Annotated in this window: 60 protein-coding genes and 7 pseudogenes (2 of these 67 running past the window's edge); 27 read left to right on the top strand and 40 right to left on the bottom strand. The window is 57.0% G+C overall.

All coding sequences use genetic code 11. From position 1 onward, the window contains the following. Positions 1-749: the 3' portion of a GlxA family transcriptional regulator gene (locus BD293_RS21475; RefSeq protein ID WP_142085813.1), read on the top strand. It extends 280 nt beyond the left edge of the window; the window shows 749 of its 1,029 coding nt (coding positions 281-1,029); the start codon falls outside the window, past its left edge; its stop codon occupies positions 747-749. A 129-nt stretch (positions 750-878) separates the two neighbouring features. Here BD293_RS21475 and BD293_RS21470 read toward each other — a convergent pair whose 3' ends face one another. The 11 genes from BD293_RS21470 to BD293_RS22885 form a co-directional block, all read right to left on the bottom strand. Continuing rightward, positions 879-1,562, bottom strand: a complete 684-nt coding sequence (locus BD293_RS21470; protein WP_142085063.1) for an IS6 family transposase — start codon at positions 1,560-1,562, stop codon at positions 879-881. Between the two features lie 47 nt (positions 1,563-1,609). Next, complete coding sequence (locus BD293_RS21465; protein ID WP_142085811.1) at positions 1,610-1,861, bottom strand: hypothetical protein; 252 nt, start codon at positions 1,859-1,861, stop codon at positions 1,610-1,612. A 454-nt stretch (positions 1,862-2,315) separates the two neighbouring features. Then, positions 2,316-2,624 carry an addiction module antidote protein gene (locus BD293_RS21460; RefSeq protein ID WP_142085809.1) on the bottom strand — a complete coding sequence of 103 codons (309 nt, stop codon included), beginning with the start codon at positions 2,622-2,624 and terminating at the stop codon, positions 2,316-2,318. Then, the gene (locus tag BD293_RS21455; protein ID WP_142085807.1) at positions 2,614-2,916 is read right to left on the bottom strand and encodes a type II toxin-antitoxin system RelE/ParE family toxin; all 303 of its coding nucleotides are present in this window, start codon (positions 2,914-2,916) and stop codon (positions 2,614-2,616) included. The genes BD293_RS21460 and BD293_RS21455 overlap by 11 nt, the downstream gene beginning before the upstream one ends. Positions 2,917-3,093: 177 nt before the next feature. Next, a complete protein-coding gene (locus BD293_RS21450; protein ID WP_142085805.1) occupies positions 3,094-3,669 on the bottom strand; it encodes a LabA-like NYN domain-containing protein in 576 nt (191 codons plus the stop codon). A 203-nt stretch (positions 3,670-3,872) separates the two neighbouring features. Next, on the bottom strand, positions 3,873-4,373 hold the full coding sequence (locus BD293_RS21445; RefSeq protein WP_142085803.1) for a hypothetical protein: 501 nt from the start codon (positions 4,371-4,373) through the stop codon (positions 3,873-3,875). Then, positions 4,354-4,713, bottom strand: coding sequence for a hypothetical protein (locus tag BD293_RS21440; RefSeq protein WP_142085801.1), 360 nt, complete (start codon positions 4,711-4,713; stop codon positions 4,354-4,356). The genes BD293_RS21445 and BD293_RS21440 overlap by 20 nt, the downstream gene beginning before the upstream one ends. 61 nt (positions 4,714-4,774) lie before the next feature. Next, on the bottom strand, positions 4,775-5,530 hold the full coding sequence (locus BD293_RS21435; protein ID WP_142085799.1) for a hypothetical protein: 756 nt from the start codon (positions 5,528-5,530) through the stop codon (positions 4,775-4,777). A 487-nt stretch (positions 5,531-6,017) separates the two neighbouring features. Next, complete coding sequence (locus BD293_RS21430; RefSeq protein ID WP_142085797.1) at positions 6,018-6,215, bottom strand: hypothetical protein; 198 nt, start codon at positions 6,213-6,215, stop codon at positions 6,018-6,020. Positions 6,216-6,970: 755 nt separating this feature from the next. Further along, positions 6,971-7,756 carry an AraC family transcriptional regulator gene (locus tag BD293_RS21425; protein ID WP_142085795.1) on the bottom strand — a complete coding sequence of 262 codons (786 nt, stop codon included), beginning with the start codon at positions 7,754-7,756 and terminating at the stop codon, positions 6,971-6,973. A gap of 168 nt (positions 7,757-7,924) precedes the next feature. Further along, positions 7,925-8,083, bottom strand: a complete 159-nt coding sequence (locus BD293_RS22885; RefSeq protein WP_170207289.1) for a hypothetical protein — start codon at positions 8,081-8,083, stop codon at positions 7,925-7,927. 244 nt (positions 8,084-8,327) lie between these two features. On the opposite strand from BD293_RS22885, the gene BD293_RS21420 reads away from it, so the two are divergent. Then, the gene (locus BD293_RS21420; protein ID WP_142085793.1) at positions 8,328-8,597 is read left to right on the top strand and encodes a hypothetical protein; all 270 of its coding nucleotides are present in this window, start codon (positions 8,328-8,330) and stop codon (positions 8,595-8,597) included. Positions 8,598-8,635: 38 nt separating this feature from the next. Here the strand turns inward: BD293_RS21420 and BD293_RS21415 are convergent, their stop codons facing one another. The 4 genes from BD293_RS21415 to BD293_RS21400 all read right to left on the bottom strand — a co-directional run bounded on the left by BD293_RS21415 (position 8,636) and on the right by BD293_RS21400 (position 10,973). Then, positions 8,636-8,842 (bottom strand): hypothetical protein, encoded by a 207-nt coding sequence (locus BD293_RS21415; protein WP_142085791.1) that lies wholly within the window; start codon positions 8,840-8,842, stop codon positions 8,636-8,638. 363 nt (positions 8,843-9,205) lie between these two features. Then, entirely contained in the window at positions 9,206-9,502 is a 297-nt protein-coding gene (locus BD293_RS21410) for a hypothetical protein (RefSeq protein WP_142085789.1), read from the bottom strand. A 10-nt stretch (positions 9,503-9,512) separates the two neighbouring features. Then, positions 9,513-9,767, bottom strand: coding sequence for a hypothetical protein (locus BD293_RS21405; RefSeq protein ID WP_142085787.1), 255 nt, complete (start codon positions 9,765-9,767; stop codon positions 9,513-9,515). A 660-nt stretch (positions 9,768-10,427) separates the two neighbouring features. Further along, positions 10,428-10,973 (bottom strand): GNAT family N-acetyltransferase, encoded by a 546-nt coding sequence (locus BD293_RS21400; protein WP_142085786.1) that lies wholly within the window; start codon positions 10,971-10,973, stop codon positions 10,428-10,430. Positions 10,974-11,299: 326 nt separating this feature from the next. Between BD293_RS21400 and BD293_RS21395 the strand changes: the two genes are divergently transcribed. Next, positions 11,300-12,013, top strand: coding sequence for a hypothetical protein (locus BD293_RS21395; protein WP_142085784.1), 714 nt, complete (start codon positions 11,300-11,302; stop codon positions 12,011-12,013). A gap of 184 nt (positions 12,014-12,197) precedes the next feature. Here the strand turns inward: BD293_RS21395 and BD293_RS21390 are convergent, their stop codons facing one another. Beyond that, the gene (locus tag BD293_RS21390) at positions 12,198-13,643 is read right to left on the bottom strand and encodes an IS1182 family transposase (protein WP_142082272.1); all 1,446 of its coding nucleotides are present in this window, start codon (positions 13,641-13,643) and stop codon (positions 12,198-12,200) included. A 195-nt stretch (positions 13,644-13,838) separates the two neighbouring features. Between BD293_RS21390 and BD293_RS21385 the strand changes: the two genes are divergently transcribed. Beyond that, complete coding sequence (locus BD293_RS21385; protein WP_142085782.1) at positions 13,839-14,126, top strand: HU family DNA-binding protein; 288 nt, start codon at positions 13,839-13,841, stop codon at positions 14,124-14,126. A gap of 255 nt (positions 14,127-14,381) precedes the next feature. Here the strand turns inward: BD293_RS21385 and BD293_RS23665 are convergent, their stop codons facing one another. The 3 genes from BD293_RS23665 to BD293_RS21370 form a co-directional block, all read right to left on the bottom strand. After that, positions 14,382-14,618 carry a zinc finger domain-containing protein gene (locus tag BD293_RS23665; RefSeq protein ID WP_142085780.1) on the bottom strand — a complete coding sequence of 79 codons (237 nt, stop codon included), beginning with the start codon at positions 14,616-14,618 and terminating at the stop codon, positions 14,382-14,384. A gap of 58 nt (positions 14,619-14,676) precedes the next feature. Beyond that, positions 14,677-16,548 (bottom strand): ParB/RepB/Spo0J family partition protein, encoded by a 1,872-nt coding sequence (locus BD293_RS21375; protein ID WP_142085778.1) that lies wholly within the window; start codon positions 16,546-16,548, stop codon positions 14,677-14,679. Positions 16,549-16,815: 267 nt separating this feature from the next. Then, positions 16,816-17,187, bottom strand: coding sequence for a DUF3768 domain-containing protein (locus tag BD293_RS21370; protein ID WP_142085776.1), 372 nt, complete (start codon positions 17,185-17,187; stop codon positions 16,816-16,818). 582 nt (positions 17,188-17,769) lie between these two features. On the opposite strand from BD293_RS21370, the gene BD293_RS21365 reads away from it, so the two are divergent. The 7 genes and pseudogenes from BD293_RS21365 (at position 17,770) to BD293_RS21335 (ending at position 23,346) form a co-directional block, all read left to right on the top strand. Beyond that, positions 17,770-18,282, top strand: a complete 513-nt coding sequence (locus BD293_RS21365) for a thermonuclease family protein (RefSeq protein ID WP_142085774.1) — start codon at positions 17,770-17,772, stop codon at positions 18,280-18,282. A 32-nt stretch (positions 18,283-18,314) separates the two neighbouring features. Further along, entirely contained in the window at positions 18,315-18,623 is a 309-nt protein-coding gene (locus BD293_RS23660; RefSeq protein ID WP_142085772.1) for a transposase, read from the top strand. Then, a complete protein-coding gene (locus BD293_RS23655; RefSeq protein ID WP_142085769.1) occupies positions 18,617-19,099 on the top strand; it encodes an IS3 family transposase in 483 nt (160 codons plus the stop codon). Before BD293_RS23660 ends, BD293_RS23655 begins: the two co-directional genes overlap by 7 nt. A gap of 39 nt (positions 19,100-19,138) precedes the next feature. Beyond that, positions 19,139-20,668 (top strand): IS21 family transposase, encoded by a 1,530-nt coding sequence (istA, locus tag BD293_RS21350; RefSeq protein WP_142085766.1) that lies wholly within the window; start codon positions 19,139-19,141, stop codon positions 20,666-20,668. A gap of 10 nt (positions 20,669-20,678) precedes the next feature. Continuing rightward, complete coding sequence (istB, locus tag BD293_RS21345; protein ID WP_142079313.1) at positions 20,679-21,437, top strand: IS21-like element helper ATPase IstB; 759 nt, start codon at positions 20,679-20,681, stop codon at positions 21,435-21,437. Positions 21,438-21,534: 97 nt separating this feature from the next. Continuing rightward, a pseudogene (locus tag BD293_RS21340) lies at positions 21,535-21,891 on the top strand (transposase); the annotation flags it as partial. 198 nt (positions 21,892-22,089) lie between these two features. Then, on the top strand, positions 22,090-23,346 hold the full coding sequence (locus BD293_RS21335) for an ISL3 family transposase (RefSeq protein WP_142079999.1): 1,257 nt from the start codon (positions 22,090-22,092) through the stop codon (positions 23,344-23,346). Positions 23,347-23,712: 366 nt separating this feature from the next. Here the strand turns inward: BD293_RS21335 and BD293_RS21330 are convergent, their stop codons facing one another. From BD293_RS21330 to BD293_RS21310, 5 genes and pseudogenes are all read right to left on the bottom strand, one after another. Then, complete coding sequence (locus BD293_RS21330; protein ID WP_170207122.1) at positions 23,713-24,984, bottom strand: IS256 family transposase; 1,272 nt, start codon at positions 24,982-24,984, stop codon at positions 23,713-23,715. Positions 24,985-25,182: 198 nt separating this feature from the next. Further along, positions 25,183-26,151: an FRG domain-containing protein gene (locus BD293_RS21325; RefSeq protein WP_142085764.1), complete on the bottom strand. Its 969-nt coding sequence runs from the start codon at positions 26,149-26,151 to the stop codon at positions 25,183-25,185. Between the two features lie 71 nt (positions 26,152-26,222). After that, entirely contained in the window at positions 26,223-27,005 is a 783-nt protein-coding gene (gene istB / locus BD293_RS21320) for an IS21-like element helper ATPase IstB (RefSeq protein WP_246086441.1), read from the bottom strand. A gap of 35 nt (positions 27,006-27,040) precedes the next feature. Beyond that, entirely contained in the window at positions 27,041-27,871 is an 831-nt protein-coding gene (locus BD293_RS21315) for a Mu transposase domain-containing protein (protein ID WP_142085761.1), read from the bottom strand. Then, a pseudogene (locus tag BD293_RS21310) lies at positions 27,861-28,169 on the bottom strand (IS1595 family transposase); the annotation flags it as partial. The gene BD293_RS21315 and the pseudogene BD293_RS21310, both read right to left, overlap by 11 nt. A 65-nt stretch (positions 28,170-28,234) precedes the next feature. Between BD293_RS21310 and BD293_RS21305 the strand changes: the two are divergent. Continuing rightward, positions 28,235-29,370, top strand: a protein-coding gene (locus BD293_RS21305; RefSeq protein ID WP_246086208.1) for an IS3 family transposase whose coding sequence is annotated in 2 segments (ribosomal slippage) — positions 28,235-28,502 and positions 28,502-29,370 — 1,137 coding nt in all. Because the reading frame shifts where the segments join, the coding sequence is not laid out codon by codon here. A gap of 16 nt (positions 29,371-29,386) precedes the next feature. Here the strand turns inward: BD293_RS21305 and BD293_RS23265 are convergent. From BD293_RS23265 to BD293_RS21290, 3 genes and pseudogenes are all read right to left on the bottom strand, one after another. Then, positions 29,387-30,103: pseudogene (locus BD293_RS23265) on the bottom strand (IS1595 family transposase); the annotation flags it as partial. 66 nt (positions 30,104-30,169) lie between these two features. Then, a complete protein-coding gene (locus BD293_RS21295) occupies positions 30,170-30,886 on the bottom strand; it encodes a hypothetical protein (RefSeq protein ID WP_211841110.1) in 717 nt (238 codons plus the stop codon). 650 nt (positions 30,887-31,536) lie between these two features. Further along, positions 31,537-32,631 (bottom strand): DUF2806 domain-containing protein, encoded by a 1,095-nt coding sequence (locus BD293_RS21290; RefSeq protein WP_246086440.1) that lies wholly within the window; start codon positions 32,629-32,631, stop codon positions 31,537-31,539. A gap of 432 nt (positions 32,632-33,063) precedes the next feature. Here BD293_RS21290 and BD293_RS21285 point away from each other — a divergent pair, with 432 nt between their 5' ends. From BD293_RS21285 to BD293_RS23650, 5 genes and pseudogenes are all read left to right on the top strand, one after another. Then, a complete protein-coding gene (locus BD293_RS21285; protein WP_246086437.1) occupies positions 33,064-33,465 on the top strand; it encodes an MbcA/ParS/Xre antitoxin family protein in 402 nt (133 codons plus the stop codon). Continuing rightward, positions 33,455-34,168, top strand: a complete 714-nt coding sequence (locus BD293_RS21280; RefSeq protein WP_246086436.1) for an RES family NAD+ phosphorylase — start codon at positions 33,455-33,457, stop codon at positions 34,166-34,168. The genes BD293_RS21285 and BD293_RS21280 overlap by 11 nt, the downstream gene beginning before the upstream one ends. An 867-nt stretch (positions 34,169-35,035) precedes the next feature. Further along, positions 35,036-35,323 carry an HU family DNA-binding protein gene (locus BD293_RS21275; protein WP_142085754.1) on the top strand — a complete coding sequence of 96 codons (288 nt, stop codon included), beginning with the start codon at positions 35,036-35,038 and terminating at the stop codon, positions 35,321-35,323. Between the two features lie 98 nt (positions 35,324-35,421). Then, positions 35,422-35,712, top strand: coding sequence for an HU family DNA-binding protein (locus BD293_RS21270; RefSeq protein ID WP_142085752.1), 291 nt, complete (start codon positions 35,422-35,424; stop codon positions 35,710-35,712). Positions 35,713-35,987: 275 nt separating this feature from the next. Further along, positions 35,988-36,139: pseudogene (locus tag BD293_RS23650) on the top strand (IS256 family transposase); the annotation flags it as partial. A 19-nt stretch (positions 36,140-36,158) separates the two neighbouring features. On the opposite strand, the pseudogene BD293_RS23645 reads toward BD293_RS23650, so the two are convergent. Together BD293_RS23645 and BD293_RS21260 are read right to left on the bottom strand one after the other, a co-directional pair. Then, a pseudogene (locus tag BD293_RS23645) lies at positions 36,159-36,272 on the bottom strand (IS5/IS1182 family transposase); the annotation flags it as partial. 92 nt (positions 36,273-36,364) lie between these two features. Beyond that, the gene (locus tag BD293_RS21260; RefSeq protein ID WP_142085750.1) at positions 36,365-36,913 is read right to left on the bottom strand and encodes a LabA-like NYN domain-containing protein; all 549 of its coding nucleotides are present in this window, start codon (positions 36,911-36,913) and stop codon (positions 36,365-36,367) included. A gap of 572 nt (positions 36,914-37,485) precedes the next feature. On the opposite strand from BD293_RS21260, the gene BD293_RS21255 reads away from it, so the two are divergent. Beyond that, on the top strand, positions 37,486-37,869 hold the full coding sequence (locus BD293_RS21255) for a helix-turn-helix domain-containing protein (protein ID WP_142085748.1): 384 nt from the start codon (positions 37,486-37,488) through the stop codon (positions 37,867-37,869). A gap of 3 nt (positions 37,870-37,872) precedes the next feature. Here BD293_RS21255 and BD293_RS21250 read toward each other — a convergent pair. Continuing rightward, positions 37,873-38,124, bottom strand: a pseudogene (locus tag BD293_RS21250) (IS110 family transposase); the annotation flags it as partial. A gap of 352 nt (positions 38,125-38,476) precedes the next feature. On the opposite strand from BD293_RS21250, the gene BD293_RS21245 reads away from it, so the two are divergent. Continuing rightward, the gene (locus BD293_RS21245) at positions 38,477-39,097 is read left to right on the top strand and encodes a plasmid pRiA4b ORF-3 family protein (protein ID WP_142085746.1); all 621 of its coding nucleotides are present in this window, start codon (positions 38,477-38,479) and stop codon (positions 39,095-39,097) included. A gap of 496 nt (positions 39,098-39,593) precedes the next feature. Here BD293_RS21245 and BD293_RS21240 read toward each other — a convergent pair whose 3' ends face one another. After that, positions 39,594-40,814: an NADH:flavin oxidoreductase/NADH oxidase family protein gene (locus tag BD293_RS21240; protein ID WP_142085744.1), complete on the bottom strand. Its 1,221-nt coding sequence runs from the start codon at positions 40,812-40,814 to the stop codon at positions 39,594-39,596. 2 nt (positions 40,815-40,816) lie between these two features. Beyond that, on the bottom strand, positions 40,817-41,116 hold the full coding sequence (locus BD293_RS21235; protein ID WP_142085742.1) for an ArsR/SmtB family transcription factor: 300 nt from the start codon (positions 41,114-41,116) through the stop codon (positions 40,817-40,819). A 146-nt stretch (positions 41,117-41,262) separates the two neighbouring features. Here BD293_RS21235 and BD293_RS21230 point away from each other — a divergent pair. Continuing rightward, positions 41,263-42,326 (top strand): IS630 family transposase gene (locus BD293_RS21230; RefSeq protein WP_142079576.1). Its coding sequence is split into 2 segments (ribosomal slippage): positions 41,263-41,748 and positions 41,751-42,326, totalling 1,062 coding nucleotides; the frame shifts between segments, so codons are not numbered across the junction. A gap of 555 nt (positions 42,327-42,881) precedes the next feature. Here the strand turns inward: BD293_RS21230 and BD293_RS21225 are convergent. The 3 genes from BD293_RS21225 to BD293_RS21215 all read right to left on the bottom strand — a co-directional run bounded on the left by BD293_RS21225 (position 42,882) and on the right by BD293_RS21215 (position 46,148). Further along, the gene (locus BD293_RS21225) at positions 42,882-43,940 is read right to left on the bottom strand and encodes an esterase/lipase family protein (protein WP_142085740.1); all 1,059 of its coding nucleotides are present in this window, start codon (positions 43,938-43,940) and stop codon (positions 42,882-42,884) included. A 313-nt stretch (positions 43,941-44,253) separates the two neighbouring features. Further along, complete coding sequence (locus BD293_RS21220) at positions 44,254-45,117, bottom strand: T6SS immunity protein Tli4 family protein (RefSeq protein ID WP_142085738.1); 864 nt, start codon at positions 45,115-45,117, stop codon at positions 44,254-44,256. Between the two features lie 101 nt (positions 45,118-45,218). Beyond that, complete coding sequence (locus BD293_RS21215; RefSeq protein ID WP_170207285.1) at positions 45,219-46,148, bottom strand: DUF4123 domain-containing protein; 930 nt, start codon at positions 46,146-46,148, stop codon at positions 45,219-45,221. Here BD293_RS21215 and BD293_RS22870 point away from each other — a divergent pair. The 6 genes from BD293_RS22870 to BD293_RS21190 all read left to right on the top strand — a co-directional run bounded on the left by BD293_RS22870 (position 46,143) and on the right by BD293_RS21190 (position 49,899). After that, the gene (locus tag BD293_RS22870) at positions 46,143-46,607 is read left to right on the top strand and encodes a hypothetical protein (RefSeq protein WP_170207284.1); all 465 of its coding nucleotides are present in this window, start codon (positions 46,143-46,145) and stop codon (positions 46,605-46,607) included. The genes BD293_RS21215 and BD293_RS22870 overlap by 6 nt on opposite strands. A gap of 474 nt (positions 46,608-47,081) precedes the next feature. Further along, entirely contained in the window at positions 47,082-47,393 is a 312-nt protein-coding gene (locus BD293_RS21210; protein WP_142085370.1) for an H-NS histone family protein, read from the top strand. A gap of 158 nt (positions 47,394-47,551) precedes the next feature. Next, positions 47,552-48,178, top strand: coding sequence for a hypothetical protein (locus tag BD293_RS21205; RefSeq protein ID WP_142085734.1), 627 nt, complete (start codon positions 47,552-47,554; stop codon positions 48,176-48,178). A gap of 480 nt (positions 48,179-48,658) precedes the next feature. Beyond that, positions 48,659-48,979 (top strand): single-stranded DNA-binding protein, encoded by a 321-nt coding sequence (locus BD293_RS21200; protein ID WP_142085732.1) that lies wholly within the window; start codon positions 48,659-48,661, stop codon positions 48,977-48,979. A gap of 52 nt (positions 48,980-49,031) precedes the next feature. After that, positions 49,032-49,382 carry a TSCPD domain-containing protein gene (locus BD293_RS21195; protein ID WP_142085730.1) on the top strand — a complete coding sequence of 117 codons (351 nt, stop codon included), beginning with the start codon at positions 49,032-49,034 and terminating at the stop codon, positions 49,380-49,382. A gap of 169 nt (positions 49,383-49,551) precedes the next feature. Continuing rightward, entirely contained in the window at positions 49,552-49,899 is a 348-nt protein-coding gene (locus BD293_RS21190; RefSeq protein ID WP_142085728.1) for a hypothetical protein, read from the top strand. Here BD293_RS21190 and BD293_RS21185 read toward each other — a convergent pair. Both BD293_RS21185 and BD293_RS21180 read right to left on the bottom strand, forming a co-directional pair. Next, on the bottom strand, positions 49,867-50,436 hold the full coding sequence (locus BD293_RS21185) for a DUF6036 family nucleotidyltransferase (RefSeq protein WP_142085727.1): 570 nt from the start codon (positions 50,434-50,436) through the stop codon (positions 49,867-49,869). The genes BD293_RS21190 and BD293_RS21185 overlap by 33 nt on opposite strands. Then, on the bottom strand, positions 50,429-50,821 hold the full coding sequence (locus BD293_RS21180) for a hypothetical protein (protein WP_142085726.1): 393 nt from the start codon (positions 50,819-50,821) through the stop codon (positions 50,429-50,431). Before BD293_RS21180 ends, BD293_RS21185 begins: the two co-directional genes overlap by 8 nt. Positions 50,822-50,870: 49 nt before the next feature. Here BD293_RS21180 and BD293_RS21175 point away from each other — a divergent pair. After that, positions 50,871-51,050 (top strand): annotated as a pseudogene (locus BD293_RS21175) (IS5/IS1182 family transposase); the annotation flags it as partial. A 424-nt stretch (positions 51,051-51,474) separates the two neighbouring features. Here the strand turns inward: BD293_RS21175 and BD293_RS22865 are convergent. The 3 genes from BD293_RS22865 to BD293_RS21165 form a co-directional block, all read right to left on the bottom strand. Beyond that, positions 51,475-51,639, bottom strand: a complete 165-nt coding sequence (locus BD293_RS22865) for a hypothetical protein (protein ID WP_170207283.1) — start codon at positions 51,637-51,639, stop codon at positions 51,475-51,477. 407 nt (positions 51,640-52,046) lie between these two features. Continuing rightward, on the bottom strand, positions 52,047-52,517 hold the full coding sequence (locus BD293_RS21170; protein WP_142085725.1) for a hypothetical protein: 471 nt from the start codon (positions 52,515-52,517) through the stop codon (positions 52,047-52,049). Between the two features lie 99 nt (positions 52,518-52,616). Beyond that, positions 52,617-54,537: the 3' portion of a ParB/RepB/Spo0J family partition protein gene (locus tag BD293_RS21165; RefSeq protein ID WP_142085723.1), read on the bottom strand. It continues 221 nt past the right edge of the window; only the last 1,921 of its 2,142 coding nucleotides appear in the window; the start codon falls outside the window, past its right edge; it ends in the stop codon at positions 52,617-52,619.

The following is a 54,537-nucleotide window of genomic DNA, read 5'->3' as shown; positions in this document are numbered from 1 at the left end:
TAGATGTGCAGCGTGCGACCACCCCGGCGATCTTGTCTTGGTTGCGAAAACGCGCCCGTCATGGCAACACGATTGCAGGGATTTGCACAGCGGCATGGGCTCTGGCAAAAGCCGGGCTTCTGGATGGGCATCGCGCCACGATACATTGGGAAAACCACAACGCCCTGACCGAGAGTTTTCCGGAAATAGAGCTGAATAAGTCTGTTTTTGTAATCAGCAGAAAACGCCTGACAGCGGCAGGCGGGACTGCGCCATTGGACATGATGCTTACTGTCATCACAAATGCCCGAGGAGCCGATCTCGCTCATGCGGTGGCCGACCAACTGATTTATTCGTCGATTCGCACAAATAGTGACACGCAGCGGCTGTCAATTCCTATCCGCATTGGGGTGCGTAATTCGAAACTGGCACGTGTGATAGAATTAATGGAAAACCATATCGAAGACCCGGTCAGTCCTTCTTACCTGGCCAGTGAAGTGGATATATCCACTCGTCAGCTTGAGCGACTTTTCCGGCGCTATCTGAGCCGCAGCCCTAAGCGCTATTACATGGAGTTGCGTCTAGAAAGAGCACGCCACCTGCTACTGCAGACAGATATGAGCGTCATTAACGTGGCGATCGCAACAGGGTTCACGGCTCCGTCCCACTTTTCGAAATGCTACCGCGCACAGTACCAGACGACACCTTATCGAGAACGTGCCGCACATGGCACAGAAACTGAGGCCGAGGCCGCATTGCAGAGTGCCTAAACCAGGTCTTGTCGTACGGGTCATCGGTTGGGTAGTTCTGCCGTGAATATCGAATTAGGGGTTTGATACCTGAGAGGGTTCTGTCGCAAATTTTCAGTCAGGTTGAGATCAGGCTGGCGCTGGACATAATTATGCTGCGAGCTGGGCGAACTGCTGGAATGCGGTCATGCCGTTGGCGCCGAATTGTCCCTTACGGATCATATGCGCGGTCTCGATTCCTTCAAGCGTAGCAGACGCCGAATGGAATGCCTTGAAGCCGAGCATTCGACCTGTGATGCGCTTGATGAACCGGTGGTCCTGCTCGAGGATATTGTTCAGGTATTTGACCTGCAGGATCTTGATGGTCTGCCCAGTTCCTGTGAATTTGAGGGTCACATTCACGGCTTCCAGGCCCGCCAGATTTGCCCCACTTTTGTCGATAACGATGCGGTCGGGGATGCCGTTGTTGCCGATTGCACGTCGGAAGAAGCGCCGCGCCGCCGGCTTGTCACGCCGCTCAGATAGCATGAAATCAAGGGTTTGGCCGTTCCGGTCCACCGCGCGGTAGTGATACATCCACTTGCCCTTAACCTTGATGTAAGTCTCATCCATCCGCCAAGAGATGGCCGTCGGACGCTTTTTCGCCTGAGCTTTTGCCGCAATCAATGGGGAGTACTTGACCACCCAACGGTTCAGGGTTGCGTGGTCAACATCGACACCGCGCTCCTGCATTATCTCTTCGAGGTCACGATAGGACACAGGGTAGCGTAGATAGAAAAACACTGCGAACAAGACCACCGATTTCGGGTAATGTGCGCCCTTGAAGTCAATCATCGTTTCCATCCAATCATCACTGCGAAGTCAGCTTCTACAGCGCCGCATCATGCCGTGCTACCCGCATGCACGAGATATTTGCGACAGAACCCCTGCCGTGTGCGTCCGTTCATCAGTTTGATGTCGCGGGTTTTGAGGTCAACACCCAGGATTTCACAGATGCGGCCAAAATCATCATAGACGCTGTCCCACCAGTCATAATCCATGCCACCAGCGCGCCACCAGTCGCGGGCTTTTTCCTTGGCGGCGTCTGACAATTCGGAAAACTGGTAAACGGTCATGCAAGCGAGTTCGGGCATAGTCTTTCATCCTCTCAAGCGATGGGCGGTTGGGGTTTGTCCCTGTTTGCGCCGATGGGCTGCGCCTCGGCCAATCTGATTTGCCGGATACGCATGTATTCGGCGGAACAGAGTGGGAGAGGGCGAAGCCCGACCCACGGGCCTGAGTGAGACTGTCACGGGGTCAGACCACCCACTGGCGCGGCCCGCAGACCGCAGGTCGAGGACACGGGTGGGTGATCTGACGACGCGCCTGCGCGGCGCTTGCCCCTTGACCGGCTCGATCAGGTCTGTTGGGCGGACAAGAAGAAAAGAAAGATCGTCAGCGCGGGCGGTGAGCGGGCCACAGGCCCGTCGACCCCCCGTGCTGTCCTTGGAATAGTCTCAACCCGCGTCCATGCGCGCGGGTTTCATCTATGATCTGTCAGGATATACAGAGACAGAAACGCAAGCGGAGGTAGCCAAACTCCCGCCCTTACTGCGCACCGTTAGGTGTTGTCGGAAGTGCTGAAGCCTCAAGCCGGATATTGAGCGCCTTGGTGACGCCCAAGAGGGTCGAAAGCCTGGGGTTGCCTGTGGGAGAGAGCGCCCTGTAAAGCGCCTCGCGGCTTAAGCCTGCATCGCGGGCAACCTGCGACATGCCGCGCGCGCGCACAATCACGCCAAGCGCATGGGCAATATATCCAGCATCACCTGTTTCCAGCGCATCGCGCAAGAAAACGGCTTGCGCCTCCGGCTCCGCAAGATACTTGGCTGCGTCAAAGGGCACTGTTTCAATGGTCATAACCAATCTCCTTTGCCATTTTCTTGGCGCGTTTGATGTCTCGATCCTGCGTTCTCTTGGCCCCACCGCACAACAAGATGTAGAGCGTTCCGCCACGGCGGCAGAAATAGACCCGATAGCCAGGACCGTAGTCGATCCGCAGCTCTCCGATCCCGTCAAACACCTTCACATCTCCGAGCAAGCCATAGCCGAGGCGTTCGATTCTGGCCGATACCAAGGCGGCCGCTTTGTGGTCTTTGAGACCGTCAAGCCACTCGGAAAACGTAGGAGTGATGCGGATTTCATTCGCCATGTGTAGCTTATAGTTATCACCCCGCAATCTGTCAACTATAAGCTACAGTGCCAGACAAAAAGAGCCCCCCGACTGGCGAGGGGCAGGTGGTTTTCCATCGCTAGAGGAAAGGGGTTCAGCGCAAGGCTTTGGTGATGGTGCCTTGCGGTGTGATTGCTGACAACACGGCCAGTTCGATCAGCTCTCCATCTGCTCTTCTTCGCGCGGCGCATCACTGCGAGGCTCACGCGGAGGGCGGCCAATAACGTCACGCAACTCGTCAAGTTCGATGAAATTATCCACCTGGCGGCGCAATTCATCTGCAATTATGGGCGGCTGGCTGCGGATGGTGGACACCACCGACACACGAACACCCTGACGCTGCAAGCTTTCGACCAGCGGACGGAAATCCCCGTCGCCTGAGAATAAGACAGCATGATCCAGGTGTGGCGCAAGTTCCATTGCATCCACAGCCAGCTCGATATCCATGTTGCCCTTTACCTTACGCCGGCCCATTGAATCCGTGTATTCTTTTGCGGTCTTGGTCACCAAGGAATATCCATTGTATTGCAGCCAATCTGTCAATGGACGCATTGGTTGATGATCGTCGTTTTCCAGCAACGCGGTGTAATAGAAAGCGCGCAGCAGTTTGCCGCGACGTGCGAACTCCTGACGCAGGAGCCTGTAGTCAATGTCGAAGCCTAGCGCTTTCCCTGCTGCGAAAAGGTTTGCGCCGTCAATAAACAACGCGAGGCGTTCGTCTTTATAAAACATGGTAATCCTTGAATGTTTTGGTGTGGCATGCTGTTGAGACGTTTAGATCGACCTCTTTTGCCAATTAATCAAGAGGTCTTTCACCCTAAGTCGCGTCTGCGCTCACCCAAGCCCCCTGCGCGGGCAGCGCCCGCCCTGATCTGCACATAAAAAGCCCCCGACTGGCGTGGGCAGGTGGTTTTCCATCGCTAGAGGAAAGGGGTTCAGCGCAAGGCTTTGGTGATAGTGCCTTGCGGTGTGATTGCTGTGAACTGGTCGGGCTGACGGTGCGAGACCTCGGCCCCGTCGCCTGAGATGACGATCTCGGCCAGATCCGTCCATTTGAAGACGGTGCCATCGGCCTCGACGATGGTTTTGTCGCTCTCGGTGTCATCGGCGCTGATGGATTTCACAGCACCATCATGCCCGATTTCAATGATGCGCCCTGCAACGCGGGCTTTGATGCTGTGATCTGTGATCACCAGCCCGTGCCAATAGTCACCGGCATCGCGGCGGATGACGATATGCTCGGGCCGGAATTTGATCTGGATATCGCGCGCGCCTTTGGCGTCCTCTATCAGAACGAATGTTTCCTGATCGGATTTTTCGCGATCCGTGATCCCTGCCTCGGCCCCCTTTGGCCCCCATAGATAAGGGATGCGCCGCTTGCGCTGGTTCTTGTCGCGGTAAAATGCGATCAGGAGTTTAGCAGATTTCCAGATCATGACAGTCTTCCTTTCGCGTCGGCACGTAGAGCGGCGCGATATCGAGCCAGACCGTGACAGTCTCGGGCTGGTAAAGCGGCATTCCGTAATGATTTTTATCATGCGGGGTGATGGCGACAATGTAGAAACCAGCGCCGCGCTTCGGGCAGGGGGTGATCTGGTAGGATTTTGTGCTGCCCTTGGGCCTGTAGGGCACGCTGGCATAGTTGGGAATTGTATCGGGGCTGGCCGCGACAAAGGGTGCGAAGACAGCGCGCAAGTTCGCGATGGCTTTGACAATGGCGCGGGCCTCGTGATCTGTGATCTCACGCCCTTCGATGCGGCAGAATGCGTCTTTCATGGCTGCAGCCTTTTTTCTCAAGGTGTGGGCATCCCCGCAATTTCGCGGGGATGCAAAGCGCTTACAGTCGGCCTTCCATCAACTTCGCAATCTGGCGCAAGTGATCGGGGTGGTTCTCGCCCCAAAACTCGGCCATGCCGCGCGCTGCTGGATGGTTGCGCGCCTCTTCTTCGGTCATGCTCAGTTCAGTGAGGCGATAGACGCGGCAAGGAAGGAAGACATCAACGCCACGCCCTGCGCCTGCGATCGCGTGCGAGAAGAACCAGAACCGCCCGCGCTTGGTGGCCCCTGTGTCCTCGATGCGCTCCATCATCTGCGGCGGGTTCAATCCGCCTGAATAGCTGGCCGTGCCTGTTGAAGTGACGTGAAAGCTGCCGCCTTCGGTTGTCTGCATCCCGTGTTTGGTCTTGTTGCAAAAGCGCTGCAAGCTGCCGTCGGTCATCTCGATGAAATCGCCAATGCGCGGGCCTGCCATCTGCTCGCGCGCGGCTTGGGTCGTGACAGCGATAGCTGTGTTGCGCGCGTCCAGATGCTGATTGTCTTGGGGAATGTCGATCAACCCGAAATAGATCAGGTGGCGCACGATAGCCAGGCGGCATCCATCTTCACTTGGGTGACAGAACACCCCGCCTTTACCTTCGATGGTTTCCAACTCATAGCGCCAAGGGTCACTTCTGCCGTGGTTCTCAACTTTCCAGTATTTGCACACGATATCGCTGCCCCATCCGTCCATGCTGAAACGGGCTTCTGTGGTCAGATCATCAATGGCGGTAAAGGTCAGTTTGGGGTGGCGGGTCAGTTCGGCTGTGCTGGTCATGGTGTTTCGTCCTCTTGAGCGATGGGCGGTTGGGGTTTGTCCCTGTTCCCGCCGATGGGCTGCGCCTCGGCCAATCTGTTGCCGGATACGCATGTATTCGGCGGAACAGAGTGGGAGAGGGCGAAGCCCGACCCACGGGCCTGAGCGAGACTGTCACGGGGTCAGAACACCCACTGGCGCGGCCCGCAGACCGCAGGTCGAGGACACGGGTGGGTGGGCTGACGACGCGCCCCGCGCGGCGCTTGCCCCTTGACCGGCTCGATCAGGTCTGTTGGGCGGACAAGAAGAACAGCAAGATCGTCAGCGCGGGCGGTGAGCGGGCCACAGGCCCGTCGATCCCCCGCGCTGTCCTTCAGATCACCTCAACCCGCGTCCATGCGCGCGGGTTTCCCCTGATCTATTGTCGCGCGTTTAGGTGCGGCTCCCCTGGAACAGGGGATGGGGCGGCGGCTATTGCCGCCACCCCGAGGCCCGGGAGGAACGGGCCTCATTCGGTAACGTCGTCATCCTCGCCGTTACGCGGGGTGAATAGCACCAGTTCGCCATTGAGCGGAAGGGCTTCGAGCTGGATCTTCATGAAGGACTTGGCGTCATCGCGCTGAGGGAAGGCCACACCGATCTGGCGGAAGCGGGTTTTGCCATCGGTGCCGGTGACAGGGGTGGTGACGCGGTAGTAATTTGACATGGGATCGTTCCTTTCTGTTTCGATGCAAACGAAAGGGGCTGGCGCAACAGGGCGGGCTGCAAGCCGAAATGCGGAGGGTCCGCCGAAGGGGGAAACCGTATTTCTGCTTGCCGAAGCTTGCTTCGGGAACAGCCCGCCCGCGCCAGCCCAGATTGCATCTTCCAGAAACAGAGAGGGGGCGATCTCAGGGCATCAGGCGCCTACCGTCAAGCGTCACTCTCCCTGTCACTGGCATGGCATCTTGAAACCCGCTTTGGCTGATCGGTGATACTGGCCTTCGTGTTGCGATGATGCTGGGCCGGCCCTGATCCAGCCCGAAGCCCGTGCCATGGAGCGCACTTGCATCTGCGCGGGCAACGATGGGGTGTGTATCACGAGATATGCTCGAAGCCTACGGGGTCGAGGATACTTGGCGATAGCCACCGTCGCGCAAGAGCCGCACGCGCGCGCGGCTTGCCTTGATCTGCTGCGATAGAGGTCGTGCACCGTTTGGCCAAGACGGGCGGGTAATGGTCTGGCCCGCATGCGGGATCGCCTAAGCGCGCGTAGCGCGGACTCTGCGCGTGCTCCCAAAATGCCGAGTGCCGACGATAGACAGAGGTGAGTCAGCTAGGGCATTCTGCACTGGGCGTTGAAGCTAGTTTTAGGCTGCGTCACCTCTACACGACACTCTCCAGTCTTGTATGGCGCATCAAGCAGGTAGGTGTCTTGTCCGCTCTTCCTCGGCACGATCCGCGCCGCGTATAACGCACCAATCAATATGTCGTCACCCGGCCTCTGTTTTTGCGGAAGGTTGAGGGAGGTGCGCCGAGTGTCTGTAAAAAGCTGCGCGAAAAATAGCCTGGTGTTGAAAAGCCAAGTCTGTACGAGATATCTTGCACCGGGATTTTTGTTTCCAGCAATAGATTGCAAGCTTCATATAGGCGGCGACGTTGTATCAATTCCAGTGCGGTCCGCCCGCAACTGGCGCGACAGGCGCGGGTCAGATGTGTGGGGGTAACGCCAAGAGTCGCGGCATAATCGCTGACATTCCACGCAAGGCCGAAATTGCTTTCCAGCAATGAGGTGAAGCGTGCAGTCAGCCGGTCATTGGCTTTCAGGTCGGGTGGGGTATGGGCTCCATCACGATTATCAAGACTACGCCGATGCAGCCAGATGCTCAGCAGCCCAAGCTGTAGACGTGCGGCTTCTAAGGCTTTGGGGCGGTCGCCATCCAGTTCGCGGCGCATCGAATCAATTAGAGTCGTCACTTCAAACTGGCTGTTCACATCGAGTAAACGCAGATGTACTGGCGCTTGTGGCAGGTCGAGACGACTATGGTCCTGATCAAGGTATATCGCGGTACCCTGAACCCGAGTCATGTTATGGAAGCTGTGTAAGGTACCAGCGGGGATATAGATGGCGTTGTGCGGTTGCACGCCGCGCGTCATGCTGGCAATGGTCAAACGGCCCTGACCAGCAGTAAGCCATAAAAACAGCGGCTCCTTGAGGGCGCGCGGCGTTTCAAGTTGCCATTTTGGTGCCAGCAGGAATTTGGTCAAAGACTGGATACGCAATTTTGCTTTCCGTTGTGGAATTAATTGGTTCAGCTCAGTTTATGATCTTCGACAGAGTTATGAGACTGGCACGTCTTTAACCGTTTACACAGGATTCAGCCATGGGTTTCATCGGATGTTTGCAGTTTGCTCCATCTGCGCGGGTAGCGCCGGTCAGTCTCGGCGCTTTGCGGTGAATGTGATCTTGAGGGAGATCAGGTTGATCTCGATGCTGATGCTGATGTCGATGGCCTGAAGCTGTCGGCGGATGGTGCGGCGCAACTTTGCGGCAGCGATGCGAAGTTTGGTGGCACGTTTGCGAATGTATTTCATGACCTATCTCCTTTTGAAAATGGAGATGTTGCGACATGTCGGGAAAGCCGGTCTGTCAAGGCGCGCGCAGCGCCCCGCAGGGCTTGGCCTTGACGGATCGGCGCGACATGTAAGCTGTCCCAATTTTTAAGGGGATAGGTCAGGCCAGTCGCAGGATGTCATTATTCGTGTCGAAACGATTGCTTCGCGACTCGCAATGATTCAGAATCGCTGAGAGCAAAAGAAAGAAATCGGGGGCAAGGCGATGTCGAGAGAACTGAACGCGGTGCTGGCGGAACTGATTGGATCGGCGCGCGCGATTGTTGATCGCGAAGTGCGGGTGATGGAAGATGCTGTGATGCGCTTGGAGCGCGCGGAGCGCAGCGCGGCGCTGAACCGCTGGCCGGAAGGGGAGCGGTGGCGCGAATTGGCGAATGATGATTTTGTGCGCCTGAAGCGCTCTGTTGATTATCTGTATGAGGGTGAGATTGCCCGCGATGCGGCGGGTCGGCAGGTGGTCAGGCTCACGCGATAACATGCAAAAAGCGGCCCCGAAGAGCCGCGTTGCATCGTTCAGATGACGCCCGTGAGCCTCAAGATGAGGGCGAGAGCGCCTGCGCCGCCTGCGAGCAGTGTTCCTGCGACGAAGACTGGATACCAGATCTTCTGGGTGCGCAGGTTCATCGTCTCGGCATGAAGCTTCATCGTTGTCGCGTGAAGACTTACGATTTCGGCGTCGAGCTTTTTGGCGAGGGCTTGGTTCATGTCGATGTCGCTCATTGTGATCTCCTTGAGAATATAGGTGAAGTGACGGAGAAAATCGAGGCTCAACTGCCCCGCTCGGTCGCGGGCATTTGGACACATCTGTCAGGGACGGCCTGTAGGGCCGCTTGCAAGCACCGCCCCTGGCGGTGCGCCGTCCTTGACGGGTGTGGTAGAATGACAAGGCCGTGTGGGGTGGTTGCGTCCGGCCCCGACGCGCGGCGCAGCCGCGCACGGGTGAACAGCCGGACACATTAAACGAGGACGCCCGACACCTTTCCCGCGATAGCGGCCCTGCGCGGGCAGCGCCCGTCCTGATCGGGGCAGGGGGCTTGTCCTCCTGGGGCGATCAGGACACCAGACCTGAGTATGACCGCCCCCCTATATCGGGGGCACGATCTGGCATTTCGCGCGCTTGGCGCATGACAGGATTTCGGTGTCGTTCAACCAAGCGGCGGCATCATAGAACGCGGCAGTTGCGCCAATCTTGGCTTTGAAGGCGGCTTCAAGCATGTCATCGAGGCGCGTCATGGCGTCTGGCGTGTCGGCCAGTATGACCGTGCTCGAGTGGGCGCGGTCAAAGGTTTTGATGATGGTGCGGCTTGAGGTCATGCCTTTGCGGTGAACGCGGCCTTCATAGCGATAGGCCATTGCGGGGTATTGGATGGTAACAGCCATGATTTCCCCCTCACAGGCCAAGTTTTTCGGCCATGTCATATGACCATGTTTTGCGTTCATCTGTGCCGATGAAACGGCCTATGCGCCCATGCACGAACACGGAATTGAAGATATCTTTGGGCGTGCTCTGCCATGGGAACAGCACGGCTTCACCATTGTCGCTGATCTCGAAAATCCAGCCACCTGTGCCGTGTTCGCGGCGGTATTCAATGGCATCTTCGGCTGAATCGAAATGGTGCCACGATTGCCAAGGTTTCACGGTCATGATCTTTCATCCTCTCAAGCGATGTGTGCGGTTGGGGTTTGTCCCTGTTCCCGCCGATGGGCTGCGCCTCGGCCAATCTGTTGCCGGATACGCATGTATTCGGCGGAACAGAGTGGGAGAGGGCGAAGCCCGACCCACGGGCCTGAGCGAGACTGTCACGGGGTCAGACCACCCACTGGCGCGGCCCGCAGACCGCAGGTCGAGGACACGGGTGGGTGATCTGACGACGCGCCCCGCGCGGCGCTTGCCCCTTGACCGGCTCGCTCAGGTCTGTTGGGCGGACAAGAAGAAAAGAAAGATCGTCAGCGCGGGCGGTGAGCGGGCCATAGGCCCGTCGATCCCCCGCGCTGTCCTTGGAATAGTCTCAACCCGCGCAATCGCGCGCGGGTTTCCCCTGATCTATCACTGTGCATCTATACGCGGATTTCGCGGGCAAGAGCCGTGCACGAACGAGGGCAACGGTGGTCTTGCAAGAAGGATGCAGACCCGCAGGGCCGAAACCTGTCATTCATGGCGACCATGAGACAAGTGATCTGGCGCGGCTCTGGAAGAGACGGGGCAGGGCGCATTGGATCAGGGAGCGATGGCTGTCAGGGTTCGGGGCGTAGCCTCAGCAGCCTGGCCCCGCTTGCGGGGCTTGCCACTGGCAGGTAGGAGCCCTTAACGGACCTTCGAGTAGATGATGCAATCGCGAGGCGCCTCAGACATGTTGGGGTGCCTGAAGTAGCGCCGCAGGATACCCTCACGCTCCATACCTGCTTTCTCCATCACCCTGGCCGACGCTGGATGATCTACGTCACAGAAGGCTTCCGCTCTGTAAATCGTAGGATGATCCAAGGCATGCTTTACAAGCCAGCGCATCACTTCTGTGGCGCAGCCTTCTCCCCAAGCTGATTTCTGCAAAACGTAACCATAGTTCACCTTGTGACCCATTACCTTAGGGTGAAACATTCCAATAAAGCCCCCGGTTGCGTGATCAAATACGACTACGGGGAAACCGTTTCCCAAATCCCATTCAGCCGCTGCTAGTTCGAGAAATTCATAGGTGTCTGCGATGCTTCGATGAGGCTTCCAGCCAAGAAAGCGTGTGACGTCCACATCGGTGGCGTAACTGTCAAAAATAACCGGTGCGTCATCCTCCCTCACGCGGCGAAGGTGATAGCGGGTTGTCTCGAACTCATCTGGCAGACGATAAGGTGCGCTCATCTCGCAACCTTACCAATGGAACCGGGCACGGCAAGTCTTTGAATGACCCTTTAGTCCGCATCACAACTGCCGGTCGGACCGCGTTTCGCATGCTGCAGTGCCGCAAGGCAGGGCCCACACCGGTCATCCGCGCTTAACGTTGAGAAAACAGATTGAAGTTCTTATATCTGACAGGCGGATCAACCCTTGCCGTGCTTGTCGGGCTTATCGTGTGAAAATTTTGTCTTTTGCAGTGGATGTTTTGCTTTTCGTGTCGGTCATCGGAATTCCGATTTTGATCTGGCGCAGAAACCAACGCCGGAAGGACAAAACCTGATGTGCCATCAATGACACTGCGCCGCCTGATTGCACTTGTTTTCGTATTGCTCAGCATTGCGCTGGCATGGTTGCTGCATTCCGAACCGCATGTCAGGGCGTATCTGTTCCCGGCATGTTCCGGGTTTCGACAGGTTGCGCCGCAGATATATGTCGATCAGCGGGCGACTGACGCACAAATTGACGCGGCGTTGCAGGATCTTGCGACGGCAGAAGGAATGGTTCTGGATTTCTACCCAGAGCGCATGTCAGATCCGGTCTGGCTGCTTTGCCTGTCGGGTGATTGCGGAATGCGCAGCCTGCCGCGCCCGCTTGCAATGGCTTACATGAACCTGTTCGTATTCGTATACCCTGACGGGGCAACCCCAACCATCTTGGCGCATGAGCTTGCGCATGCGGAATTGCACGAAAGGGTCGGCAGCAATCGGCGGTTCTTCTCACAAGCTGTTCCAACATGGTTTGACGAGGGCCTCGCCGTCTATATCTCGCACGATACCCGCTATCTGGACATTGAGGCTGGCGTAGTTTCGGGCTGCAAAACCGGAGATTGGGCGCAACCGCCTTCTGATCAGCGAACATTCCGACGCCTTGGCGCTACCAAGGCGGAGGCGATTTATACGGCTTCAGCCTGTCAGGTGATTGATTGGCTTGACCACCACGGCGGGGCAGAAGCTGTTGTTTCGTTGTTGGGCGAAATTCGAGCAGGTGACTCCTTTCGCGAATGACCGCAAGGTCCGGAGGGTGTGTGAAAACTCGACTATTTTTGGAAAAACCGGTCGTTCTCGCCGTATGGGCGTGTTTTTAGTCGTGCGAAGTATTTGGTCCGTCTCGGGGGGCCACGAGGGCGGCGGGAGCATCTGAGGATGGTTTCTGTGTTTTCGGGAGCGGATTTTGAGCAATCAAGGCCATTTACGCCTTCATCGCCGCGATCATCGCCGGAATGCCCATGATGTTCATGACACGGGTCATGTTATAGGCCAGCACATGCAGCGCCATTTCCGTCGCCACCTTTTTCAGGGTCCGCATTTTGAAATGCGTGGCACCCATCCATGATTTAATCGTGCCGTAGGGGTGCTCTACCGTCATGCTTCGGACAGCCAATTGGCCTGGGTCGGCATCCAGCCGCGCCTGAACGCGCTCAAGGACAGCCTCGTGTTCCCACCGGCGCACGCGGCGTTCCTTGCCGGTCGTGCATTTGTCCTTGATGACGCAATCAGCACATGCGCCCGACCAGTATGATCTGATGGCTTTGTCGTCTTGTTGACTGGTAAATCTGTAAATCAAATCCTCGCCCGCTGGGCAGATGTAGACATCCTTTGCGGCGTCATACGCGAAGTCTGCCTTGTCAAACTGGCCGCGCGCACCGGAATTTGATGTCATGGGTTTAGGAACGACAACCGAGATGCCAGCCTCTTCGCTGACGACGATTTCCTCCCCCTTGTAGTAGCCTTTGTCCGCGATTGCCGTGAGTTGATCTGTCGTCATTTCATCGCCCGCGGCTACCGCCATCATCGATAAAGCGTCCCGATCAAACCCAAGCATGGTGACTTCATGTGCGACGATCAGATGGTGATCGGCTTCGACAGCGGTCTGAACATTGTAGCCGACAATGCGCGGCATGCGCGCTGTTGTTGCCATTGATCTGGCGTCAGGGTCGCTGAGCGAGACCTGGCTTTCACCAGTCTCATCCATGCGCTGTTCAATTGATCGGTAGCGGACCGCCTCTTTTTTCAGATGTTCCAGCTTTCTCAGGGTGCGTTCCATGCGGGCCTCTGGCAGCACAGTGCCCGTCTGCTCAAACACCGCATCAGCACGATCCAACTCGCCCAGATAACGCTCGATTGCTTTATCAATCTCATCGAGCTTCTGGCGCAGCTTGCCGCGCGTGTAATTCTTGGCCTTGGAGTTCAGCGCTTTAAAGCGGCTGCCATCAATCGCAACAACATCGCCGTCGAGCAAACCCATGTTGCGGCATAGGGCGACAAATTGCTGGCAGGTTTTGCGGATCGCAGGCCCGTTATCCTTACGAAAATCAGCAATCGTCTTGAAATCCGGCTTCAACCGACCGGTCAGCCAAATGAGTTCCAGGTTACGACCGCATTCTCGTTCCAGCCGCCGTGATGACTGGATCTGGTTCAAATACCCGTAGAGATAAATCCGCAGCAACAGCCCAGGATGATAGCCTGGCCGACCGGTCGGCGATGGCTGCACAGTGAAGCCAAGCATCGCGAGATCAAGCATGTCGAGAAAGGCATCAATGGCGCGGACCGGGCTGTTCTCATCAACATAATCGTCCAGATGTTCAGGCAGCAACATCGTCTGCTGGCGGTCCAAACCTTCGATAAATCCCGCCATGACATACCCTCGCTTCAGATGTAGAGAGCATACCACAATTCACAAAAAGAGGCGAGTTTTCACACACCCTCTCCGCATAACAGCCGTTCAAGCTGAGTTGCGGGGGGGGCCTTGAGGCGACAGCCCCAACGACAAGCCCCTTGTCCTGCGTGGCCAAAGCTGTTTTTGATTTGGTGACGAAGATTGAGGTTGAGCATGGTCAGATCGGAATTGGTAACGAAGCTTTGGGAAGAAAACCCCCATCTTACGCAGCGCGAAATCATCTCGGTGGTAGATGCGGTATTCAATGAGATCACAGATACGCTGGCGCGTGGTGATCGGGTTGAGTTTCGCGGCTTTGGCGCATTCAGCGCAAAGCTGCGCGGTGCGCGGCAAGGCCGTAATCCGCGCACAGGTGCTGCGGTGGCGGTAGAGCCAAAACAGGTTGTGGCGTTTCGTGCGTCGAGCTTGCTGCTCAAGCGGCTGAACGAAGAGAATCCGTAACCGCGCGAGCGGCCCTGCGCGGGTAGCGCCAGTCCTGATGTTCTCTTGGGGTGCAGCCCCAGGAGAGGATCAGGGCACCACTCCACCCAACATCGTCAGGGCTTCCCTCAAAAGAAATGCCCCCGACAGGCGGGGGCAGGTGGTTCCATCGCAAAAGGAACAAGACGAAACTCTTGAATGTTGGCTGCACTGCACCCGACACCACGAGGGAGAATATACAGTAATGTTAGCGAAGCCCTGCGCGGCTGTCGAGGGTCAATCGCGGGCGCGGCCTTGAGGATTGATCTGCCAGCCGTGCGGCGTGTTCTCGACGCTGGCAAGGTGGCCATGTTGTGCGAGAAAGGCCAGATCGGCGGCGGCTTGGCGCGGGGGGTGAAGATCGTCAACCAACTGGCCGGTTGCGGGGTCACGGCACCAGACGCCTACGGGTTTTCCACATTCGGGGCATCTGACAGAGAGCGCGGGGTGACGGTGGGCGGTGAAGTCGGGCATGGTGGCAACCTCTGAGAGATGGGGATAAGCGGGCGGCGTATGCCGCCCTGCTTGGGCATCAGAAGCAATCGGGACGCCATGCTTTGATGCGCGCGCGCTGATCGGCGTCGATCTGCCAGACCGCCTGATAGTCCGGGCAGGTGAACAGGCGTTCCAGTGCTTCGGCTTTTTGGGCCTTCTTCTGCTTGGCCCATGCCTTGAAGCCAGAGCCTTGCGGGTCGCATTGGGTCAGATCAAGCATGAGCGCGTCAAGATAATCTGCGCTGACCCGTGAGAAAAACCCTTCGGCGGTAGGTGACCAGACCTTGCGCAGATCGGCGCTGGCTGCGGCCTCGATATGATCGAAGAACGCGGTTTCGCGGTGGGGATATGAAAGTGTGCGCGTGAGGCCAAGTGACAGGGCTGCATTGCGGGCTTTCTTGCCTTCCCCCTGAAATCTGGTGAAGGCGTCAACGCGCTCGTCTGCCTTCATCCAGGACGGGCGGTCTTCATCGCTGGCAAGGCGGGTGTCGGCGTCCAGCCCCTCGGTCTTGCTTGGCGTGATATTGGCCTCGCGTGGGGTCAGATCGAACAGGGTTTCATAGACACCACCCTTGCCAGAGAACATGAAGCCCAAGAGATCGAGCAACAATTCGGGCTTGTCGAGCAAGGCCGATTGCAGGGCATGAAGGCGGGCGGCGTGCATGTCTTGCACAAGCGAGGCCGAATAGGGGGATTTCGGGGCGGCGGTCTGCTCGGCGGTGGCGGCGGCGCTGCTGGCTGCGTGGCCGGTCAGAACCTCGGCCGCGATTGCGTCCGCGAAGTCTTCGGGCCGGATATAGGCGCAATCCGTGCGCAACTCCCCGTCATGGGCGACATAGACATAGAGGCCGCTGTGCTGGCGCTGCGTGTTGGTGTAATCGCCCGCCAAGATGTCTTCGAGGGCGGCCCACTCGTCGCGCTGCGCGTCTGTGAGGTCGTCTTGCTCGGCAATCTCGGCCAGTTCATCAACGCGCGCGGCCTGATCTTCGGTCAATTCCCCCTCGACGCGGTAGAGGCGCTTCATGCGCTGCGTGACCTCATAAGACACGTAGGGCGCGGGAACAGTTTCCACCCATTTCCAGCCTTCGGCCTTCAAGCCCTCGGCGGCGTCTTGCAGCTTTTGCTCAAACAGGCGGTCGAGCAATTCGGCATCTTGCAAGAAAGCGCTGTCTGCAAAGAGATCGCGGGTGATGGTGCCGCCTGCGGCCTGATAGGCGTCAAGGGTGACGAAGCGGGCGCGGCGGTCGGTCATGGCCACGGCTTCGGGCTGCAAGAGGGTTTTGACGCGCTGCGCGGTGTAATTGTCATTCCCGCGCACCCCGTCGAGAATTTCCAGAGCGCGCGCCTCGTCATTGGCAACGGTGAAGGCGCTGGCAATCGAGAGGCTGATTTCGCCCTTGCGCAAAGCGTCGAGGACAGGCGCGGGCAGATCGGCCAGTGCAAGGCGGCGGTAAACATGGGCTTCGGTCGCGGCAAAAACCCGTGCAATGGCGGTGACATCACTCCCGGCCTGCCGCATCCGGCCATAGGCGCGGATTTCATCGGCGGGATGCAGATCGGCGCGCGCGGTGTTCTCTGCGCTGGCCCAAGCGCGCGCGGTCTGCTCGTCGGGGGCAAGCTGCACGGGGATAGTGGCCAGTTCGGGGCGCGTGGTCAGAAACTCAGGATTGCGCTCCATCGCGCGGGTGATTGCACGAAGGCGGCGACCGCCTGCAACAATGGCGATTTTACCTTTTGCGTCCATCAATCCCGCAAGGTTCTGGATCAGGCCGCAAACCTCGATACTATCTGCGAGATGGTCGATCTCCTGCGGGTCGGCCACTTGGCGGGGGTTCAGGTCTGACAGGTAAAGATCGGCCAGCACGAAGCGCTGGATGGTGTCGGCGGTGATTGTCTGATGCTTGGTCATGGCGTCAATTCCTCATTTGCGATTTTGGATTTTCCGGGGTATTGGTGCTTTGCCCCGTGTGCATCGGGGCAAGACTGGGGCGCTACACAGCGCCGTGTTGGATAAGGAAGGCGCGGCCTATCTTTGCCGAGAAACCGCCCTTCCTAATCAGCGCCCAAGCCTCTTGGCGGCGCGATTGCAGAATTTGCTCACTCATGGATTCACCTCCTTTCTTGCGCAGGTTGTGCGAAGGTTGGGCGCGGCCTGATGGGGCCACGCCCGCCCTGTTCAGTAATCAGAGGGCAGCATGATGGTCAGAACGCGGCGAGTGCGCTCTGGGTTTTCTGGTTGGTCGGAGCCGTATTCAAAGTTCAGATCGTAAAGGTCGATCTTCCAGAACAAGCGTTCCCCGCTCACTGTGACCACGCCAAAGGTATGATCGCCGTAGGGGTCGTTTTCTTCATTGAAGTCGTTGAAGGCCGCGACAGCGATTTGAGCGTTCAACAGGAAGTCAAAGCCCTTGGCTGCGACTGCGCGGGTTGTGACGGTCTGGCCCAGATAGGTCTTGTGACCGCCAAGGGGCATCATGGCGCGAAAGGCATCATTCTGCTTTGCGATGATCGCGGCGCGCGGGTTGATTAAGGTTTGGGCGTTGTCCATAGTCTTTCGTCCTCTTCAAGCGATGTGGGCGGCTGGGGTTGGTCCCTATTCCCGCCAATGGGCTGCGCCTCGGCCACTCTGTTTGCCGGATACGCATGTATTCGGCGGAACAGAGTGGGAGAGGGCGAAGCCCGACCCACGGGCCTGAGCGAGACTGTCACGGGGTCAGATCGCCCACTGGCGCGGCCCGCAGCGAAGCGAGGACACGGGTGGGTGATCTGACGACGCGCCTCGCGCGGCGCTTGCCCCTTGACCGGCTCGATCAGGTCTGTTGGGCGGACAAGAAAAAGGAAGAGTGTCAGCGCGGGCGGTGAGCGGGCCATAGGCCCGTCGATCCCCCGCGCTGTCCTTGGAATAGTCTCAACCCGCGCCCATGCGCGCGGGTTTCCCCTGATCTATTGCGATAGCGGTCGTGACCCGTGAGGGCCGAGACGGGCGGGGCAGGGGTGGCAGGACCGGTTGGGCAGATGGCTGGCTCGCAGAGACGGTCAGCGCCCATCCGCAGCCGCCACCATCGCCCTGTTGTGGCCGGAATCATGATGATGCTATTGGCCTGCCTGAAAAGCTTGAAAAGGTATTTGGATGTTTCGATTTCTGCGCCGTATTCGTCGTTTGGCGCTTCTGGCTTTGGTTCTGATTGTAGCCCTAAAGTTTGTGCCGGCGTTTCTTGAGCATCGGGAACGCCGAGTATTCGAGGGTGTCCCTAGAGTACTCGATGGTGACACGCTTCATGTTGATGGTCAGCGGATAAGGTTGCATGGGATTGACGCACCGGAAGAGGATCAGCTTTGCACGCAGCCTTCTGGCGCGACATGGCCATGCGGTGTTGAAGCGACACATGCGCTTGCGCGCCGCATCAACGGCAGCTCGATCCGGTGTCGTCAGTTTGATACCGACAGATGGGATCGCGCGATATCCGTTTGCTACCTCGGGCGCGACGATCTGAATGCTTGGATGGTAAGCGAGGGTTGGGCGGTGGCGTATCGGCAGTATTCGGATGACTATCTGCGAGAAGAGCAAGAAGCGAATGCAGCGGGTCGCGGTATCTGGTCAGGGACGTTAGAGGTGGTCGCGGAATTTCGGACCAGTTGTTAAGGTGGATCGCATGATGAGAGAAGTGATCCAGAATGAAGAAACGAAAGAACCATTCGCCAGAGTTCAAAGCCAAGGTTGCGCTTGAAGCGATCCGCGAGGAGCTGACGCTGGCGGAGCTGTCGAAGAAGTACGATGTTCATCCGACACAAATCGGCACTTGGAAGCGCGCGGCTATAGAGAACATGGCGGCAACTTTTGCGCGGCGAGGTGCAGCCCCAGAGCAGGTAAGTGCGGCTGAAGTCGACAAGCTGCATTCCAAGATTGGCCAGCTTGTGGTGGAACGGGATTTTTTGGCCGATGCCTCGCACCAGTTGCTCGGGACGCGAGGCAAAAAATGGTGAGCAAGGATCACAAGTTGAGCGTCCGTCGCCAGTGTGCGCTGCTGACCCTGGTGCGGTCGAATTTGTACTATGAGCCAAAGGGCGAGAGCGCCGAGAACCTGCGGTTTATGGCGATCATCGACAAGCAGTTCTTGGAGACGCCGTGGTACGGATCGCGCCAAATGGCGCGTCATATGAAGCGCAACAACCACGCATGCGGGCGGCATCGTGTCCGCCGCTTGATGCGCCTCATGCGTTTGGTGCCGATCTACCAAGAGCCGAATACCAGCAAGAAACACCCGCAGCATAAAATCTGGCCATACTTGCTACGGAACGTCGTGATTGACCGTCCAAACCAGGTCTGGTGTGCAGATATCACCTATATTCCGATGCAGCGCGGTTTCCTGTATCTCGTGTGCGTATTCCGGGGTCATCCGGCCAGTGATTCCGAAAGTATCCGGCCACCCTGTGATGTGATGCTGCGAGGCAATCTGTAACTGGCTACCGTCTGGCTTTTTAGTCTGGAAGGAAGCCCGATGAAGAGATTGCCAATGCGGAAGATACGAGATGTTTTGCGGCTATCAGCCGAGGGTCTTTCGACCCGTAAAATTGGTGTCAGCCTGACGATTGGGCGGACAACGGTTAAGGCCTATCTGGATCGCGCTGCCGAGGTTGATCTGAGCTGGCCGCTACCACCAGAGATGTCTGACACCGACCTTGAGCGCCTGATTTACCCACGCACGGCGCGTGATATTGCGAACCGCGCGACCGAGCCTAACTGGCCCTGCATTCACCGCGAGTTGCGCCGCAAGGGCGTGACGTTGATGCTGTTGTGGGAAGAATATCGCGCTGATCATCCTGATGGGTATGGATACTCCCGGTTTTGCGAACTTTACACACGCTGGGAAGGCAAGCTGTCGCCGGTGATGCGACAGCGCCATCCTGCAGGTGAGCGCCTGTTCGTCGATTATGCCGGCCATACGATCGATGTGATTGACCCTGAGACCGGGGAGGTGCGCACGGCACAGGTGTTTGTCGCTGTTCTGGGGGCATCGAACTATACATTTGTCGAGGCGACCTGGACGCAATCCCTACCGGATTGGATCGCAAGCCATGTCCGCGCTTTGGATTTCTTCGGTGGTGTGACCGCCCAGATCGTCTCGGACAATTTGAAGGCAGGGGTCACCAAGGCGTGCTTTTACGACCCCGCGATCAACCGGACCTATGCAGATATGGCCGCGCATTACGACACGGCCGTTGTCCCGGCGAGGCCATATAAGCCCAAAGATAAGGCGAAGGCAGAGGGTGGGGTATTGCTGGCTGAGCGCTGGATACTGGCACGGCTGCGCAACCGCCAGTTCTTCAGCCTTGCTGAGTTGAACGCGGCCATCAAGCCGTTGCTTGACAGGCTCAACGACAAGGTCTCGCGTCACCTCGGGGCCAGCCGCAGACAGCTTTTTGAACAGCTGGACAAACCCGCCCTGAAGTCGCTGCCGGTAGCATCGTATGTTTATGCTGAATGGAAGAAGTGCCGCGCCGGGTTCGATTACCACGTCGCGATCGACAAGCATTATTACTCCGTGCCCTATCAGCTGCTGAAGAAAGAGCTGTGGGCGCGGATCACAGGCCGCACCATCGAAGTCTTCCATCTCGGGCAGCGTGTCGCCTCTCATGTCAGGACGTCCAGCAACGGGAAGCACTCTACGCTGCGCGATCACATGCCAGCGCACCACCAATTCCGCGATGACTGGACGCCAGAGCGTATCAAAGCACGTGCGGCTCGCGTTGGGCCAAACGTGGCCATCTTCGTTGAGGTCGTGATGCGCGAGCGCAAGCACCCGGAACAGGGCTATCGCACCTGCCTTGGGGTGATCCGGCTGGCCGACAAGTTTGGCCGCGACCGACTTGATGCGGCCTGTCGCCGTGCGCTCGAAATCAACGCCAGATCCTATTCGTCACTCCTGTCCATTCTCAAGAATGGGCTTGAGAGCAGGCCCCGCACCCGCGCCACGGACGAGCCTGCCATCACCCACCCCAATATCCGTGGCGCCGATTACTTCCATTGAAAGGAACACAATGCTCGACCATCCAACCCTTCATCACCTTAAAGCCCTCAGGCTGGACGGCATGGCCGAAGCCTTTGCCGAACTGCAGATGCAAGATGCAACTGCCGATCTCGGCCATGCTGAATGGCTTGGCTTGCTCGTTGACCGTGAGGTCGCAAGCCGAGAAACAAAGAGGTTTGAGGCTCGCATGCGGACTGCCAGGCTGCGCCATGTTGGCGCCAGCCCGGAAGATGTTGATTACCGCGCACGCCGTGGCCTCGACAAAGCGCTGTTCCAAAGCCTGCTCACAGGCAGATGGATCACCGACAAGCGTAATCTGATCATCACGGGCCCCTGTGGCGTCGGCAAGACCTGGCTTGGCTGCGCACTGGCCCAGGCAGCCTGTCGTGACGGCGTGACTGTGGTCTACAAACGGATGCCGCGCCTCTTCGAGGAATTGGAGCTGTCCCATGGTGACGGACGCTTCCCCCGCTTGTTCCGCAGCATCACGAAGGCGCAATTGCTGATCTTGGACGACTGGGGACCGGACAGGCTGACATCACCGCAACGCCGCGATCTCATGGAGATCGTCGAAGAGCGTTACGGGCGCGGCTCAACGATGATCACAAGCCAATTACCCATCAAAGCCTGGCATGACGTCATCGGCGAACCCACATTCGCCGATGCCATCCTCGATCGCATCGTTCACAACGCCTACCGTCTCGAACTCGAGGGCCAATCCATGCGCAAGACCATCACCAAAATGGGTGACGAAACCCCTCAGGACTGATAACCAAAACACGCTGCCTCACGGCAACGCGTCACAGGTGGCCGGATACCCCGGAACAGGTGGCCGGATGTTGTCGGAATGGGTGGCCGGATCCGCCGGAATACGCAATCTCGTGGCGATCATGGACTGGTTTAGCCGCAAGGTTTTAGCTTGGCGGCTCTCCAACAGCATGGACACCGCGTTCTGCATCGAGGCACTGAAAGAGGCATTGGCAAAACATGGCACGCCGGAGATATTCAACACCGATCAGGGATCACAGTTTACCAGCGGCGATTGGATCGACGTGCTAAGCGATGCGAAGATCAAGATCAGCATGGATGGCAAAGGGCGGTGGATTGATAACCGAATGATCGAACGGCTGTGGAGATCCCTCAAGTACGAATGTGTCTATTTGCACGGGTTTGAGACCGGGTCACAGGCACGCAGCGGCATCGGAAAATGGCTAGCCTATTACAAGGTCCCTTCGCGATTTGTGTGGGTTGCTGGTGGGCGGCGGATTGAATCTTCTACCAGATATTGTGGTCACAACATAAGGCGCGTCTGTCGCGGAGACCTCAAATATCGCAGCGTCAGACGCGCCGAGCCTGTTGAGCTGCGGCAGTTTTTTTGGATAGGGTGAAGCTTCCTGAAACCAGCGGATGAGGAGGTATTCATGGGTCCCGAGACAAGTTTGTTCACGACAGCTCTTGGCCTGCAGGCTCCGTGGAGTGTCACGGACGTACGTTTTGACGCCAAACTCAAAGAGATCCACTTTGACGTCCGCTTCAAGGCGGGAAGTCGATTTGCTTGTCCCTCCTGTGGCGCGCCCGATCAGCCCGTCCATGACACGCGATCCAGGATCTGGGAACACCTGCGTTTTTTCGAGCACAAGGCTTTCATCCATGCCGATGTGCCACGTGTTGCTTGCAGCCAATGTAGCAAGACCGGACAGGTTCCGGTCCCCTGGGCGCGCAGTGGCAGCGGTTTCAGTCAGTTGTTTGAAGCCTTTGTGATTGCGCTGGTGCGACAGATGCCGGTGAAGGCTGTTGCTGATATGCTTGATGTTGGTGACGATCGCCTCTGGCGGGTTCTTGACCATTACGTGTCGTCAGCGCGAGATCGCGAAGACTTCAGCGCCGTGACCGCCCTTGGGATTGACGAGACAGCTGCGCGCCGCGGGCATAATTACATCACCCTATTTCACGACCTTCTGGCCGGCAGGCTTCTCTTTGCCTGTGAAGGACGTGATGCAAAGACTGTGGCGGCTTTCGGTGAAGATCTGCGCGCCCATGGCGGTGATCCCGATGCCATCTCCGCTGCCTGTATCGATATGAGTAGGGCCTACATTTCTGGCGTCGCAAAGCATCTGCCGAACGCGGATGTTACCTTCGACCCATTCCATGTCATCCAACTGGCCAATGTGGCGCTTGAAGAGGTTCGCCGCGCCGAAGTACGCAGCAGACCTGAGTTGAAACACAGCCGCTGGATGTGGCTCAAGGACAAGAAGAGATGGACGAAGCGGCAGATCACACAGCATCATGATCTATCTCGGATGCACCTGAAAACAGGACGCGCGTTTCGCTTGAAAGAGGCTTTGCGCGACATCTTTGCTGAAGCCGAGTCCAAGGCAGAGGCCGAAGAACGGCTTACCGCCTGGTTTCAATGGGCGCGCCGCAGCAGGCTGCCAGCATTCAAGAAACTCGCTCTGACACTCAAGGCGCACTGGGATGGTATACTTAACGGTTTTGACAGCGATCTGAGCAACGGCGCTGTCGAAGCCATCAACGGCCTCATTCAGGCCGCAAAGGCTCGGGCGCGCGGGTATCGCAAAACCCGCAACCTCATCAACATGTCATACCTCATCGCAGGCAATCTCACCCACTTACCAGCGTCACCCTACCGCACAACATCTTGTGCCACAGGCAAATGAACGGAAACCAAGCCACCCACACAAACCGCGAAATAGCCTATTACAATGCCGAACGACCGCACTCGACCCATGGCATCTTGACCCCCGACGAGGCCTATGCGAGCAAAACAGAACCTATGAGAATGGCAGCCTGAAATGAAACCCTGATCCACCTTAACTGGGCTGCAAAGTGGTCGAAGAACTAGGACCATCTCTGTTCGAGATGCCTTGGGATCATCGACGCGCGCAGGGTGAGTAAGCGCACCACACAGACCTACAGAGGAATCGACCGGCAGTTATGCGGACCTTTCTGCCGTGCGCTGCAGGCGCAAGGGAGGCTATCGCGGCGACTTCGGAGCTATGCTTGAATTTGGGTGACGCGCATTTTCAGGCGGCGCGGCTTGGTGCGTCAAAAATCACTTCGACGCCGTCGTTGAATGTGATTCCTTCGATGACTTTTGGCAACTGATTTCTGCCATTGAGGCGCAACCATTTCTTGGACGCGGCCTGAATGAGGGTAAAGACCATCAGTTTCGCGGTCTTTTGCGAGAGCGCACCCTTTGTGCGAACCGTTCTGTGCCGAACCGTGGCGAAGACGCTCTCAATGGGGTTCGTCGTGCGCAGATGGCCCCAGTGATCAGCCGGGAAGTCGAAGAAAGCCAGCAAGGCGTCACTGTCCTTGGTCAGGCAATTCACGCCTTTTTCGTATTTCTGCTTATATTTCTCACTGAACAGATCCATTGCGGCCTTCGCTTCCGCTTTCGTAGCGGCATGCTGGATATCATCGAGATCAGATTTCACGGCTGCGGCCATCTGCTTGGGAAAACAGTTCAGCACATTCTTCACCTTATGAACCCAGCAGCGCTGGTGCTTCGTGCTGCCAAATGCCTTGTCCAATGCATTCCAGAACCCCAAGGCGCCATCGCCCACCGCGATCTTGGGGGCGACAGACAGGCCCCGAGCCTTGAGATCGCTCAGCAATTCATGCCAGCTCTGCGAGCTTTCCCGAAGCCCAACCTGAAAGCCGATCAGTTCCTTCTTGCCCTCCGGTGTGGCTCCGATGATCACCAGCATGCATTCGGCATTTTCTTCCATGCGCGCCTGCAGATAGACGCCATCTGCCCATATGTAGACGTAATTGCGCGCAGACAAATCACGCCGCGCCCAGGCATCATATTCTGCCTGCCAACCTGCGGTCAGGCGGGATATGACACTCGGAGACAGGTTGGGTGCATCGGGGCCCATAATGGCTGACAGCGCTTCCTGGAAATCGCCCGTGGAAATGCCCTTCAGGTAGAGAACGGGCAACAGCGCGTCCAAGCTGACCGAGCGGCGCGCCCATTTCGGCAGTATATTCGAGGTGAAGCGGATCTTTTGCGCAGGATCGAGTGCCGCCATCCGGTCACGCACTTTGGGGCGCTGCACATTCAGAGCGCCAATGCCCGTCTGGATCTGACGTTCAGGGCCAAGTCCATGGCGGACGATCCGCTGGCGGCCATCGTCCAGCTTCTCGTCCGCAAAGCTGGCCACAAATGCATCAGCTTCGGCTTTCAGCGCTTCCGCCAGCATCCGGCGTGCGCCTTCCCGTGCCAGTTCTGTCAGCGGGTCGACGATAGTTTCTGATTGGCGAAACGGTAGAATGGTTGTATCGTTCTTCATAGGCGTATTGCTCCTCGTGAGGTTCTGGCTGGCTTTGACACCCGCCACAATACGCCGCCTTTCAATTCATGCCATCACCCAAATTCCCGCATAGCTCGCGACTTCGCGATCTGATCCGCCTAGTTTCCGCAGCCTGCGCGGTTGCAGAGGCCACTCGGGGTAAAAAACACTTACCCGGCGAGCAAAAACTGTCGATAATTATACCATACCGCACTGCACTAGAATATGTATTAAGGCATCATTCAGGCGCTTTTCGGCATCCGCTTTGATTGTATCTTCTGTGTTCAACCAAAGGGTTTTGCAGTTGACGCCGAGAAGCGAAACTTCCCTCCGCAATTCAGGCTTAACTGTCTTGGGGATTTTGTAACGAGTAACGTGATGCCTAAGAACGCGTGGCGATTGGGCTGTTGCGTTAATGCAACGTGCGCCTGTTGATGTCGTTGATATGACAGTTTTAAAATCGTGATCGGCACGAAGCCACGGCGCTCTGTGGACTGTAAAGCATCCAAGCTGGCGGCTGATCCGTTGACCTATTCTGACCGGAAACATGATTTCAATGTTCCAGTCTATGGTACTATTTCCGGGTATTCCCCCCGTCGAGTTGAGGAGATCATTTCCTGTCCAAATGGCGATTCTGTCTACCCTCAGTGAAAACAGAAAGCCGTCCTCGTCAGGGTTTTTTGTCGCGAAGAAGAGTGCAACAAGCGGGTTTTCAGACCAATCAAGCAACCGTGTTGGTAGACCCCTATGCTGGGCATCTAGCAGATCTAGTGCCAATCGCTCTTGTAGATGCTCGCTGAGCTTAGAGTAGAACTGGGTCAGGTAGTTGCTTTCAGCTTTGATCGCAGAGATGACTTTGGGTGGTGGTGGATTCTGAAAAAAATGGTTTCCACTTATTTTTTTCAATTCATCCGGGACTAGATGGCGTATCATACGCCCGTATGAAGGGATGAGGGAAGTCTCTCCAAAGTCAGCGTGTTCACCACGAAAAATGTGCTGATCTCGATTGTTGCTCCGTAGAGCTTTCAGAAGACCAGAAACCGAGGTAATCTCGATAACGTCACCCCCTTCTTTTTCCATGGCCAACGCTCCCGGGGCTAGCTCAACATCATCCATATTCGAAAACACCACTTCCGCGAAATCAGGATAGATGTTGTAGCGCGTCAACCACCTTGTCCGGTGCCGACAACCACCTTGGCCGGTTATAGCGGCCGCCGGGGTTGTGTTTTTTACTGTCTTTAGGTCAGGTTTTTTCCTTCTTCTTGGTTGTCGTTTTTGGTTGTCGCTGAGGCTTCGTTTTGCATTTTCATGTTGGCCGCAGCGCTTCTTTGGCGAAAGCTTTGCGCATTCATCTCAAGAATGCTGGCATGGTGGACAAGTCGGTCGATGGCCGCGACGGTCATGGCTTTGTCGGGAAAGATTTGATCCCATCCACTGAACGGCTGATTGGCCGCGATGGCGATGCTGCGATATTCGTATCGCCGGGCAATCAGTTCGAAGAGCACCCCGGTTTCGGCCTGATCCTTGTGGGCATAGGTAATGTCATCAAGGATGATCAGGTCAAATTTGTCGAGCTTGGCCAAAGCTGCTTCGAGCACCAGATCCCGACGTGCGGCTTGCAGTCTTTGGACAAGATCGCTGGTCCGGGTATAGAAGACCCTATGGCCTGCTTCGATCAGGGCATGGCCAATGGCACAGAGAATGTGGGTCTTGCCCGTGCCGGAGTTGCCAATGGCGATCAGGTTTGCGCCGCCGTCCAACCAATCTCCCGCAGCCAGAGCTTCGACCCGGGCGCGTGGTAAGGTAAGCAGAGCTTTGAAATCGAAGGTTGCCAAAGTCTTTCCAGCTGGGAGCTGGGATTCATTCAGATGACGGCGCATGCGGCGCATGTCCCGCTCGGCGAGTTCGTATTCGGCCAGCACGGCCAGGAAGCGCGCAGCCGGCCAGCCTTCGGTATCGGCTCGTGTGGCGATTTCCTGCCATAGCTTGTGGAAGCTGGGTAAGCGCAGGGCGCTCAGCATGCTGGGCAGCGTGTGGATGTCGATCTCCCGGGAGGTCATGCGCGTACCTCCAGCAGCGCATCGAAGCTGTCCAGCGACGGATGAGAAACCACAACATCCTTTGGCAGCACCGCGTGTTTAGGGGTGAGCTGTGTCGCGAGCGTCTTTGGGTCCGGTATCAAACCAGAGCCGAGATCGTCAGCAAGAAGACGTGCCAATTCCGCTTCGCAGGCTTGATCGTGGGCAATAAAGAGCAGAGCGACCATGCGGCGGCAGGCGTCGCGTCGCGGCAGGCTGTGCTGTAGCACTTCCCAGGCCTGCGCGTATTCGGTGCGGGGGAAGAGGCTATCGCGGTAGATCGAGCTCCAAAGAGCCTGTGGTTTGCGCTTCAAGGCATGGATAACGTGGTGGTAATTGATGACATGGACACGATGGCCATCGTTACGGCCTCGGCCACGGGGATGCGTTGCGACAAGGGTGCTGCCCAAGAATGCGTCGAGGCGGTCATCATATAGATGGATGCGCAAACGCTGCCCGATGAGCTGTGACGGCGCGCTGTAAAAGATGCTTTTGACCCTGAAGCCGCCCATTCTTGTGACCGGCACGATAACTTCCGTATAGTCTGTGGTGCGCCGCGGCGGCAAAGGTTTAAGATGCAGCTGTTCTACCTCAACCGCTTCCATACGCTGTCGATTGCGCCGCGCCACCAGCATATCAATGAAACGACGATACTCGGCCACAGATGCAAAATCACGGCTGCCGCGCAGGATCAGTGCCTGTGCGATGGCCTTCTTCAAGTGACGGTTCTGCGATTCCACGGCGCCATTCTCATGGGCTTCACCACGGTTGTTGCGACTGGCATCCATACCATAAGGCTCATTTCGCATTAGCTATGCGTAAAGGTTGAGAGACGGGGATAAGTCCCAATGCAGTTGCCAAGACGGACCTTGCGGATGGGGTTTTCGGCAAGATGGTGAGTTTGTACCATCGCAGATAGCTGTCGAGATAGCGCGTTGCGACGCCACGATGATTTCTCAAGAAACCTTTCAGGCGTTCATGCCGACTGTTAACCGTCTGAATATGGATTTCCCCGCGAACGCGTTCGCCGGCGCTCAGGTTGATCGCTTCATGAGTGATGCCCAGAGCTGCCGCGCACGGCGGATAGCTTGTGCAGCTATCGGTAAGAGGTGGTCGCGGAAATTCGGACCAGTTGCTAAGCTCTGGCAACTGAAGAAGGACGAACAATCGATATGGCGAAACAGAAGCGTTACACGGCAGAATTCAAGGCGAAGGTTGCCTTGGAAGCGATCCGTGAAGAGTTGACGACGGCAGAGCTGTCGAAGAAATATGAAGTACATCCGACGATGATCAACGGCTGGAAACGCACGGCAATTGCCAAGATGGCGCAGTCGTTTGACGCCAAGCCGGTTGGTGAACCAGTGATTTCCGGCAAGGATGTAGAGAAGCTGCACGCCAAGATTGGCCAATTGGTAGTGGAACGGGATTTTTTGGCGGATGCCTCCAGGCTCATTCTCGGGACTGGAGGCAAAAAGCCGTGAAGAAAGATCATCCCAAACTGAGTGTCCGGCGGCAATGCACACTGCTGTCGCTCGCCCGATCGACGCTGTACTATCAGCCCTGCGGTGAAAGCGCGGAAAACCTGAAATTCATGAAGATCATCGACGAGCAATTCCTGAAAACGCCATGGTACGGCTCGCGGCAGATGGCGCGTCATATGCAAAGAGAGGGTCACAAATGCGGCCGCCATCGCGCAAGACGGCTGATGCGGCTCATGCGTTTGGTGCCGATCTATCAGGAACCCAAGACCAGTAAGAAAAACCCCGAACACAAGGTTTATCCATATCTTCTAAAAGATCTGCCCATCACGCGTCCCAACCAGGTGTGGTGTACGGACATTACCTATATCCGCATGCAGCGCGGGTTTTTGTATCTGGTCGCCATCATGGACTGGCACAGCCGCAAGGTGCTGAGCTGGCGGCTGTCCAATACTATGGATGCCGGGTTCTGCGTCGAGGCCTTGAAGGAGGCACTGGCCACCTATGGCCCGCCCGAAATTTTCAATTCGGACCAGGGCAGCCAGTTCACCAGCACCGATTTCACCGACGTTTTGAAAGACGCAAAGGTGAAGATTTCGATGGATGGGCGCGGCCGCTGGATCGACAACCGCATGATCGAACGACTGTGGCGGTCCTTGAAATACGAATGCGTCTTCTTGAACACCTTCGAAACTGGCCGGGAGGCGCGCCAGGGGATCGGCACCTGGATCGCTTATTACAATGAAGAACGCCCGCATTCATCCCACGGCCTGATGACCCCGGACGAAGTTTATGATAATCGCAAACCAAACATGAAACTTGCCGCGTGATAGGAAACCCATGCCAGAGCGCTGCGCGGCATAAAACTGGTCGAAAAACCAGGACCACCTCTGTAACCAAGAGGGTGTCGCTGTTGAGGAGAGGGCGCAGAGCGTTTTCAAGAGCTGCTGCACTTAGCTTTTGCAGAATTGCACATTCGGTTGCCCCTGATCTATCCACTGCCACCAGCACAGGGACTTGTTCAGACGATAGGCCTCGCTTTTTGGCAGATCCGCCGCGCTTGCGTGGTTTACGATCAAGGGTGCGGGATCCTTTGTGACTTTCAAGAACGAAGGTTTCGTCAGCCTCCACAATGCCGCTCAACTTCACTTCGCTGGTTACGGCTTTCAAGAACCGATGACGCCATCGAAAGGCTGTGCTGTTTGCAACATTGCAGCGTTGCGCGGACTGGACGATTGTCTCATCCGCTGCCAATGACGCTCCAAATTCATGCCAGAGTGCTTTGTGGCGCAGGCGTGCCAGAGGTGTGCCCGTCAAGCAGTTGAACGTTTTCGTGCAGTTCCCACAGTGATAGCGCCGCAGACCATTCGAAAACCCCCTGCGAGTTGCCCCAGCCGAAGCGCAGTGTGGACATTGCCGATCCGAACCGATCCGGCTCTCAAGAACTTGTACAACTTCGTTCAGGGGCTGTTGGCGACCCAAAGCACGCTCGACTTCTGATCTTTGAACCTCCGAGAGGTATTCAATCGCTGAAAACCACTCAACAAAATAACCATGATCCATCGTGCGCCCCATTATATTTGAAGGTGAACATAACGGGAACATAGTAGAATCATCTCAGACGCATAGCTAATGCGAAATGAGCCTACCATAATGACCGACGAACGCTTCATAGCGCTTGGTAATATCCTCACACTCGTCACGCGTCAGATTTCGAAATGCGGCTGAAAGACTATCCGTACGATGGTTTTGTGGAACACCCCCCAAGGCCCACAACGCCTGCTGGAGGTTCTCGGCCAAGGCCGTAAAGCTCTCCCCGCCCAAGACAACACCAACATGTTCCCAGCGGCTATAGACCATTGCGAAATGATAAAGCAGGTGCGGGAATGGTGCGCCTGCAATGGTCACTTCCAGCTCGGCTGCATGGGTGAAGTCGGACTGTGCCATATAGCCTGGCTCTGGTGTCTGGCGAAAAATGATGTCGCGCTCCGGGCCTTTAAGCGCGCGCCACTGCCGGACCCTTCGCTCCAGGGTTCGGCGGATGCGATCATCTGGAAAAGCCAAAGGATGTAGACCCTGGAGGTGACGCAACAACGTCACGGCCTGCAGGGCATTGTCGTTCTCCAGAACAGGAAGGATGTCATTCTCCCAATACCCTTCAAGAGGATCGGATACTGTACGCCCGTGAACAATCTTGCGCTGTGAAGGGGGCGTTGGATCTGCATCAAATCGCCGAGCGGTTCTTTCGCTGAACACGGCACGGGCGGCTGATGTGCATTGGCTGTGATTTTTGAGGTCGGTCATGTATAATCTCAATTGCTGGTCGGTGATGGATTGATAGGCCAACCGGGGTCCTCCGTTGGAACGTAGAGGCTTCCGGCTTATCAACCCGCAGCGACCAGCACCTAACCCAAAATCATCTTGGCCGGTGGCGCTGACCTCCAGGCGGGCAAGCCCGCCCTCCGATCAGCGCCACCGGCCAAGATGGTTGTCGCTACCGGCCAAGGTGGTTGTCGCTCAACAAGATGTAGACCTCTTTCTCCGCTCTCGGATCTACTTTGTGCTGTTTCGACGCCTGAAACTTGTATTTTTAAATCGAAAGTAAGGCAGGTCCATAAATCTTAGATCCTTACGGAACGGTGTTCAATGGGCATACGTCGTCATCAGCCTGAACTATTTCACGGAGGGAGACGCTGAGAGCAACTGACCGTCCGCGTAGGGCTTTGCGACAGTTGCTCTGGACAAAACCCAAGCGTTTCTGTCCAGGGCGGAATCGACCGTTTGAGTCCGACACATTCTGACCACAGGTTTTTGTCCTGACTGACCGTCAGCAATGCGGACGAAACTGCCTTTTGCTAGTGTTTCCAACCTGACAGAAGGTTCCGCCATGAAGGGCGAGTGTCAGCTATGCGGGACTTAGGCGGACGTTTCTAGCTACACTGAAGAAGTGCAACGCAGAACCGCTTGGACAGAACAAATCTTCAAAATAAACGGCATCAGTTAGGTACAGGTTTCTTCGCAATAGTTCTAAGCGAATGAACTTGGGTACGGTCAGGAGAAAATGTACCAATTTGCACCTCCTCCACCTCTTGCGATATGCCTAGGTCACAAATCAACTTCAGGTATTCGGGATGTATTGGAAATGATGCCAACGTAAGAACTTCCCGACCAACACGGGTCAGCGTATAAACATTGAATTTTAGCTTGCTTTGACGTTCACCACCTTCACTGTGGAAGAAAACTAACGCATCGCGTCCGACGTCCAAGGTTGAGACACTTCGGCCATTTTCTTGTTCGATCTGACCCAGCGTCCATGTGATGCCCTCAATTGCATTAGTACCATTTATGAGACCAAGGTCATCTAGGTAAAGTAGATGGCTAAACGTAAGTCCCAAATTTTTGAAGTCTTTGTCTGTGACCTTGATAATACCAATTGACGTCACAAAAGGGGCTACGTGGGCGAGAGCGGCAGCATCCGCAGAAGACATGCGGGATAAGAATTCAATGGTATGCATTGAATATGATCCCGGTGTTGCGACTTCCCCTGCCAAGAGCTTGCCCCAGAGCCGTTGCATTTCATCTTTGGAAACTTCTTGAGCCCCAGTCCTCCACTTTGCAAACCAGTCCGCATCCAAGTCGGGCTGTCGGTTTGTACCTCCCGCTTCTAGACCTTCAAACTGTTGGTCAAGCTCCTCCGCTTCTTCTTCAGCATACAAAGCGATCTTCTTTAGGTTAACAGCTTGTTGCATCTCTTGAGCTTGCGCAGCTTCATGCGCAGCCTGTGCAAACTCAAGAGATTCCGCAGGCTTGTGCTCAATCCTTTTAACTTTGGCTGGCTTAGGCCCCTCAAGCAACATTGGAGACGAAACATCACAGGCAATTAGTTTTCCATTAACGTCCAATTTTTTCCGCCCGGCTTTCAGGTCTGCAATGTCTAATTCAACTTGCTCAAGTAGTAATCGCTCTTGCATGCGGACTTCGGCATTGGCTTTTCCAACCCTCCGTGTCTGCCAAGGCCGGAGAGCTCCACCAATACCCTTTTCTAAAGTATCAATAACGCGCACCAAAACCTTTTCACCCGGCCAGCCCATATCCACACCTGTATTATCTCTCGCGCAAACATGGGCTATACCAAGTAGCGGGTCAAGGAAGGGTTGACCGACCGTCCGCAATGGGCTCGAAGCCGCCCTGCGGCGGTGCAGCATGGCCCGCCGACTCTTCGAGGTCGACCATCGACACACCCGGCCCAAAGCCGCTGGTCGAGGCATTTCGCAAGGTTCACCAAAGCAGTCACTCCGGCGTGGCACTGAATACGTCGGCTGTCAGCCTGCATCGCAGCTGGCTTTGGCACCGTTTTGATGGAAACCCGGCAGGTGAAGGGTGCGCTGCCGGCGCACGAAAGCAGTTTTTCAACGGGTTTTCTTGGTTTTTGACCATTCCAACATGCGGTGATCATGGTGTCACGCGACAACACTTCTGGACATTTGTCTGCGATGTGCTATATATCGGACAGGAGGCAAGCCATGCTGACAGTCCTGCACACACCCAAGACCGCCGACAACGACCTTTTGGCCGAACAGGCCGCCATGCAGCGCGCCGCGCTGCGCCTGTTCGAGCACTGGAACATTACCGATGCCGAAGCGGCGATCCTGCTGGGTGGTATCTCGCCACGCAGCCTGCACCGCTGGCGCAAGGGCGAATACGGCCGCCACTCGCGCGATCTGTCAGATCGTCTTTCGCATATTCTGGGCATCCACAAAGGACTGCGGCTGGTCTTTGCCGACCCGCAGCGCGGTTATGCCTGGGTGAGAAAGCCCAATGCCGATCTTGGCGGCGCCTCGGCGCTGGATGTCATGCTGGCAGGCGGTATGGCCGACCTTCAGCGCATTCGCAGCTATCTGGACAGCATGCGCGGTGGATGGTGACCCGCCGCTTGCACGGGTAAACTGGGGGCGTACGCATCGCCTCACCCTGTCGCATTATCCCCCCATCGACCTGTACGACGATATCTCGGACCCGCATGACTGGGATCTGATCGCACGCGCCGTCCAGCGCACCAATCCGCGCCTTGCCGAAAGTTACGGCAAGCTTGATGATGTGCCGATAGACAAACGCCTTTCGGGCGATGGCGCATCATGGGTCATGGCAGCTTTCGTGCATTTCTCGCCTGACCGACCATCGCGCTTCACGGATGGCAGCTACGGGGTCTATTATGCGGGCGATACGTTGGAAACCGCCCTGCGCGAGCACACGTTCCACATGGCCCGCGCCTATGCCGCCACGGGTGAGGCACCCGGCTGGATCAGCGAAGTGCGTGAACTGGTGGGTCAGATTGACGCCGACCTGCATGACCTGCGTGTGGGTGGCTTTGAGGCATTTCTCGACCCGGACCCTACAGCCTACTCCGCGCCACAGGCATTTGCTGGTCGGTTGAGGGCGGACGGCTCGAACGGGATCGTCTATCCCAGCCTGCGCAATCCCGGCAGTGAATGTTTCGCTGCTTTCTGGCCGAACGTTGTGTCTGTCGCGCGCCAAGCTGATCATTATCGTTATCATTGGAACGGCGCGCGGATAGACTATGTGCATCGGATCACCGGCGCACGAGAAGTCTTCGATTTGACGCGGTGATTGGCGTCCGTTTCGCTGCCCGCATTCCCATCCCGCGTTACTTCCCGTGCTTCTCGAGTTCCGGCGCAGGGATTGTTGTATCTCGAGAAAATAATTTGAACACGCTCACAATAGGACTTCCGAGAAGCTCACCGCAGCGGAACTCGGAGCCCAACGGCTCAATCCGGGTCGGGCTCGTCCCGACGGGTAATCGCGCTTTCAAACTTTGCACTGCCCGTTTCCCGTGATCAACAGTCGGTCGAAGTCGACACGACGACTGGCTGCCTTAGCTAATTTCCGCAGTTGCGATGCCGCAGAGTCACAGTCGGCAGTCGGCCCTTATCTGACGGTCGGGATTACCACTGTACCGCAGCGCAGATTCCCCGAACCGGTCACTCAGGGTTGCCGCAGCATTTTTGGATATTGAGTGTCGGAGATGCGGACTCTTGCAGACGGTTATTTCTTGGAAATGAAGGTGGGGCTTTGTCCTTTATGCTTTTCATATACGCGGCTTTGGGCCCCTTGATCCTTTATGCAGCGATACTGTTCCGCTCAGCCCCAAGTCCTAGGCCCGTCGATCCCCCGTGCTGTCCTTCGGATCATCTCGACCCGCACGCATATGTGCGGGTTTCATAGCCCCAATCTTTCTGGTGTTGCATTGCAGCAACCCCAAATGCCACAATGCAGAAACACGCCTTGCCCAATGAGAGTGCTTAGGTAAAAATCATAGCGGCTTCCGACTGGCCTTTCTTTTCCCACTGGCCAGACGAACTCGGCGGTAGCGCACTCCTCCTCCCTGCGCCACCGCCGTCCTACTTCGAAAGACAAGCCCCTTGCCTTGCGCAATTGAAACTGCTTTTGATCTGGTTTCAAACATTGAGGTTGTGCATGGTCAGGTCGGAATTGCTAGCGAAGCTCGCAGATGAAAACCCGCATCTTACGCAGCGCGAAATCGTTGCGGTGGTAGATGCGGTATTCAATGAGATCACAGATACGCTGGGGCGTGGTGATCGGGTAGAGTTTCGCGGCTTTGGTGCGTTCAGCGCGAAGCTGCGAAGAGCGCGTCTTGGACGCAATCCGCGCACGGGTGCGGCGGTGGCAGTGGAGCCAAAACAGGTTGTGGCATTTCGGGCGTCGAGCTTGCTGCTCAAACGGCTGAACGAAGAGAAGTCGTGAGCCCCGTAGCGGCCCTGCGCAGGTATACCGGCAGGATTTGGCAAGCCGCGGCAGTGAAAAAACAAAATCAATATGCTAAAATATAGAGGAGTAAGCATATGAACAAACCGATCTCCAAGTCCGATCTTGTGGCCGCAATCGCTACCGCGCTCGGGTCTGATAAGAAATCAGCTGCAGCTGCTCTCGATGCCGTCTGCGATGTAGTGAGCAAAACTGTCGCCTCAGGTGATGCTGTCACGCTGCCCAATATTGGCAAGCTCTCGGTGCGTGATCGTGCTGCGCGCCAAGTGCGCAGCCCGGCAACTGGCGCAGTCATCGACAAGCCCGCCGATAAAGCCGTCAAATTCACTATTGCGAAGCACCTCAAAGATAGAGTCAACGCCGCTTGATGCGGTGACCGCGCGGCACTGCAGTGGGCCGGCCTTCCGCAAGGGGCAGAGCACTATGCTTCACCTGCCAAGGTCTTCCATGCTGCGGCCTTCTTGAATGTCGCTGATGGGCTCACGTAGAACTGCGGCGGTACAGCGACCTTACGACGCTCATGGATCGTGCCAGCGTCGTGCTCGGTGCTCATTACAGCCATTCAGGTCACCTGCGATGCTGGGACGCAGCTTCCTTGGTCCGGTCACTCGCGTGTGGCGTAGCGAAACAGACAGTTTGTCAGGTCAACCGCAAAACCGCCCTCGCCATGGTCTACCGGCTGATGATGTCAGCCAAGAAAAATGGCGGAAGGTCTCTGGGCCAAACCGTCTTCCCGAAGTCATTCAGGGGGTTGAATTCAAACACGGCATCAAGCAACTTCAAATCGCCGCCTGATGACGACCGTCACTAGCTTTTTGGCATATCTCTCTTTCAGGGGCTTGCGCCATACCTTCTTCAATAAAGGCCGGAAGTCGTCCCAAGGCACTATCCTATCGATCTCCAGAAGGGGGTCTTTCTTCGCGTCCAAGCTGGCATATCGGTCGGAAAGATCAAAGAAATGATCTGAAAATACGCCCGGGAAGCCCCGTCGTTCAGGTCGGGGATGATGACAGCGGCAGTTTAGCTATCTTCCTGAGTTCCGCGTACAGGCCGACTGATTACGCCGCGCAGCTCATCAAGCTCGATGAAATTGTCGGCTTGGCGGCGCAGCTCGTCACTAGCTATCGGCTGCTGGCTTCTGATCGTGGAGACAATGGAAACACGAACGCCCTGACGTTGCAGGCTTTCAACCAAAGGACAGAAATCACCATCTCCTGAAAACAGAACCACGTGGTCGAGGCGTGGAGCAAGTTCCATGGCATTGATCGCCAGCTCGATATGCATGTTGCCTTTGATCTTCCGACGTCCGTCACTATCAACGTATTCTTTGGCAGGCTTGGTGACCATATGGTAACCATTGTAAGTGAGCCAATCGAACAAGGGGCGTATTGGAGAATACTCTTCATTGTCAAAGAGAACAGCATAGTAACATGCTCGGATCAACTTGCCCCGGCGCATGAATTCTTGCCGCAACAGCTTGTAGTCAATGTCAAACCCGAGTGCTCTGCCCGCGGAGTAGATGTTTGCACCATCTATAAACAACGCCAGATTATCGTCTTTATAAAACACTCAAAATCCCCTTTGCTGCAGTGCAAACCGGCCCGGCATTGCCAGTGCTGCTATCAATTTCGGATGGGTACACTGCAAAATCCTTTGAAGGCAACTAATATTTTTCAAACACCGAAGTTGAGCGTTCAGGGGGGGGGGGAGGCGGTTTGAGCCCGGTGACATTCAAGGTCATGTCGCAATCGCCCTGCACTGGACTGGGGCACGAATGGTTCGCAATCCGGCAACCGGCCCCCGGTTTTGCTGGGTAATGCCTGTAAATTTTCTCTTGCGAAAGCAACTTGGATCGTTATGGTACATTACGAACACTGAAACTGAACTTGAGGGCTTCGCTTTTGCGTAGCCCTTTTTTCTTGTTTCGTCTCGCCTGGAATCTGCACGGTGCAGAGCACTGAAAAACGCGGGCGGTACGATCAGACCACGGTCCCTTATTTCATGTCAAACGCTACACTTGAAGTTGGACGCTAAGTAGTTTGAATTTTTGCAAAAATGCAGCATGTTGCGCGCTGTATTCTCATTGACGAGTAAGGGTTATGTGCAATTGACATTACAGTTACATATTTGGGGACTATCACATGAAGACGCCAGCGATCATGAGTGTAATTCAGCAAGGGGCGACTGAGGACCGATCTGAAATTTTTCGGACGAACCTTTTGCGTCTCTTGAAGGAACGAAAGATATCAGCGGCAGCTCTTTCTCGCAAGGCGGGGCTCAACATGAGGGCTGTAAAGGACATAGAAGAACGTCGCGCAAACAGCCCGCGCATTGTGACAGTATTCAAGCTTGCAGAGGCGCTTGATGTAGGGCCTGAGGTCCTGCTGGGACTGAAGACGTGTCATTGTGCTCATGATGATTATCTGAGTGCCGCCGAGCGTTTTTTTTCATCACTTTCCGGGGATCAACGGGAGCTTGTGGCTGCTGCACTTGTTCAGAAAGTTGACCCCATGTATCGTGAATGATCAGATGAATGGCTTCACGTAAATTGGCGGGATCAGCCGCAAGTCATGGCCATATTTTTCAAGCTCACGAGCCCAGAAATGAGCCGTTGCGCAGACCTCCATAGCGATCAGTGCGGGCGGATGATCGGCGCAAAACCTGGCGAATTGTGCGCGTGACAGCTTTTTTCGAAACTCAACCTGCCTATCACGGCGCGCGCCGTGCAGTTGGAACACGTTCTTTGCCAAGTCGACGCCAATGATGATACCTTCGTTCATGGATGCTCCCTTTCTCTTTGGTGGTGGCTGAATAACCACCATGGCACATTGCGATGCCGTTCGAGGAGGGGGCATCCACCGCATCAATTCCGGTACGGGGCAGGATGACACCCTAAGGCTCTCGCCCCCATCTTTCGTGCCTCATGGCCGCCTTCGTGGTGGCAAAGACGCTGGTAAGCCTGTTTGCTGGCTGTGAAGGTGGCAAGCAATAGGGATGATTACTTAACAATCTTGCTCCGGCTTCCCGAGCCAACCGAGCAAGAGCTTAAGAAGTTTGAGAAAGATTGACGTTTGCGGTTCAGCGCAAACTGGTCCAAGAATTTTACAGAACGCGCACACATGGTGAGGCCACATGCTTCATGAGATAAATGCCGCAAAACTTCGTGTTGAGCTTGACGGAATCACGCCGCTGATCTGGCGCGAGCTGACTGTGCCGACCGACTGGTCGCTCGACAAGCTGCATCTGGTCTTGCAGGCGGCGTTCAGCTGGACAGAAAGCCATCTCCATGAGTTTCTGATCGGCGGCCTGCGCTTTGGTGATCCGGAGTTGCTGTACCATGATTTCGATGACCAAAAGGTTTTCGACTCAAGCGAAGTCCGGTTGTCAGATTTCGTCAAGCAAGATTGTGGCTTCGTCTATATCTATGACTTTGGAGACCACTGGCAGCACAAGATCACGGTTGTGGACTGGTTGGCTCTGGATCCTGTTCCCAAACATGCCCAATGTGTCGCCGGCGCGCGCGCCACACCGCCTGAGGACGTTGGTGGCACTTTCGGGTATGAGATGTTTCTGGAAGCGATTTCGGACCCTGATCACGATGAGAACGCCGATCAACTGTATTGGGCTGGTGGGTATTTCGATCCGGACTGGTTCGATCTCGATCTGATCAACAAGGATCTGCGCAACACCTTCCGTGCAAATGTACGCCGCAGATTGCATCAGCCCAAACCGAAAAAGACAGGGAAACAATGATGGATGTGCGGAGCAGTTATGACCAGTGGCCCGGATACGATCCCCAGATCTCGACCAGCCGCGCGCGGAACAGATCGTCTTGCTCTGGACCCTTCGGTTTTGCCTTCATCGCCCACCCCGAAATTGCAAGGTTTCGGCCCAGATTATACGAAACCTTGCAATAAAAGGCGATAAGAAACGTTCATTTCGCAAGCATAATCAGGATGTTGAGGGTTGTTCAGGGCGAACTCCTTAAGATGGTGCATATGCAATGCTGCAAGTTCACAGGCTGCTGTCCGGCCGTTGGGCCGGTAGACCGTGCGGCGGCGCACCCGGCCCTTTGCGGTCAGTCAGCGTCGGCGGCACGCTGCAGTGCGGCATTCACCAAACCGGCCAATCGTGCATCGCGCAGCATTTTTTGCTATTGAACGTCGCTGATCGGGACGAACCTGCCTTCCATCGAACCTGAATCAATGACCGCTATGAGTAGCTTTCGAAGCCTTCTTTTAGACCGAAATCAATCGCGTCTTGCTTCGAGCAGCCGCTCGGTGGCCAGTTTGATTTGGTTCAAGTAGCTCTTATGCCCATCCACCAGAGAAATTGTGAGGTCCGGTGCCCCTGTCTTCCCTGCAAGTGCGATCTGTGTGCAGAACCAGTTGAGGACCGCCCCGCGCGGCAAGGTGTCGGCAGGCGGGAAATTCTGTTCAACGAAGGGTGCTTTGGTGATCTCGCCACTCAGCAATCTGGCGGCGAACCCTAGATCGGCGATAAAGGGGCGTCCCATCCCGATCAGGTCGGTTTTGCCGCTGGAAATGGCGTCATTCATGACGTTCGCGGATCGAAAGCCTCCGGTGACCATCAGGGGAATGGCCAGGGCAGATTTGATTGCGGCAGCATAGTCGAGGAAATAGGCTTCCCGTATCTGCGTCGATCCGCTTTTCGACGCGTGCTGATATGCCGTCGGCTCTTCGAAATTGCCGCCGGAGATTTCGATGAAATCCACGCCTTCCGCTTCCAGCATGACAGCCACCTGAACAGCCTCGGCATGGTCGAAGCCACCTTTCTGGAAATCGGATGAGTTCAGTTTGACGGCAACGATAAAGCGCGGATCGACAGCGTGGCGGACCGCTTTGACCACCTCGAGCGCCAGCCGTGCCCGGTTTTCCAGTGCGCCGCCCCAACGGTCGGTGCGGGTATTGATCCGGGGCGACAGGGCCGAACTCAGCAGGTAGCCATGTGCGGCATGAATCTCGACGCCATCAAACCCCGCGTCTTCTGCAATCTTTGCAGACCGGACAAATTTCGCGATGATCTCTTTGAACTCGGCCTCGCTTGCCGGGGTCGGTTTGCCGTAGCCGGGCAAATCCAGTTGGACGTCTGAAACAGATGTGGGGCGTGCATTGATCGCCTCGGGGGTTTGTCTGCCGGCATGGGCAAGTTGCACGAGGATTTTTGCGCCACCGCTTTTGCCTGATGCGGCCAGTGCCGAGACGCGCTCGATATCTGAATCGGGGTCCAGAACGAAGTTGCCCGCATGTTCGAGATGCACTCGGTCCACAGGTGTGTTTCCGGTGATCAGCAATGCCGCGCCCCCTGCGCTCCACTGCGCAAAAAGATCGATATGGGCCTGGGTCGGATTGTTGTATTCATCGGCAAGCGCCTCTGACATCGCGGATTTCACGATGCGGTTTTTCAGTGTGGCGCCGTTTGGCAGAATGAGGGGGTCACTGATGGTCATGGCTACATCTCCTCTGCCAGCGTTTTCAACACCGCCGCGATGGCCTCTTCGTTCCGGCTGTAAAAGGTCCATTGGCCATGTCGTTCGGACGTAACGAGGCCCGCATCCTTGAGCAGACGCATGTAAGTCGACACTGTCGATTGCGAAAGATTCGCCTTCTCCTGAATGTAGCCGACGCAGACACCTGTCAGGTTGGCGTGTTCCGGCAGGGCTGGCGGGAAATTGGAACGGTCCTTGAGCCACGCAAGGATCTGGCGGCGGACCGGGTTGTTGAGGGCTGAGAGGGTTTTGCCGATATCCATACATCGCAATATTGCGAAATATGGATGTCGGGTCAAGCTACCTAATACCAAGTCTCGCGAAATCTGACTCTTCTGAGGGTTTTGGGATTCCCAAATCTATGAAGATCTGACTCAATGGCGTCAGATTTTCTGGGGAGGGCCTCTCTATGGGCGCAGCGCTCGCGTTACGGACAGACTACGACGGCATGAAGTTGAGAGAACTTGCGCGAAAGACAAAGGATGCCAACCAAGCCCGCAGGCTTTTGGCGCTGGCGGAGATCTATGATGGCGGTCGGCGCAGCGATGCTGCTCGGATTGGTGGTGTTGGCCTACAAATTGTCCGTGACTGGGTGGAGCGGTTTAATGCCCGCGGGCCTGACGGCTTGATCAACGGCAAAGCTCCTGGTCAGCAGTCTAAGCTTAACGATGAGCAGCGCAGGGCGCTTGCTGCAATTGTTGAGAGCGGTCCGACCTTATCGGTCCATGGGGTCGTCCGCTGGCGCCTGAGTGATCTGAGGAAATGGATTGCAGACACATTTGGGATTTCACTTCACGAGACGTCGATAAGCCGGGAACTCAGGGCGCTTGGTTATGTCAAACTCACAGCACGCCCGCGCCATCACGCGCAAGATACAGCCGCACTGGAGGACTTTAAAAAAAAGGGTTTGCAGCCGCAGTAGCAAAGCTCCGCGCACGGCTCCTGCAAGGCACTGTGATCGAAGTCTGGTTCCAAGATGAAGCGCGTGTCGGCCAGAAAAACAAGATCACGCGCCGATGGGCGAAGCGCGGTACGCGACCTTCCGCCCCACATGATCAGCGCACGAGTTCAAGCTACATCTTTGGAGCGATTTGCCCAGCCCTCGGGAAAGCTGCAGGTCTTGTGCTGCCAGCGTGCAATACCGAAGCGATGGCCCTGCATCTTGCTGAAATCTCCCAAACTGTCGCACCCAAAGCACATGGGGCTGTGCTCGTGGATCAAGCCGCATGGCACATGACTGACAAGCTGGTCATTCCGGACAACATCACCATCATCCCGATCCCCGCAAAATGCCCAGAACTCAATCCAGTCGAAAACATCTGGCAATTCATGCGAGACAACTGGCTATCAAACCTCATCTTCGAAACCTATGAAGACATCGTAGATCATTGCTGCAAGGCTTGGAACAAATTGGTCAGCATGCCCGACACAATCACCTCCATTGGAACCCGCGACTGGGCTCAAGAGTTCTGATCAATGCTGATTGGTATAACATCAGTTTCAGAGATGCAGACGTTCGCGGCCTGGCAGAATTTTGGTGCCTTTGGGGCTCGAAATGGCCTGTCAGCCTGAACCATAAGGTCCGTTCGGCACTGGAAGGGGCCAGATCGACATGCTCGGCCCTTTGCAGCCGGTCGGCACGGGCAGCATGCTGCGCTGCCGCGTCGCCGAACCGGCCATTCGTGCTCGCAGCGGGTCCTCGCCGGGCAGCTCCTCTGATCGTGGCCAAACCGGCCGGCTTGGCGCAGCGCGGCCCTGCAGGGGCATCCTTCACCAACAGGATAGACCGAAACCACAATCATACCGTGACCGATCTATTACCAGCGCGCGAGTATGGCGTTGACCTGTGGATTGGCAGGACCCGCCGCTGCAACAATTTCGGCATGGACACGCGCCTGTTGTGAAGCATCAAAGCTTTGTCATGGGGCGACCTTGAACCGCGGTCACCACGCCGCCTGTCATCCGGCCTCAATATGAGATTAGACGAGCTGTTGGGCAGCCATTGCGATCACTGCTTCAATTCGCCCGCTATGCCACCGCCTCTTTCACCATATCGACCAACCAATCACGGGTAAGTTCGCGCGCATCACGGGAGTCATATGCTTTCTGATGGTCAAAGCCATCCGTCACCGCAACTGACATTTCGGGCACATGCAGCCCGGAGCCTGCCTGGACAGTGCCATCGCCCTGCGCCCTTGGTCCGTCCATCTGAAGGGTCCGGCCAAACGTCGCCGGACCTGTCGGATTGCCGGGGTTGCTGCCGCGCAGATTGACCCGCCCGGAGGAGAAGGTGGCAACCGGATTGACCGGATATGCCCCCGCGAAACGTTCCATTGGCCGCCACGCGACATGATCGCGCGTATCGCGGCCCGTGCCATAGAACATCCGTGTATTTGGGTGAAACCCGCTGCCTTCCAATTCGGCATGAAAGTTCCTGGCTATGTTGACCTGGCGTCGATAGGCCCGCCACGCGGCCTCGGCATCCCCGTCGGGATCAAGCAAGGTTTGATCCACAAGCCGGTACCAGTCCGTCGCATTCAAATAGATTTCCTCGTAAGGATCAGCACGGGGCAAGGCCCACAGCTCGTTGCCCATCCCATCAAGCGCCCGAAGCCACGGGCGGCGTCCCGGAACGTCCTGATAAACACGGTTCGGCGCCAGTTCCAGCGGCCCGGGCATATTTGCTGCCGTTGCCGTCACCTCCGCTTGATTGCGGCCCAGAACGGACCTTGTCGCCCCTTCAAACCCCCCGCGAATGCGTTTGTAAAGCTCCGGCGACCCATTGGTGGGCATCGCACCATGGATCACGCCATGAACGTCGCCGGCGTTGCCCAGGATCTGCGTATAGGCCCGTGAGACCAAGCCCCCCATGGAATGCGTGACCAGGATAGGCTTCATGGCCTGACGGTTCAGGCGGGCGGCTTCGGCCCTTGCGGCGCTTTCGGCCTCTGCTACTACCTCGCCCAGGCCTGCGGCAGACATACGGTTGGAATTCGTCCAATTGTAAGGATAGGCCCAGACCACGAACTGGATCCTGACCATGCAACCGTCAATCTTCGTGACCTCATTACGCGAAAGCCAATTCATGAACGGCTGATAGGTTCCCAGCATCCCGCCCCAGCCCCGGTCGGCCTTCCACCCCGCACTATTGTGGTCAACCTCCAGGTAATCGGATGAAAATGATGCGCGCGGCTCACCGACGAGAAGTTCTCTTTTCGCCGCAGCCCTCGATGTCGCTAACTCGAACGCATTCTTGGCCTGATCCCAGGACCCTGACCCTGGGTCCCAGACAACGTCACCGTCACTTGCTCTCTTGAGTCGGCTTCCCATGATGCCCGGGATGAAAACGATTGGGCAAATCACATTAATCGGGCAAGATTGTGTCGCGCTACCGGTCATCTTATTGCCTCGTGCGCAGGCTGGTCAAAACCAGGTCCCACAGGGCGCGCGACATTTCCACATCATAGGGCGGGGCATCGGCGCTTGCAGCGTTCTTGAACAAGGTAGCAGAGATCTTGACAAAGGGCTCGCCCCGGCGGCCAGCTTTCCCGGCAAAGGCAAGAAATTTCAGGACCTCCCGGTTATCGTACCCCGTTTCGCCACGGGTCACGATCTGAACCTCATACCCACGATGACCTGCGATCTGCCGCCGCTTGGCGCGCAGGGAGCGGGTTCCAGCCGGGTCCGCGATATCCGATGGCGCGGACGTCCCTTCGTAAATGGAGAGGCGCAGGCCATAGCCGGTCAGGGCCGGGTCGTGGATAAAGGCGCTCACCCCTTGCGTAGGCAGCACATCAGGGTATCGTCCGCCGTCAAAACAAAAACCGGGACCATCGCCCACACGCAGACCCGCGGCCACATCCATAAGATTTGTCAGGTCCCGGGACTCACGCGCGTCCAGAACTACGCCGGATATCTTGAAGAGCTGTCCATTTATCAATCGATAGGCTTCAACATCATAGCCACCGAGAGTCATACCCGGCACGTCAAAATCGACATCCACTGCGAGAATCCGGACATCCGCACTGTCGCGCCACCACCGCAGGCGAATTGTCTCTCCCGCAAGATCGGTGATCCCGTTCTGAAGCGCACGGCGGCGCGCGTCGACGGTCGCCTCAAATGCCTCCCGGTCCATCCGTCCAAGCGGCTCCACTGCAAAGCCGTTGAGCCGCGCGGAATTAATACGGATGTCAAAGGTTGCGGGAATGTCGAGATCATAGCGCCCGGCACAGACCGTTTTGGATTCAACAAAGTAATCTTGCAAAGACCTGCTCCATATATTTGCAACTAATACACCAATCAAGACAACAGCGCCAAGGCCAACAATGCCCAGCCTGATCCACATGGACCTGTGAACCTCTGACATTACATCCAATCCTTGTTTTCTAGCAGCCAAAGACGAACGCCAATACCACGTGAGGGGTCGGCCAGCATCTGCTGCAAGGATTGCGGCCAAGGGTTGCCCTGTAAGAGGCCTTTGTCAATCAAAAGACGCATCGCGGTAAGGCGTTGGTCCGATTGGCCAAACCCGATTTCAATCAACCAGAACCGGAGGCTTTTCATCATTTCATAGCGATCTTCGGCTGTCATATGCCCCAAGGCTTCGCCAGAAAGAGCAGCCTTGATTTCTCCTAACTCATTCAGCCTGTCTATTTCTGCGTTCAATGCGGACTGCAGGTGGCGATCAAGAACAGGCGCGCGCACCTCGGGTTTGAAATCCTTGCTGTATCGAAGAGACAAGAAGGCATCGCGGCAATCAACCTTCGGAACCAGCAATATAAGTTTTGCTAAAAAACCAACGGCTATCGGATGCTTACCTAAACCTTCATCCGAAAGAACAGCCGCCCAAACACTTTTCTCCCAGAACCTGAAATAAAACCACTTGCCGTCTTCATCCTGCACGCGGGTAAACTTCCGCAGGTGCTTGCGCAGGGCGTCAAACCCTGCGCGCGAGCGGATGAAGATGCCCAGTTCCTTGTCCCACAGCCCGCCAACCCCGTCTGGCCCGGTAAACAGGCGGCGGGTGAAGTCGTGGCCGTCCTTCAGTTCCACAAGGTAAGGCGCGTGTTCCCCCAGTTCTTCCTGCGCCGCGCCCTGAAACAGCGACTGATAGCGCAGGCCGGAGCTGTCCAGCAGGCTGGTCAGCAGATAGGGCATCTTGGCCGCGTCCAGAACGGCATAGGTGACCAGAGGCGGCGGGGCGTCGCTCAAAGCCGCCCGCTCGGCCTCGCTCGGCTCGGGCTGGCCGAACAGCGCGTCATGCAGGGCATCGGGGACGGATTTCTTCGGATGCACCCCAAACTGCGCATCCAGCGGAGTAATGGGGCCGATCTCTTCGACATGCAGCCAGTCCTGAGCTTCATCCTGTGGCGCGTTGACCCCACCCAGCGGTGTCATTGGTCCAAGGGCAACGTGACGACCCTCATGCACCAAACGTGCAAGCGCTGCCCCGCCTGCGGAAGGATGTCGGGCAACCCATGGGCCTGCAGGCAACACATCCTCGGCCCAGTCCAGCCGATAACCCTGCGCCGCCAGCGCAGCACCAACCAGCGCCTCAAACTCGGGGCGATCCGCGCAAAAGGCAGCGGCTATAAGCTGAGACGGGGCATCCCCACCGCTGACATGGCAAAAGCCAAGAAAGGCAGTCATCCCAAACCCCATACACACAATGGCAAGATTTTTGCGGTGCTCGGCACAGGAAGTCAAGCGGTTGCAACAATAACGCCTGTGACGCCAGAGGTGGGGGTAGGTTGAAAGTACATGTAAAAAGTTCACACTCGGTCGATAGTGCTGTTGCTCGAACAGTGCTTGATCACGTACCGCTGTGTCGCAGACAGGGCTGCACCCCGGTTTTGAACCTGTTTTTTATGGGCAATCGGCTGATATTTGAAACACCTGCCTCAGGGAGGAGTGTCAGGCGCGCAATCGAGTTTTCTGAAAGGCGAATGACCACCCATGGGCTCGATGTGCAAAGGCGCGGTGGGGCATGCTGGGTCCATTCCGGCTCCTCGATGAAGGGCCGCTTTGGCCGCACGCGGTGAGCGCGCTGCCGCACCTGCATCGGTCCGCTTACCGCCCATTGGGCCTATCACTGGCTGGCACCTGACACGCTCAGCGCGGCCGACATTGGTTGCTTTCGACCCGAGCATTCAGACGCCCGCAATAGCGGGTTTCTTTTTGCGTCTCCGTTTGGCATAGACTGAACTATCATTTGTCAGGGAGGCCCCAATGGATTTGCACGCGATGTCGCTTGAGGAGCTGAAAAAATACCAGAAAGATATTCAGAAGGCGGTAGAGAGCTTCGAGGCGCGCCAACTCGCCGAGGCCCGCGCCAAGCTGGAAGGCTATGCCCGTGAAATGGGCGTGAAGCTCGAGGACGTAATGGCCATTTCGGGGAAGGCAAAGAGCAAAACCCAAGGATCGCCGAAATACCGCCATCCGGAAAATCCCGCCCTCACCTGGACGGGCCGAGGCCGCAAACCAGACTGGTTCAAAGAGGCCCTCGAGGCAGGAATGAACGAAGACGCCCTGAAAATTTGACGCGACTTGTAGAGCGTTGATTAGACCGCCGGGGCGCCCTTACGCATCCGAGTGCCATCGGGCCGATGACGGCCCTGCATGAACATGCTGGCGCTGAAGTTCCGACAGAATCTCGCACAGCACGGCGTGAAGCTCGACCATCCGTCGGTCAGAACGCGATGGATCAACTTCTGCAAAGGGGCAAAGCCAATCCCATGCTGACGAAACCTTCGCTTTGCGACCCTATTCTGTTTGAGCCAAACATCGCACGCTTCCGTGCGGCTGATCCTCTGGATGATGTGTATGTCCAGATCATCCTGGCCCCCGACACTTACTACCCCTGTGTGTTTTGCTATCGCGGCGTCATATCATTCCCCAATATGGCAAACATTGATACCGTGCGGGGGCTGCACCCAAAGCTCGCGCCACTTGCTGATCTTCTTCAATCTCCACGTCGGGGATGGAAAACCGCCGCCTTCGACGAAATCATATCCTTGCTCTGTATGTCACAGATCAGCATCATGCCCGATTTTGTCGAACCTCACCGCCTATGCGGCAAGGAGCTTCTGGCAATTCTATCCATGGCCTTTGAAGATGCGGAGAGACAAGATCGGCCCGTGCTCGATTACCTGCCTGCGCTGCAATTCGGGGGCGGCATCGCGAAGTATCTTGTCTCTCAAAACAAAAATGATCTGCGCGAAGCCGCGCGACACCTTCCGAACATCCAACCCTGCGATGAAGACTTGCTGTGCCGCATTTCCGTTTGTCTGCAACGTTTTGGGCTTGCCCCCACCATGGTGGAATAAATGCGCATCTCTCCCAACTCAGGCTCTCTGATCTGGCCTTGTCAGCGAAGCTCAGCCCCCAAGAAAACGCCATGCACTATCGCCATGTTGCGCAAGCCTTGGAATAGCGCCGCGCGTGTGGACAACCCTGACCGGCCCCGAAGTCGCGATCCGGCTGCCCTCGTTACGATAGCCTGCCAGCATTCCCGTTTTCTGTCCAATGTGTGCTGCGCACTCCGCTTCAGCCGCGTGAGATTGTGTGATCAGCGCCGTGATTTTTTGCCAAGCCAAAGACTGGTAATGCGCAGGAACAGCCTTCCCCTCGCGGTTTCAACAACGGTTCTTTAGCTTTACTGGCTCTTCGCAACCCGTCACGGACAAGCCATTCCCTGCAAATGAAAAAACGGCTTCTCCCTTCGGCAGACACTCTGTTTTTTCATTTGCTTGCATCACCAGCACGCATCCCCGTTCAACATCGAAACCTCAAGTAAGGAGAAGACCATGAAAACCTTTGCAGAATTTCAGATCATTGGCCGCGTTGGCAAGGTCACGGAAGCAGGCTCGACGCTCAAAGTCTCGGTCGTAGCCGATTACGGCAAGCGCGCCGAAGACGGCTCTTGGGACAGCAAGCCTTTCTGGAATACCGTCACCATCTTCAACGAAAAGACGGTCAATTGGATCAAGGACAACATCGAGGTGGGTGATCTCGTTCACACGCGCGGCACGATCCGCGAGACTTCTTACGAAAAAGATGGCGCAACCGTGTATGGCGTCACTCTCGCAGGCGATGAGTTCAGCCGCCTGGCGGTGAAAGACCAGTGAGCAAAGGGGCGGCTTGAGCCGCCCCTGCGCCCTTCCACACAAGGACATTCCCATGGACGATTACCGCGATCAGCCCGAACCGCGTTATGACATACCGACGCGCCGTCTAACAGAAACGCGCAAGATCACGACTGCTGACGGCCATACCGTGTATCTCTCGCTTGGATATGATCCCCGCGATTCAAACCGCCCTCGCGAAATCTTCTATTCTGCTGGTTTCAAATCAGGCTCGCAGCTTGAGTTCATGGTGCAGGATGCCTGTGTTCTCATATCACTGCTCTTGCAGCATGGTCATATGCCCGCTGACATCGCCAAGTCCCTGTCCCGCGTTGAGCAGCCTGATACCAGCTTCGCGCACGGCAGCATTGTCGGTTTGATCACTGAAGAGCTGTTGTCGAAATAGCCCGGGAAAAGGCAGGCAAGCCTCATTATGAACTGTCCCACTTGGTGCAGCATGTGTCGGGTGACGCGAAGGGCGGAGAGCTGACTTTCGGACGTGCAGCACTGCATTCTCAGCAATCTGAGATAGCAGCCGTTCGGGCGCGTCGCAGCGATAATTGGGCTTTCACAGGATGATTTTGGCCACCAGGAAGGTCATCGACAAATACGGAGAGACCTTTGAAATTCTGGCGGCGGCTGAGGAGCTTACGATGACGAATGATGACTTCAGCGATCCCACCCACGCTGAGGCGATCCGTCTCTGCGAACAGATGCTCGATCGCGACCGTCCGGTCATTGCAGCAGCTCTGAAGGGCGTGATCACCGGTGACGTCTTTCGAGGCGTTGATGGATCCTGGTGCACGAAGGGGGAGGGCCCACATAGCCGCGAGTTGAGCAGGCTGCTGCCGAAGATCGAGAAAGAGATGGACGATCTCGAGAGGTGGTGGTCAAACTTCCGCCAGGGACGACAGGAAGGCTAATGCGGATTTTCGCGTTGCATCATCTATCTCCGTTGCGGCCAAACGATCCGCAACTGTTTCGATGTCCAATGGCCGGAATCGATGCCGCTCCTGGATATAGGCGATATCCTTCTCATCGAGGCGGGCCAGCTTCGAGACGACGAGATCCTCGGGGGAGGGGGCGATTGCGGTCACTGTGGCACCATCCAGCTGAACAGCGAGGTGGATGACGCGATCCTGCCATCCTGGCGGCAGAGTGGCAGTGTTGGCGTCTACACCGTCGATGTAGAAGCCATGGGCCTCGTGAAACATCGATCCCCAACCGAAAAGCGCGTTGATCTCTTCCGAAGCCTCATCGCCAGGGTGGTCCTGCTCCCATCCTAGCCAGTTGATCGGGTAAGCATCAATCTCACCGGAGGTCCGCATTAATACGGGAGCGTCAGGCCATTCGAGAAGGACAGACTGGCTGCCGATGATCACGACAGCGTCAGTGCGAAAAAGAGTCGCGAGCGCGCGAACAGCGCGCTCGAGATCTTCGATCGTGCGGACTTCACTCACCGTAGACCGGTGTCCGCATCTTCGGGGTCTTTCCCTTCTTCGCGATCTTCCAGACTCTCTTGCGGATCGTCGGATCCTTGAGGTCAGCAACGGAGAAGAAGGGAGAGCTGACGCGGAGGCGGGTCATTTGGGACGACCGGGACGTGATCATCTTACGGACCTCTTCCGGCGTACGATCCAGGATCTCCAGCCACTCCTGGCTGCTGCTCAAGGAGCGAGGGCCTGTCGACAGCGTACGCTTGACCGTCTCGATCAGCTCGGGCTGCTGCGAGATACGACGAGCCACCAGGCGATGCATCAAAAGCTTCGCCCGGTCGTTCACCATCTCAGTGTTAACCTTCTGGTAGGTCACAGCAGGCCCTTTCAGCACAAGAATACCCAGCACAGTTAAGCATTTCCTTGGGTTTCAGGCAAGACCCCAGCGGATCAGATAGAGGTGGTCCGGATATCACGTCCGAAGTCGCGCCGAAGCTAAGACGCGCTGCCTGAAATCCTTCGGCGAGCGCATCACCGCGAGAGACCCTGGCCGCCAGACCGCCAACATCCACATCCGCGTTGCCCTTACGCACAGCTTTAATGCCCTCGGCACCGCCGAGATCGACCGCGTGACCTGAACCTGAAGGGGGAAGGGGAAGTCACCCCTCAAGCCGCCATTCTGCAACAACACCCCAGGGCTGTTAGGATATCGCTGTGCTATGCCCTTACGGCCGCTTTGACGAATGCTGCCGCGCAGCAGGGTGACAGGCCGTACGGCAGGTATGGGCCGGGCACGTCGTCGGCCCAGCAGGGCATGGGCGGATCGCGCATCCCTGCTCGAGTCGCTGCAACAAGCCGCGCGCGATCAGATCGACCGGCCGCTTTTGGCGCGCAGCCGAAACGGCGCGCTCTGTTTTGTTGACGTGCGGCGGTCAAGTCGGCGTATGGATCGCAGGCCAATCACATTGGCCCCTTATGTCGCGCCCGCGTTTTGGCGCGGGACGGCGATGGGCCCGGGGGCGCCATGCGCCATGCCCGGGGCTTTCGCAAAACCCGTGGGAATTACTCCCACGGGTTGATCTCTTCCACGAGAGCGACCTCGTCGCCGTCGATGTCATCGGCGGGGACCGCGCCATAGGTGCCATCCCCTGCTTGGAAGACGACGATCGAGACCATCAGCGTGGCGGCGAGGGAAGTGGCGAAGGCGTATGCATCTTTGCGGGACATTTTTTTGGCTCCTGTCTTTGGAGGCGAGGGACCATCCCCCGCACGACAGGACCCCGCAGGGCCAAAGACTGGCTGACATCACCGGGTGCGTTCGGCCCCCCTCTTCAAACGGGGCCGAATCCACCCGGCGGCACGGGCATGCCCGTAGTCCGACCCCTTGCGGGTTGATCTCGATGCCAGAATTTGGGCCAAGGAAGGGCATGGCGAGCGGGGGATGGTGCCTTGACGGCAGGAGCCTTTTGTCCCGAAGATGCATGGGTTTTCGCCAGCCTTGCTGACCTGATATGGTTGCGGATGTCTTCCTTGGGGATGGCGCCTCGGGCGCGCGTTTGCCTGTGAGCCGTTGCGACAGGTTATCTTGTGGGAGAGGCCCGCACCTGCGGACCCCCCCCCGTTTTTCGAACGTCTCAGGCGGCGCGATCCACGCCCCCTGCCCCATCGCTGTCCTCGCCGACAATCTCGAGGCGGGCATTGCTGTAGCCTTCCTTGGCGATCCACAGATCGGCTGCGGTGACAGATTGCGCCAGATGCAGCAGTTCCGTGTTGCCACCGAAATCCAGGAGCACGCGCACCTGCCCCGGCTTGGGCTCCTCGGCCACTTCGAATGTAAGCTGGCTCTCAGCCGAATGGCTGCGCATGATGGTGACAAGGATCACCCCGTCCGAGGCGAAATTCCCCTCATGCAGTGTGAAACTCGCCGGCGCAGTCCAGGTCGCGTAGACGCGGGGCGGTTCTTTCTTGACCAGACGTCCGACACCGTTGGAGCGCTCCCAGGCCGCGAGCTTGCGCGTGAAGCGCGCAGGTGGTTTGGGGGTGTGGTCGGTATAGCGGATCAGCGCCCCCAGGGGGGCTGTGTTGAGAATGGTTGTTGCAGACATGGTTCCTCATCCCGGATGCGAGCATTGCACCGCATCCTGTTAATGTTGTTACGATAAAGGGAAGTGAGGGCGGGTTTCCCCGCCCTCGGGTGGCTTTGCCTATTCGGCAGCCATCATGGCCTCGGCAGCAGGCGGCAGATCATCGGTCAGGAAAGCCGGAAGGTCAGCATCACTGACATTTTCCAAGGCTTCAGAGCCACTATCGGCCCCCTGCCCTTCCACACGATCCTCGCCGTCCAGTGCTGCCAGATCAGCGCGGCGCAGGGCCTCGGGCAACCAGCCGGAGCCTTTGAGCAGCCGCTCGGCCTCGGTCGCCATTTCGCCCTTCTTGAGGTGATCCAGAAGCTGGGCTGTCCCCTCCCCTTTCGCCTCGCGCACGGCTTCCAGAATGCGCGCCTTGGGCACACGGTTGAGATAGGTGTCGAACGTGGGCTCCCAGCCTGCCACGACCATGTCGAGATCGACAGCCTGGGCCAGCCGATCGGCCTGCGCTATGCGCCGGGTCAGGCCAGAGGCCGAAATGCCCGCGCCATACGGATTGACCTTTTCATGGAGGGCATTGACGCCGAAGCTGAGGCAATGTGCCAGCAGCAACAGGCGGCTGCCCTGGTCGAGCACAGTCAGATAGTCCCAGAGGACAGCGTCATCGCCAAGGGGCAGATCCGCTTCCCAGGCCGCATGTCGGTCATCGACAGCGATGGCCACGGCACTGTCTTTCAGATCCGGCGCCTGCGCAGGCAAGTAGACCTGCCGGACCGAGGCCTCAAGACAACCGCCCGACGCCGCCCCCGCGCTGTGGAACGTGTCACCCACCAGCTTCATCAAGAGCAGCGTGAGTGCAACATCGGGAGACCGGCCAAGGGCCTCGCGCAAAGCCAAGGTGCGATGTGCAGTCAATTCCTGAACCAGCCGCTCGGGCAAAGGCTTCAGGGCACCATCATCCTCGTCCTCCGGCAGACCAGCCCCGAGCGGATGCCCGCCCGATGTGATGATGGTCCCGACATGGGCATTGGCATCACTGTCAACGTGACCCAAGGCTGAAAGCCCGACATCACCCCCCTGCCCCATCTGCACAGCTCCAGCCTCGCTGCCATCCTGGACCGCGGTCTCTGCGCGCGGCTCATCCTCTGGGCGGACATAGCCACGGTAAACTGACAGCTGCCCCGAACGGTCAAGGGTCACAAAGGCCCCTGCCCGCGTGACCTCGTCCGGATCGAAAATCAGCGGCCGCGCCTCGATGGCTTCCATGGCTTGCTCGAGTTCCCCCAGCCTGGCATCAACCTCTTCGGGGATTTCATCCTGACCGGCATACTCACCCTCAAGCGCGCGATACTCAGCCAGCAGCGCAGCATGGGACGTGCCCTCCTCATCGCTCAGTGGCGCCGGATCACCGGACAACCGCCGCAGGCCGTGGCTGTAACCGTAGGGCAAGTCGAGCGCGACCTCGATCCACTTCCAGCCCTCGGAAGAAATCGCTTCGGCCTCAGCCTGCAGCCGATCCGCGACAAGACGATCGAGCAGCGCGACATCTTCAAGCCAGCCGCCATCATCGCCCTGAAACAGATCGCGCAGAACCGTGCCGCCTGCGGCTTCATAAGCCTCAGCCCCGACAAACACGGCACGCCGATCCGTGGCGCGGACCGAGGTTTCCGTCAGCATCCGCCGGATCTGAAACGGCTCTTTGTTCCACGAGGATGAGATCACATCCCAGACCTGCATCTGGCGGGCGTGATCGGGATTGACGGTAAAGGCCATGAGCTGCTCGAGGGTCATGCCATCTTCGGCATAGACATCCAGAAGGGCAGGGGCCACAGAGGCCAGCTTCAGCCGCTGCTTCACCACTTGCGGCGTGACAAAGAAGGCCGCGGCAATCGCTTCATCACCTTGCCCCTTCTCGCGCAGCATGACAAAGGCGCGGAACTGGTCGAGCGGATGAACAGCGACGCGCTGCATATTCTCGGCCAGTGAATCATCTTCCGCCAGAATGTCAGACCCAGCCTCGCGCAGGATGCAGGGAATG

This window comes from Roseinatronobacter monicus (genome assembly GCF_006716865.1).
GTDB lineage: Bacteria > Pseudomonadota > Alphaproteobacteria > Rhodobacterales > Rhodobacteraceae > Roseinatronobacter > Roseinatronobacter monicus.
Note: the sequence above shows the minus strand (reverse complement) of the source record. Positions and strands in the feature narration are given on the sequence as shown.

Excerpts from the sequence above, each read along its gene's own strand:
- BD293_RS21400 (WP_142085786.1), bottom strand. The coding sequence starts at position 10,973 with ATGAGCGCACCTTATCGTCTGCCAGATGAGTTCGAGACAACCCGCTAT.
- BD293_RS21195 (WP_142085730.1), top strand. The coding sequence starts at position 49,032 with ATGGACGATTACCGCGATCAGCCCGAACCGCGTTATGACATACCGACG.
- BD293_RS21315 (WP_142085761.1), bottom strand. The coding sequence starts at position 27,871 with ATGCGAAATGAGCCTTATGGTATGGATGCCAGTCGCAACAACCGTGGT.
- BD293_RS21465 (WP_142085811.1), bottom strand. The coding sequence starts at position 1,861 with ATGCCCGAACTCGCTTGCATGACCGTTTACCAGTTTTCCGAATTGTCA.
- BD293_RS21210 (WP_142085370.1), top strand. The coding sequence starts at position 47,082 with ATGGATTTGCACGCGATGTCGCTTGAGGAGCTGAAAAAATACCAGAAA.
- BD293_RS21330 (WP_170207122.1), bottom strand. The coding sequence starts at position 24,984 with ATGAAGAACGATACAACCATTCTACCGTTTCGCCAATCAGAAACTATC.
- BD293_RS21375 (WP_142085778.1), bottom strand. The coding sequence starts at position 16,548 with ATGACCAAGCATCAGACAATCACCGCCGACACCATCCAGCGCTTCGTG.
- BD293_RS21335 (WP_142079999.1), top strand. The coding sequence starts at position 22,090 with ATGGGTCCCGAGACAAGTTTGTTCACGACAGCTCTTGGCCTGCAGGCT.
- BD293_RS21445 (WP_142085803.1), bottom strand. The coding sequence starts at position 4,373 with ATGATCTGGAAATCTGCTAAACTCCTGATCGCATTTTACCGCGACAAG.
- istA (WP_142085766.1), top strand. The coding sequence starts at position 19,139 with ATGAAGAGATTGCCAATGCGGAAGATACGAGATGTTTTGCGGCTATCA.
- BD293_RS21285 (WP_246086437.1), top strand. The coding sequence starts at position 33,064 with ATGCTGACAGTCCTGCACACACCCAAGACCGCCGACAACGACCTTTTG.
- BD293_RS21270 (WP_142085752.1), top strand. The coding sequence starts at position 35,422 with ATGAACAAACCGATCTCCAAGTCCGATCTTGTGGCCGCAATCGCTACC.
- BD293_RS21395 (WP_142085784.1), top strand. The coding sequence starts at position 11,300 with ATGACACTGCGCCGCCTGATTGCACTTGTTTTCGTATTGCTCAGCATT.
- BD293_RS21205 (WP_142085734.1), top strand. The coding sequence starts at position 47,552 with ATGGATCAACTTCTGCAAAGGGGCAAAGCCAATCCCATGCTGACGAAA.
- BD293_RS21450 (WP_142085805.1), bottom strand. The coding sequence starts at position 3,669 with ATGTTTTATAAAGACGAACGCCTCGCGTTGTTTATTGACGGCGCAAAC.
- BD293_RS21290 (WP_246086440.1), bottom strand. The coding sequence starts at position 32,631 with ATGGGCTGGCCGGGTGAAAAGGTTTTGGTGCGCGTTATTGATACTTTA.
- BD293_RS21440 (WP_142085801.1), bottom strand. The coding sequence starts at position 4,713 with ATGAAAGACGCATTCTGCCGCATCGAAGGGCGTGAGATCACAGATCAC.
- istB (WP_246086441.1), bottom strand. The coding sequence starts at position 27,005 with ATGCTGAGCGCCCTGCGCTTACCCAGCTTCCACAAGCTATGGCAGGAA.
- BD293_RS21235 (WP_142085742.1), bottom strand. The coding sequence starts at position 41,116 with ATGGATATCGGCAAAACCCTCTCAGCCCTCAACAACCCGGTCCGCCGC.
- BD293_RS23660 (WP_142085772.1), top strand. The coding sequence starts at position 18,315 with ATGAAGAAACGAAAGAACCATTCGCCAGAGTTCAAAGCCAAGGTTGCG.
- istB (WP_142079313.1), top strand. The coding sequence starts at position 20,679 with ATGCTCGACCATCCAACCCTTCATCACCTTAAAGCCCTCAGGCTGGAC.
- BD293_RS21420 (WP_142085793.1), top strand. The coding sequence starts at position 8,328 with ATGTCGAGAGAACTGAACGCGGTGCTGGCGGAACTGATTGGATCGGCG.
- BD293_RS21460 (WP_142085809.1), bottom strand. The coding sequence starts at position 2,624 with ATGACCATTGAAACAGTGCCCTTTGACGCAGCCAAGTATCTTGCGGAG.
- BD293_RS21390 (WP_142082272.1), bottom strand. The coding sequence starts at position 13,643 with ATGGCGGGATTTATCGAAGGTTTGGACCGCCAGCAGACGATGTTGCTG.
- BD293_RS21415 (WP_142085791.1), bottom strand. The coding sequence starts at position 8,842 with ATGAGCGACATCGACATGAACCAAGCCCTCGCCAAAAAGCTCGACGCC.
- BD293_RS21225 (WP_142085740.1), bottom strand. The coding sequence starts at position 43,940 with ATGAATTGGCTTTCGCGTAATGAGGTCACGAAGATTGACGGTTGCATG.
- BD293_RS21255 (WP_142085748.1), top strand. The coding sequence starts at position 37,486 with ATGAAGACGCCAGCGATCATGAGTGTAATTCAGCAAGGGGCGACTGAG.
- BD293_RS21430 (WP_142085797.1), bottom strand. The coding sequence starts at position 6,215 with ATGTCAAATTACTACCGCGTCACCACCCCTGTCACCGGCACCGATGGC.
- BD293_RS21200 (WP_142085732.1), top strand. The coding sequence starts at position 48,659 with ATGAAAACCTTTGCAGAATTTCAGATCATTGGCCGCGTTGGCAAGGTC.
- BD293_RS21385 (WP_142085782.1), top strand. The coding sequence starts at position 13,839 with ATGGTCAGATCGGAATTGGTAACGAAGCTTTGGGAAGAAAACCCCCAT.
- BD293_RS21245 (WP_142085746.1), top strand. The coding sequence starts at position 38,477 with ATGCTTCATGAGATAAATGCCGCAAAACTTCGTGTTGAGCTTGACGGA.
- BD293_RS21370 (WP_142085776.1), bottom strand. The coding sequence starts at position 17,187 with ATGGACAACGCCCAAACCTTAATCAACCCGCGCGCCGCGATCATCGCA.
- BD293_RS21410 (WP_142085789.1), bottom strand. The coding sequence starts at position 9,502 with ATGGCTGTTACCATCCAATACCCCGCAATGGCCTATCGCTATGAAGGC.
- BD293_RS21435 (WP_142085799.1), bottom strand. The coding sequence starts at position 5,530 with ATGACCAGCACAGCCGAACTGACCCGCCACCCCAAACTGACCTTTACC.
- BD293_RS22885 (WP_170207289.1), bottom strand. The coding sequence starts at position 8,083 with ATGAAATACATTCGCAAACGTGCCACCAAACTTCGCATCGCTGCCGCA.
- BD293_RS21365 (WP_142085774.1), top strand. The coding sequence starts at position 17,770 with ATGTTTCGATTTCTGCGCCGTATTCGTCGTTTGGCGCTTCTGGCTTTG.
- BD293_RS21405 (WP_142085787.1), bottom strand. The coding sequence starts at position 9,767 with ATGACCGTGAAACCTTGGCAATCGTGGCACCATTTCGATTCAGCCGAA.
- BD293_RS21455 (WP_142085807.1), bottom strand. The coding sequence starts at position 2,916 with ATGGCGAATGAAATCCGCATCACTCCTACGTTTTCCGAGTGGCTTGAC.
- BD293_RS21170 (WP_142085725.1), bottom strand. The coding sequence starts at position 52,517 with ATGTCTGCAACAACCATTCTCAACACAGCCCCCCTGGGGGCGCTGATC.
- BD293_RS22870 (WP_170207284.1), top strand. The coding sequence starts at position 46,143 with ATGCACCCCAAACTGCGCATCCAGCGGAGTAATGGGGCCGATCTCTTC.
- BD293_RS21240 (WP_142085744.1), bottom strand. The coding sequence starts at position 40,814 with ATGACCATCAGTGACCCCCTCATTCTGCCAAACGGCGCCACACTGAAA.
- BD293_RS21190 (WP_142085728.1), top strand. The coding sequence starts at position 49,552 with ATGATTTTGGCCACCAGGAAGGTCATCGACAAATACGGAGAGACCTTT.
- BD293_RS21275 (WP_142085754.1), top strand. The coding sequence starts at position 35,036 with ATGGTCAGGTCGGAATTGCTAGCGAAGCTCGCAGATGAAAACCCGCAT.
- BD293_RS21470 (WP_142085063.1), bottom strand. The coding sequence starts at position 1,562 with ATGATTGACTTCAAGGGCGCACATTACCCGAAATCGGTGGTCTTGTTC.
- BD293_RS22865 (WP_170207283.1), bottom strand. The coding sequence starts at position 51,639 with ATGTCCCGCAAAGATGCATACGCCTTCGCCACTTCCCTCGCCGCCACG.
- BD293_RS23665 (WP_142085780.1), bottom strand. The coding sequence starts at position 14,618 with ATGCCCGACTTCACCGCCCACCGTCACCCCGCGCTCTCTGTCAGATGC.
- BD293_RS23655 (WP_142085769.1), top strand. The coding sequence starts at position 18,617 with ATGGTGAGCAAGGATCACAAGTTGAGCGTCCGTCGCCAGTGTGCGCTG.